This is a genomic window from Massilia sp. ST3 (assembly GCF_018119405.1).
In the GTDB taxonomy this organism is placed as follows: Bacteria; Pseudomonadota; Gammaproteobacteria; order Burkholderiales; family Burkholderiaceae_D; genus Telluria.
Genome location: NZ_JAGPWC010000005.1, coordinates 56,608 through 113,111, shown reverse-complemented (window position 1 = coordinate 113,111; position 56,504 = coordinate 56,608). Strand labels below are relative to the sequence as shown.

General features: G+C 66.9%; 48 protein-coding genes and 1 pseudogene (2 of these 49 only partly in view). 31 read left to right on the top strand and 18 right to left on the bottom strand.

Features of this window, described 5'->3' with window-relative positions; genetic code table 11:
* On the top strand, window positions 1-1,795 hold the 3' portion of the coding sequence (locus KBW98_RS03080) for a M61 family metallopeptidase (protein ID WP_211518621.1). 122 nt of this gene lie to the left of the window's left edge; 1,795 of the gene's 1,917 nt are visible here — the last part of the coding sequence; its start codon lies off the left edge, out of view; it ends in the stop codon at window positions 1,793-1,795.
* Window positions 1,796-1,942: 147 nt separating this feature from the next.
* Window positions 1,943-2,521: a PEP-CTERM sorting domain-containing protein gene (locus KBW98_RS03075; RefSeq protein WP_211518620.1), complete on the top strand. Its 579-nt coding sequence runs from the start codon at window positions 1,943-1,945 to the stop codon at window positions 2,519-2,521.
* Between the two features lie 67 nt (window positions 2,522-2,588).
* Here the strand turns inward: KBW98_RS03075 and KBW98_RS03070 are convergent, their stop codons facing one another.
* Window positions 2,589-3,497 (bottom strand): LysR family transcriptional regulator, encoded by a 909-nt coding sequence (locus tag KBW98_RS03070; protein ID WP_211518619.1) that lies wholly within the window; start codon window positions 3,495-3,497, stop codon window positions 2,589-2,591.
* A 117-nt stretch (window positions 3,498-3,614) separates the two neighbouring features.
* On the opposite strand from KBW98_RS03070, the gene KBW98_RS03065 reads away from it, so the two are divergent.
* The 3 genes and pseudogenes from KBW98_RS03065 to KBW98_RS23845 form a co-directional block, all read left to right on the top strand.
* Complete coding sequence (locus KBW98_RS03065; RefSeq protein WP_211518618.1) at window positions 3,615-4,220, top strand: glutathione S-transferase family protein; 606 nt, start codon at window positions 3,615-3,617, stop codon at window positions 4,218-4,220.
* A gap of 2 nt (window positions 4,221-4,222) precedes the next feature.
* Window positions 4,223-5,110: a pyridoxamine 5'-phosphate oxidase family protein gene (locus tag KBW98_RS03060; protein ID WP_211518617.1), complete on the top strand. Its 888-nt coding sequence runs from the start codon at window positions 4,223-4,225 to the stop codon at window positions 5,108-5,110.
* A 62-nt stretch (window positions 5,111-5,172) separates the two neighbouring features.
* Window positions 5,173-5,352 (top strand): annotated as a pseudogene (locus tag KBW98_RS23845) (AAA family ATPase); the annotation flags it as partial.
* 99 nt (window positions 5,353-5,451) lie between these two features.
* Here KBW98_RS23845 and KBW98_RS03055 read toward each other — a convergent pair.
* The 3 genes from KBW98_RS03055 to KBW98_RS03045 are packed head-to-tail and all read right to left on the bottom strand — an operon-like array spanning window position 5,452 to window position 6,775.
* A complete protein-coding gene (locus tag KBW98_RS03055) occupies window positions 5,452-5,679 on the bottom strand; it encodes a DUF2798 domain-containing protein (protein WP_211518616.1) in 228 nt (75 codons plus the stop codon).
* On the bottom strand, window positions 5,676-6,248 hold the full coding sequence (locus KBW98_RS03050; protein WP_211518615.1) for a flavodoxin family protein: 573 nt from the start codon (window positions 6,246-6,248) through the stop codon (window positions 5,676-5,678). Before KBW98_RS03050 ends, KBW98_RS03055 begins: the two co-directional genes overlap by 4 nt.
* Window positions 6,249-6,280: 32 nt before the next feature.
* Window positions 6,281-6,775 carry a DUF2938 domain-containing protein gene (locus tag KBW98_RS03045; protein WP_211518614.1) on the bottom strand — a complete coding sequence of 165 codons (495 nt, stop codon included), beginning with the start codon at window positions 6,773-6,775 and terminating at the stop codon, window positions 6,281-6,283.
* Between the two features lie 82 nt (window positions 6,776-6,857).
* Between KBW98_RS03045 and KBW98_RS03040 the strand changes: the two genes are divergently transcribed.
* A complete protein-coding gene (locus KBW98_RS03040) occupies window positions 6,858-7,271 on the top strand; it encodes a helix-turn-helix domain-containing protein (protein ID WP_211518613.1) in 414 nt (137 codons plus the stop codon).
* Window positions 7,272-7,471: 200 nt separating this feature from the next.
* Here KBW98_RS03040 and KBW98_RS03035 read toward each other — a convergent pair whose 3' ends face one another.
* A complete protein-coding gene (locus KBW98_RS03035; RefSeq protein ID WP_211518612.1) occupies window positions 7,472-7,918 on the bottom strand; it encodes a GNAT family N-acetyltransferase in 447 nt (148 codons plus the stop codon).
* Window positions 7,915-8,691, bottom strand: coding sequence for a S9 family peptidase (locus KBW98_RS03030; protein WP_229428946.1), 777 nt, complete (start codon window positions 8,689-8,691; stop codon window positions 7,915-7,917). The genes KBW98_RS03035 and KBW98_RS03030 overlap by 4 nt, the downstream gene beginning before the upstream one ends.
* A 189-nt stretch (window positions 8,692-8,880) precedes the next feature.
* Here KBW98_RS03030 and KBW98_RS03025 point away from each other — a divergent pair, with 189 nt between their 5' ends.
* Window positions 8,881-9,585 carry a GNAT family N-acetyltransferase gene (locus KBW98_RS03025; protein ID WP_211518611.1) on the top strand — a complete coding sequence of 235 codons (705 nt, stop codon included), beginning with the start codon at window positions 8,881-8,883 and terminating at the stop codon, window positions 9,583-9,585.
* A gap of 467 nt (window positions 9,586-10,052) precedes the next feature.
* On the opposite strand, the gene KBW98_RS03020 is transcribed toward KBW98_RS03025, so the two are convergent.
* Window positions 10,053-11,534: a DNA polymerase Y family protein gene (locus tag KBW98_RS03020; protein ID WP_211518610.1), complete on the bottom strand. Its 1,482-nt coding sequence runs from the start codon at window positions 11,532-11,534 to the stop codon at window positions 10,053-10,055.
* The gene (gene imuA / locus KBW98_RS03015; protein ID WP_211518609.1) at window positions 11,464-12,180 is read right to left on the bottom strand and encodes a translesion DNA synthesis-associated protein ImuA; all 717 of its coding nucleotides are present in this window, start codon (window positions 12,178-12,180) and stop codon (window positions 11,464-11,466) included. The genes KBW98_RS03020 and imuA overlap by 71 nt, the downstream gene beginning before the upstream one ends.
* Before the next feature lie 215 nt (window positions 12,181-12,395).
* Here imuA and KBW98_RS03010 point away from each other — a divergent pair, with 215 nt between their 5' ends.
* The 10 genes from KBW98_RS03010 (at window position 12,396) to KBW98_RS02965 (ending at window position 23,417) form a co-directional block, all read left to right on the top strand.
* Entirely contained in the window at window positions 12,396-13,634 is a 1,239-nt protein-coding gene (locus KBW98_RS03010) for a putative Na+/H+ antiporter (protein ID WP_211518608.1), read from the top strand.
* 19 nt (window positions 13,635-13,653) lie between these two features.
* Window positions 13,654-14,073 carry a DUF86 domain-containing protein gene (locus tag KBW98_RS03005; protein ID WP_211518607.1) on the top strand — a complete coding sequence of 140 codons (420 nt, stop codon included), beginning with the start codon at window positions 13,654-13,656 and terminating at the stop codon, window positions 14,071-14,073.
* A gap of 119 nt (window positions 14,074-14,192) precedes the next feature.
* The gene (locus KBW98_RS03000; protein WP_211518606.1) at window positions 14,193-14,768 is read left to right on the top strand and encodes a DUF2760 domain-containing protein; all 576 of its coding nucleotides are present in this window, start codon (window positions 14,193-14,195) and stop codon (window positions 14,766-14,768) included.
* Window positions 14,765-16,621 (top strand): Hsp70 family protein, encoded by a 1,857-nt coding sequence (locus KBW98_RS02995; protein WP_211518605.1) that lies wholly within the window; start codon window positions 14,765-14,767, stop codon window positions 16,619-16,621. The genes KBW98_RS03000 and KBW98_RS02995 overlap by 4 nt, the downstream gene beginning before the upstream one ends.
* Complete coding sequence (locus tag KBW98_RS02990) at window positions 16,618-19,458, top strand: Hsp70 family protein (protein ID WP_211518604.1); 2,841 nt, start codon at window positions 16,618-16,620, stop codon at window positions 19,456-19,458. Before KBW98_RS02995 ends, KBW98_RS02990 begins: the two co-directional genes overlap by 4 nt.
* Before the next feature lie 91 nt (window positions 19,459-19,549).
* A complete protein-coding gene (locus tag KBW98_RS02985) occupies window positions 19,550-20,413 on the top strand; it encodes an AraC family transcriptional regulator (RefSeq protein WP_211518603.1) in 864 nt (287 codons plus the stop codon).
* Between the two features lie 94 nt (window positions 20,414-20,507).
* Entirely contained in the window at window positions 20,508-20,999 is a 492-nt protein-coding gene (locus tag KBW98_RS02980) for an NADH-quinone oxidoreductase subunit B family protein (RefSeq protein ID WP_211518602.1), read from the top strand.
* Between the two features lie 88 nt (window positions 21,000-21,087).
* On the top strand, window positions 21,088-21,732 hold the full coding sequence (locus KBW98_RS02975; protein WP_211518601.1) for a glutathione S-transferase family protein: 645 nt from the start codon (window positions 21,088-21,090) through the stop codon (window positions 21,730-21,732).
* A complete protein-coding gene (locus KBW98_RS02970) occupies window positions 21,729-22,328 on the top strand; it encodes an HD domain-containing protein (protein WP_211518600.1) in 600 nt (199 codons plus the stop codon). The genes KBW98_RS02975 and KBW98_RS02970 overlap by 4 nt, the downstream gene beginning before the upstream one ends.
* A gap of 3 nt (window positions 22,329-22,331) precedes the next feature.
* A complete protein-coding gene (locus tag KBW98_RS02965; protein ID WP_211518599.1) occupies window positions 22,332-23,417 on the top strand; it encodes a nitronate monooxygenase family protein in 1,086 nt (361 codons plus the stop codon).
* Window positions 23,418-23,510: 93 nt separating this feature from the next.
* Here the strand turns inward: KBW98_RS02965 and KBW98_RS02960 are convergent, their stop codons facing one another.
* On the bottom strand, window positions 23,511-23,960 hold the full coding sequence (locus tag KBW98_RS02960) for a carboxymuconolactone decarboxylase family protein (protein WP_211518598.1): 450 nt from the start codon (window positions 23,958-23,960) through the stop codon (window positions 23,511-23,513).
* A gap of 167 nt (window positions 23,961-24,127) precedes the next feature.
* Between KBW98_RS02960 and sigJ the strand changes: the two genes are divergently transcribed.
* The 4 genes from sigJ (at window position 24,128) to KBW98_RS02940 (ending at window position 28,065) form a co-directional block, all read left to right on the top strand.
* Complete coding sequence (gene sigJ, locus KBW98_RS02955; protein ID WP_211518597.1) at window positions 24,128-25,003, top strand: RNA polymerase sigma factor SigJ; 876 nt, start codon at window positions 24,128-24,130, stop codon at window positions 25,001-25,003.
* Window positions 25,004-25,203: 200 nt separating this feature from the next.
* The gene (locus KBW98_RS02950) at window positions 25,204-25,647 is read left to right on the top strand and encodes an FKBP-type peptidyl-prolyl cis-trans isomerase (RefSeq protein ID WP_211518596.1); all 444 of its coding nucleotides are present in this window, start codon (window positions 25,204-25,206) and stop codon (window positions 25,645-25,647) included.
* 189 nt (window positions 25,648-25,836) lie between these two features.
* Complete coding sequence (locus tag KBW98_RS02945; protein WP_229428945.1) at window positions 25,837-27,081, top strand: b-glycosidase; 1,245 nt, start codon at window positions 25,837-25,839, stop codon at window positions 27,079-27,081.
* Between the two features lie 198 nt (window positions 27,082-27,279).
* Complete coding sequence (locus KBW98_RS02940) at window positions 27,280-28,065, top strand: alpha/beta fold hydrolase (RefSeq protein ID WP_211518595.1); 786 nt, start codon at window positions 27,280-27,282, stop codon at window positions 28,063-28,065.
* 232 nt (window positions 28,066-28,297) lie between these two features.
* Here the strand turns inward: KBW98_RS02940 and KBW98_RS02935 are convergent, their stop codons facing one another.
* From KBW98_RS02935 to KBW98_RS02915, 5 genes are all read right to left on the bottom strand, one after another.
* A complete protein-coding gene (locus KBW98_RS02935; RefSeq protein ID WP_211518594.1) occupies window positions 28,298-28,912 on the bottom strand; it encodes a TetR/AcrR family transcriptional regulator in 615 nt (204 codons plus the stop codon).
* A 202-nt stretch (window positions 28,913-29,114) separates the two neighbouring features.
* Window positions 29,115-32,099, bottom strand: coding sequence for a TonB-dependent siderophore receptor (locus KBW98_RS02930; RefSeq protein ID WP_211518593.1), 2,985 nt, complete (start codon window positions 32,097-32,099; stop codon window positions 29,115-29,117).
* Between the two features lie 34 nt (window positions 32,100-32,133).
* On the bottom strand, window positions 32,134-33,432 hold the full coding sequence (locus KBW98_RS02925) for a DUF3472 domain-containing protein (RefSeq protein ID WP_211518592.1): 1,299 nt from the start codon (window positions 33,430-33,432) through the stop codon (window positions 32,134-32,136).
* A gap of 47 nt (window positions 33,433-33,479) precedes the next feature.
* The gene (locus tag KBW98_RS02920; protein ID WP_211518591.1) at window positions 33,480-34,841 is read right to left on the bottom strand and encodes a Gfo/Idh/MocA family protein; all 1,362 of its coding nucleotides are present in this window, start codon (window positions 34,839-34,841) and stop codon (window positions 33,480-33,482) included.
* A 92-nt stretch (window positions 34,842-34,933) separates the two neighbouring features.
* Window positions 34,934-38,248: a TIM-barrel domain-containing protein gene (locus KBW98_RS02915; protein WP_211518590.1), complete on the bottom strand. Its 3,315-nt coding sequence runs from the start codon at window positions 38,246-38,248 to the stop codon at window positions 34,934-34,936.
* Between the two features lie 337 nt (window positions 38,249-38,585).
* Between KBW98_RS02915 and KBW98_RS02910 the strand changes: the two genes are divergently transcribed.
* Genes KBW98_RS02910 through KBW98_RS02885 form a run of 6 tightly spaced genes read left to right on the top strand, consistent with a single transcriptional unit; the run spans window position 38,586 to window position 45,636 of the window.
* Window positions 38,586-39,722 (top strand): SIS domain-containing protein, encoded by a 1,137-nt coding sequence (locus tag KBW98_RS02910; RefSeq protein WP_211518589.1) that lies wholly within the window; start codon window positions 38,586-38,588, stop codon window positions 39,720-39,722.
* Entirely contained in the window at window positions 39,709-40,677 is a 969-nt protein-coding gene (locus KBW98_RS02905) for an ROK family protein (protein WP_211518588.1), read from the top strand. Before KBW98_RS02910 ends, KBW98_RS02905 begins: the two co-directional genes overlap by 14 nt.
* Complete coding sequence (locus tag KBW98_RS02900; RefSeq protein WP_211518587.1) at window positions 40,674-41,999, top strand: D-tagatose-bisphosphate aldolase, class II, non-catalytic subunit; 1,326 nt, start codon at window positions 40,674-40,676, stop codon at window positions 41,997-41,999. The genes KBW98_RS02905 and KBW98_RS02900 overlap by 4 nt, the downstream gene beginning before the upstream one ends.
* Window positions 42,000-42,034: 35 nt before the next feature.
* Complete coding sequence (locus tag KBW98_RS02895) at window positions 42,035-42,802, top strand: DeoR family transcriptional regulator (RefSeq protein WP_211518586.1); 768 nt, start codon at window positions 42,035-42,037, stop codon at window positions 42,800-42,802.
* Window positions 42,803-43,894 (top strand): N-acetylglucosamine-6-phosphate deacetylase, encoded by a 1,092-nt coding sequence (locus tag KBW98_RS02890; RefSeq protein ID WP_211518585.1) that lies wholly within the window; start codon window positions 42,803-42,805, stop codon window positions 43,892-43,894.
* Between the two features lie 20 nt (window positions 43,895-43,914).
* Window positions 43,915-45,636: an MFS transporter gene (locus KBW98_RS02885; protein WP_211518584.1), complete on the top strand. Its 1,722-nt coding sequence runs from the start codon at window positions 43,915-43,917 to the stop codon at window positions 45,634-45,636.
* A 149-nt stretch (window positions 45,637-45,785) separates the two neighbouring features.
* Here the strand turns inward: KBW98_RS02885 and cysS are convergent, their stop codons facing one another.
* Entirely contained in the window at window positions 45,786-47,171 is a 1,386-nt protein-coding gene (cysS, locus tag KBW98_RS02880) for a cysteine--tRNA ligase (RefSeq protein ID WP_211518583.1), read from the bottom strand.
* 284 nt (window positions 47,172-47,455) lie between these two features.
* Here cysS and KBW98_RS02875 point away from each other — a divergent pair, with 284 nt between their 5' ends.
* Window positions 47,456-48,433 (top strand): tripartite tricarboxylate transporter substrate binding protein, encoded by a 978-nt coding sequence (locus KBW98_RS02875; RefSeq protein ID WP_211518582.1) that lies wholly within the window; start codon window positions 47,456-47,458, stop codon window positions 48,431-48,433.
* A gap of 406 nt (window positions 48,434-48,839) precedes the next feature.
* Window positions 48,840-49,523, top strand: a complete 684-nt coding sequence (locus tag KBW98_RS02870; protein ID WP_211518581.1) for a PRC-barrel domain-containing protein — start codon at window positions 48,840-48,842, stop codon at window positions 49,521-49,523.
* Window positions 49,524-49,695: 172 nt separating this feature from the next.
* Here KBW98_RS02870 and hrpA read toward each other — a convergent pair whose 3' ends face one another.
* The gene (hrpA, locus tag KBW98_RS02865) at window positions 49,696-53,856 is read right to left on the bottom strand and encodes an ATP-dependent RNA helicase HrpA (RefSeq protein WP_373888896.1); all 4,161 of its coding nucleotides are present in this window, start codon (window positions 53,854-53,856) and stop codon (window positions 49,696-49,698) included.
* A 55-nt stretch (window positions 53,857-53,911) separates the two neighbouring features.
* Here hrpA and argA point away from each other — a divergent pair, with 55 nt between their 5' ends.
* Both argA and KBW98_RS02855 read left to right on the top strand, forming a co-directional pair.
* The gene (gene argA / locus KBW98_RS02860; RefSeq protein WP_211518580.1) at window positions 53,912-55,225 is read left to right on the top strand and encodes an amino-acid N-acetyltransferase; all 1,314 of its coding nucleotides are present in this window, start codon (window positions 53,912-53,914) and stop codon (window positions 55,223-55,225) included.
* A 51-nt stretch (window positions 55,226-55,276) separates the two neighbouring features.
* The gene (locus KBW98_RS02855; protein WP_211518579.1) at window positions 55,277-55,549 is read left to right on the top strand and encodes an oxidative damage protection protein; all 273 of its coding nucleotides are present in this window, start codon (window positions 55,277-55,279) and stop codon (window positions 55,547-55,549) included.
* Between the two features lie 126 nt (window positions 55,550-55,675).
* On the opposite strand, the gene KBW98_RS02850 is transcribed toward KBW98_RS02855, so the two are convergent.
* Together KBW98_RS02850 and rpiA are read right to left on the bottom strand one after the other, a co-directional pair.
* A complete protein-coding gene (locus KBW98_RS02850; RefSeq protein WP_211518578.1) occupies window positions 55,676-56,005 on the bottom strand; it encodes a hypothetical protein in 330 nt (109 codons plus the stop codon).
* 18 nt (window positions 56,006-56,023) lie between these two features.
* On the bottom strand, window positions 56,024-56,504 hold the 3' portion of the coding sequence (gene rpiA, locus KBW98_RS02845; protein ID WP_211518577.1) for a ribose-5-phosphate isomerase RpiA. 197 nt of this gene lie beyond the right edge of the window; the window shows 481 of its 678 coding nt (coding positions 198-678); the start codon falls outside the window, past its right edge; it ends in the stop codon at window positions 56,024-56,026.

The following is a 56,504-nucleotide window of genomic DNA, read 5'->3' as shown; positions in this document are numbered from 1 at the left end:
CGGCACCATCGCCGTCCACGTCGACGCGACCAACCTGGCGCAGCAAATCTTCCGCATGCGCATGGCGATCCCGGTGCGGCCGGGCCCCCTCACCCTGCTCTATCCGCAGTGGGCGCCGGGCAACCATGGTCCGAACATTCCGCTGACCCAGCTCGCGGGCCTGAAGTTCAGCGCCGGCGGCAAGGCGCTCGAGTGGACGCGCGATCCGGTCAATGTCTACGCCTTCCATGTCACGGTGCCGGAAGGCGCCGCGACCCTGGACGCCGAATACCAGTTCCTGTCGCCGCTGGACACCAGCCAGGGCCGCATCACCATGACCGACGACATCCTCGGCGTGCAGTGGCAATCGGTGCTGCTCTACCCGGCCGGCTACCACGCGCGCCGCATCACGGTGCAGCCGACCGTCGCCTTCCCCACCGGCTGGCAGCACGCCAGCGCGCTGGAGGTGCAGGAAAAACGCGGCGACGAAGTGCGCTTCAAGCCGCACGACCTCGACACCCTGGTCGATTCGCCGATCTTCGCCGGCCGCTACTTCAAGCGCATCGATCTGGCGCCGGGCGCGAAAGCGCCGGTGATGCTGAACGTGGTCGCCGACAATCCGGAAAGCCTGGAAGCCAAGCCGGAGCAGATCGCCCTGCACCGTGCGATGGTGGAGCAGGCACTGAAGCTGTTCGGCTCGCACCACTACAAGCACTACGACTTCCTGTTCGCGATCTCGGACGAATTCGGCGGCATCGGCCGCGAGCACCACCAGTCGAGCGAGAACGGCGTCAAGCTGGGCTACTTCACCGAGTGGAGCAAGAACGAAGGCGGACGCGAACTGCTGCCGCACGAATTCGTGCACTCGTGGAACGGCAAGTTCCGCCGCCCGGCCGGCCAGGACGTCCCCAACTTCAACACCCCGCTACAGAACAGCCTGCTGTGGGTCTACGAAGGCCAGACCCAGTTCTGGGGCAACGTGCTGGCGGCCCGCTCCGGCCTGATCTCGCTGGCCCACGCGCGCGAGTCGCTAGCGGCCAGCGCGGCCCGCTACGACAACACGCAAGGCCGCAGCTGGCGCGCGGTGCAGGACACGGTCAACGACCCGATCATCAACGGCCGCCGCCCGATCGGCTGGGGCAACTGGCAGCGCAGCGAGGATTACTACGTCGAGGGCATGCTGATCTGGCTCGACGTCGACACCAAGATCCGTGAACTGTCGGGCGACAAGCGCTCGCTGAACGACTTCGCGCGCGCTTTCTTCGGCGTCGAGAACGGCCGCGTCGATGCGCTGCACTACACTTTCGAGGACGTGGTCGCGGCCCTGAACAAGGTCCAGAAATTCGACTGGGCGCCCTTCCTGCGCACGCGCCTGGAAGGCCACGGCCCCGGCGCCCCGCTCGACGGCCTGGCGCGCGCCGGCTGGAAGCTGGTCTACACCGACACCCCGACCGACGCCGTCAAGAACGCGGACGAGCGCAACAAGCTCACGGACCTGAGCTACTCGCTGGGCTTCTCGGTGCGCCAGGACGGCAGCGTCACCGGTGTGATCTGGGACGGCGTGGGTTTCCGCGCCGGCCTGGCAGCCAACACCACCATCGTCGCGGTCAACAACAAGGCCTACAAGGGCGAGGTGCTGAAGGCGGCGGTCAAGGCGGCCAAGGACGGCAAGGCGCCGCTCGAACTGCTGGTGAAAAAGGGGAACAACCTGCGCACCATCGCGCTCGACTATCGTGACGGCCTGCGCTACCCGCGCCTGGAACGCATCCCGGGCACCCGGGACCGGCTGGAAGAGCTGTTCAAGCCCTTGAAGTAACACGCTCTTGGCTGTCGGCCGTTTTTACAGCCGGCAGCCCGCTCGGCGTTGTCGGAAGACTAAGTCGTTGAATTCCTGTTAAAAATTATTTCTGGCACGCATCATGCTTATGTGCGCTGGTCAATAATAATTTCATAAGGGATATTCATGAAAGCACTCCGCACGATGCTGGCGATCGCCGGCCTGGCAGCATCCCTGTCGGCGCAAGCCGGCGTGATCGAAACCTCGAAGGTTACCGACTTCAACCAGGTGAACCACTTCGAGCCCCTCGGCCAGTCCTTCGTGGCCGAAGACGCCGCGATCAAGTTCGCCTTCCGCTACCTGCCCCTGAACACCTGGTTCGCCAACGACCCGCTGGAGATCAGCCTGGTCGCCGGCGCGGGCGTCGGCGGCGCGGTGCTGGCCACCGAGACCTTCTCGCTGGCGTCGAACTACGACGGCTTCTACGACATCGACTTTTCCGCAGTCGCACTGACCGTCGGCCAGAGCTACACCGCCGTGCTGCGCGTGCCGGGCGACAGCCCGTTCTGGGGCATCTACACCAGCGACGACAGCTATGCGGGCGGCACCGCCTACCAGTTCGGTTCCCCGGCGGGCTGGGACACGATCTTCCGCGTCACCCCGGTCGGCCAGCAGAACGAGGTGCCGGAACCGGGTTCGCTGATGCTCGCGGGCCTGGGCCTGGCGGCCCTGCGCCTGGCGCGCCGAAAGCCGGCCGCCAAGTAAGCCTGGCGGCATCGAAGCAAGCCTTCAGCGGCGGTCTGCGGACCGCCGCTTTGTTTTGGCGGTGCACTCAGGACGACGGCGCCTGGCGGATCAGCGGCAGCTGCGCGAATTCCTCCACCGCGAAATCGACGAAGGCGCGCACGCGCGGCGCCATCTGCCGCGCGCTGGGGAACACCAGGTGGACCGGGATCGGCTCCGGTTCGTAGCCATCCAGCAAGCGCACCAGGCGCGCGGCCTCGAGGTCGGGCGCGGCCTGGTAGGACAGCACACGCGCGATGCCGAAGCCTTCGCGCGCCACATTCAGCACGCCGTCGAGGTCGTTCACCTGCAGGCGCGGCGTGAAGCGGACGATGTGCTCGCGCTCCCCTTTCCTGTAACGCCATTCGGCCAGGCCGCGCACCGCGGTGCCGAGGATCAGTTCGTGCCCGGCCAGGTCTTCCGGCGTGGCGGGCGTGCCCCGGCCTTGCAGGTAGGCGGGACTGGCGACCGTGATCCGCTTCACCGCGCCCAGGCGGCGCGCCACCAGGCCGGAATTCTCCAGCCTTCCTATCCTGAGCGCCAGGTCGATGCCATTGTCGATCAGGTCGACGTTGCGGTCCGACAGGGACAAATCGACCTGCATGTCCGGATGGCGCATCAGGAACTTCGTGACGACGGACGTCATGTGCCTGCGCCCGAACACCATCGGCGCCGTGACGCGCAGCAGGCCCTGGGGCGGCGCCGCCTCGTTCTCGCACACCGCGGTGTCGTAGTCGGCCAGCAGGCGGCGCGCATGGGTGGCGAGGCGCTGCCCTTCGCTCGTCGCCGACAACCTGCGCGTGCTGCGCTCGAACAGGCGCATGCCGACGCGCTGCTCGAGCGTGGCGAGGCTGCGGGTGACGGCCGACGGCGAGCGGCGCAGTTTGTGCGCGGCCGCGGCCATGCTGCCGGTGTCGAGGATGGCGAGGAAAACCTGGAGTTCGTCCAAACGGTCCATGGGCGTTGAATATTCGATTATTGCGAAAATCGGCAGAATGAATTGCGATTATGCGCTATTCCTGGAACTGGGTCCGGCCGCTAGGATGAAGGTCCGCCAACCTTATCCATTCCAGCCATGACCTCTTCCCTGATCCTGTACGGCACCGCGCTGTCCGGCCATACCCACCGCGTGGAACTGTTCCTGAACCTGCTGGGGCTGCCCTACCGCCGCATCGATGCGCCGGCCCCGGTCCGCAAGACCGCCGAGTTCCTGGACCTGAATCCGCTCGGCCAGATCCCGGTCCTGCAGGACGGCGAGCTGGTACTGTCCGACAGCAATGCGATCCTGGTTTACCTGGCCAAGCGCCATGCGCCGGGCAGCGCCTGGCTGCCCGAGGACCCGGCCGGCGCGGCGCGGGTGCAGCGCTGGCTGTCGCTGGCGGCGGGCGAGATCGCCTACGGGCCGGCCAAGGCCAGGGTGTCGGCACGCTTCGGCGATACCGGCATGCCGCCGGAACTCATGCAGCGGCTGGCGAGCCTGGCCCTGGGCTTCATGGAAGCCAGTCTCAAACAGAGGGCCTTCCTGGCTGGAGAACATCCGACCCTGGCGGACCTGGCCTGCTACGCCTACGTTGCGCATGCGCCGGAAGGCGGCATCGCGCTCGAGCCTTATCCGCAGGTGCGCGCCTGGATCACGCGGGTGCAAGCCCTGCCGGGTTTCGTGGCGATGCCGGAGCACTGAACATGGACGACCACCGCATTCCAGAACCCTTCCACGCCGGTGAACTGATGGCCCAGCGGCTTGCGGGCGGCGGGCCGGCGGGCGCACCGATCCGCAGCCGGATGCCGGAGCAGCACCGGCAGTTCTTTCCCCTGCTGCCCTTCCTGTGCGTCGCCGTGGCGGACGAGAGCGGATGGCCGCTGGCCACGCTGCTGCACGGGGAGCCGGGCTTCGTGTCCTCGCCCGATCCGGGACAGCTGCGCATCGCCGCCTCGCCCGGTCAGGACGATCCAGCGGGTCCTTGTTTGTCGGCCGGAGCGCCGGTCGGCATGCTCGGGATCGACCTGGCCACGCGGCGGCGCAACCGCGCCAACGGCCGGATCGCGCATGCTGACGGCGGGAGCGTGGTGGTCGACGTCGACCAATCCTTCGGCAACTGCCCGAAGTACATCCGCGTGCGCCAGCTCGCGCCAAGGGCGCGCCGGACAGATCCGGTCGAATCTTTCGGCACGGAGCTGTCCCCGGATGCCGTCGCATTGATCGCCGCCTGCGAGACGATGTTCGTCGCCACTTCCGGCGGCGATGCAGGTGGCCTCGACATGTCCCACCGCGGCGGCGAGGCGGGTTTCCTGCGCCTGGACGGCAAGGTGCTCACCGTGCCCGACTACGCCGGCAACCGCTATTTCAACACCCTCGGCAATCTGCTTCGGGAGCCGCGCGCCTCCCTGCTGCTGGTCGACTTCGAACGCGGCGACATCCTGCAGCTGCAGGGCCTCGTGAAGGTCTTGTGGCAGGACGATGCGCTCCCTGCCGACGCGCGCGCGCAGCGGGCCTGGGAATTCCGTATCGTGCGTGGGTGGCTGCGGCGTGCCGCGCTGCCGCTGGGCGACATGCTGGATACTCCGGCCTGATGCACCCTGCGTGATATCGCCGCCCATCTCCTCGGAGGCGCGAAACGGGGGCCGGACACGGACAATTCATCATCGCGACGCATTCGCCGATCCTGCTGGGCTACCCGAACGCGAAGATCCTGTCCTTCGACGCCGCCGGTATCACCGAAGTCGCCTACGAGGACACCGAGCACTACGCGGTGACGCGCGACTTCCTCAACCACTACCCGCGCCGCCTCGAGCAGCTGCTGGCCCCGGACTAGGGCCTGCATGATCATTGTCCGTGTGACCTGTAGGGTGGACGGGGAACCCGTCCACCCTACGAATAAACCAACTGCGGCGCAGATTCAGTCATGTAGACCTTAGCGCTCGCTGGTCAGGATGCGCACCGCGATCCGCGCCGGTGCGGACAAGAGCAGCACGGTCGGGAAGGCGATCGCCCAGGCGGTGAGCCAGGCGCCCAGCCACTGGCTGCCGAAGTCCGGCGTCCAGCCAAGGGCGCGCCAGGTCGCCACGCCCGAGATCACCAGCGACATCTGGCCAGACAGGATGAAGGCGAACAGCTGGGGCGCGTACTTTTTCGGGATCATGGCCGTTCGCCTGCCAGGCGCTGCAGGGTCGCCGCAAACTGGCGGCCGAACAGGCGGGCGGTCTTGATGTCGCCCGGCGGGAAGGCGTCCGCCGGAGAGGCATGCCCGGCCTGGGCCATCAGGCCCGACCAGGAACCGAGCCGGTTGGCCGCCTCGTCGTAGGGCACGCCCGCATGCTGCTCGGGCAGGATGGGGTTGCCGAGCCAGAGCATCCCGTGCTGCATGCAGAAGGTGAACATCGACAGCAGGGTCGATTGCTTGTCGCCCGCCGGCAGCGAGGACACGGTGAAGCCGGCCGCCAGTTTTCCCTTGAGCTTCTGGGTGCGCCACAGCGGGCCGGTGGCGTCCATGAAGCCCTTGAACGGCGCCGACACGCCGCCCAGGTAGGTGGGCGAGCCGAGGATGATGCCGTCGTAATCGCACAAGCGCTGGGCTTCCTGCGCCAGCTCCTGGGCCAGCAGCAGGTCGACGCGCACGCTTTCCGTGCTGCCGGCGCCCTCGGCGATGTGGCCGGCGATATGGGCGGTGTGGCCATGGCCGCTGTGGTAGATGACTGCGAGTCGTTTCATGTGCTTCCTCCGGTGATGGGATCGTGGATGCCCTAGTGCGCCAGCAGATGCAGGCACAGGGCGGCAAGGTAGAGGCCGAGACCGAACACGGTGTGGTTGGCCAGGCTGCGCAGGCAGTTCTTGAGCGGCGTGGGTGTCTTCGAGGCGGCGAATCCCGCGCCCATGGCCGGCTGCATCAGGAACAGCGGCGCGGCGACGGTGGCCATGCCGACCGCCAGCGCCGGCAACAGAGTCGGGCGGTCCAGCCAGTCCGCGCCCGCCAGCGCCACCAGCAGGCCGGCGAAGCCGACGCCGGTGACGTAGTGCATGGCCCAGCCCAGCGACCGCTCTCCCGCGACGGGCGGCGCCTTGGCGATGGCGGCATGCGCCAGCTGTCCGTGGGCCAGGTGGCCGACCCAGCGCCCGACCAGGGCGAAGTCCAGGGTTTTGACGCCCATGCGTTTCAAGATGACGAGCCAGGCGTCCATCACGGCGGTGGCCCCGAGGCCGATGAGCACGACCTTGAGGATGAGTGCGAGCGCTTCCATGGTGTTTCCTTTCACGATTGACCTGCGTGTCTATGTGGATCACTATAGAAGTTGAAGTCAACTTCAAGTCAAGGGGTCGTGCATGGATATTGCGGAAGTCGCGAAGCGCAGCGGCATGGCGGCGTCGACGCTGCGCTACTACGAGAAAAAGGGATTGATCGCCTCGACCGGGCGCCAGGGCTTGCGCCGCACGTTCGGCAAGGATGTGCTGGACCAGCTGGCCCTGATTTCGCTAGGCCAGGCGGCCGGGCTGTCGCTGGACGATATCCGGGGCATGTTCACGCCGAACGGACCGCAAATCGACCGCGCCGTGCTGGCGGCCAGGGCCGACGAGATCGATGCGCTGGTGCGGCGCTTGAAGGCGATGAGCAAGGGACTGCGGCATGCGGTGTCCTGCCCCGCGCCGAGTCATATGGAATGTCCGACGTTTCGCAAGCTGCTGAGCGCGGCGGGGTCGGGGGGCATTGATCGGCACTGGCGGCAGGTGGGGAAGTAACTCTGCAGGCGCAACGTTGAAGTAATCTCTTCAGGTAGCTTATGCACGTCATTCCGGCGAAGGCCGGAATCCAAGTTTGCATGCGCTATCGAGATGCTGAACTTGGGCCCCGGCCTGCGCCGGGGCGACGGTTTTGCGGTTAGCGGTAATAATTTGCGCTAGCGGCAATAGGCCAGTCAGACAGCCCTGGATCCTGAGTCCTACCGGGCCGCCAGTGAATAGCTAACCTCCCGATCCCCCGGCTGCAATTCACGCTGCCAGCCATGCGCCGCATAGAAGCGGTCGGCCCGCGTACCGATCCCGGTACTCAGCGAGACCTTCGGATGCCCCTGGGCGAACAGCCAGTCGCAGGCCATGCCGAGCAAGGTGCGGCCGATGCCGCGGCCTTCGCTGTCCGGGCGCACGAACAAGGCCCAGATCGAACCGTCGCGCACATCGGCCACCGAAAAGCCGAGGATCTCGCCGTCCTCCTCGCACAGCCAGCCCTGCCCCAGGGTGGTCAAATAGTCGTGGTACATGGCCAGGGTGACCTTGTCGGGCGAGGACAGGCGGTTCTCGTTCACGGACAGGCGTAGCACCGACAACACCGGAATGTCGTCCAGCGCCGCCTGGCGGTAGCGCAGCCGCGTTTCCATGGTGGCGCTCATGCCGCGTGCTCCGGCAGGTCCAGGTAGCGCGCGCTCCATGCCGCGATGACGGCGGCGGCATACTGCGCGTCCTCGCGCCGGGTCAGGAGGTGGTCGGCGCTGTCGAGCGAGACGAAGCTCTTCGGATGCACGGCGCACTCGAAGATCCGCATGGCGTTCGAGATGTCGACCGTGCCGTCCAGCGGCGCATGCATGAGCAGCAGCGGCAGGCGCAGGGCGCGGACCTTGTCGGCCAGGCGGTGCTCGGCGACGTCCTCGAGGAACTGGCGGCGCACCGTGAATTCGCGGCCGGCCAGCCGCACCCGCGCCTCGCCGTGTTCGACAATGGCGTCGAGATGCTCGCCGAACAGGCCGGTGACATGGTGGGGATCGCTGGGCGCGGCGATGGTGGCGACGGCGCGCGTTTCCGGCACGGCTGCGGCGGCGGCCAGTACCGCCGCGCCGCCCAGGCTGTGGCCGACGAGCAGTTGCGGGGCTGCATACTCGGCGCGCAGGAAATCGGCGGCCGCGACCAGGTCGGCGATGTTCGATGAAAAGTTGGTGTTGGCGAATTCGCCTTCGCTGGCGCCCAGGCCGGTGAAATCGAAGCGCAGCACGGCAATGCCGTGGCGCGACAGGCCGTGCGCGGTGCGGCTGGCCGCGAGCACATCCTTGCTGCAGCTGAAGCAATGGGCGAACAGGGCGTAGGCCCGCACGGGGCCGTCGGGCAGGTCGAGCCGGGCGGCCAGCATCTGGCCATCGGCGCCTGGGAAATGGACGGTTGCGCCAGCCATGGGTAGTCTCCTTTCAGGTGTGCGCAGCGGCGCATGCATGGCGCCGTTTTTTGACCGAACGATAGCATAGTGTCGGCGCTGGCGGAGGGATGCGTGCCGGCCGCAGGCACGGTATGATGAGCGGGACGGCCGCCGTGTTGTCCGCTGCGGCGCGCCTGCTTGCAACGCACGACCAACCACCATCACGGCATGCACACATTCACACTCTCTTCGGACCGCCACGCGGCGCTCGATAGGCCGGTCTGGTCCAGCCTCAACGGCGGCCACCGCCACTTTGCCCTGGGCGGTCCCCTTGCCTTGCGCTACCCGCGCGAGATCGGTCCCTTCGCTGCCCTGCGTGACGACAGCCAGGCGGCCTGGGTCGCGCTCACCGCCCTGCTCGCGCCGGGCGAATCAGTCATGCTGGTCACGCCCGACCCGGTCGTGGGAGCGGATGGGCTCGAGGCAACGCGGCTCGGTCCGGTACTGCAGATGGTCGCCACGCGCGATGCCGGGCATGCGGGCGCGGCGACCTTGCTGCTGGGCGAGGACGATGCGGCCGAGATGCGCAGCCTGACGGGGCTGACCAATCCGGGGCCGTTCGGGGTCCGCACGCATGAGCTGGGGGAGTTTCTCGGCATTCGCGACGGCGGCATGCTGGCGGCGATGACGGGCGAGCGCATGCGGCCGGAGGGCATGGTGGAAGTGAGCGCGGTGTGCGTGCATCCCGAGCACCGTGGCAAGGCGTATGCGCGGGTCTTGCTGGTGGAAAAGATGCGGCGCATCGTGGACCGGGGGGACCTGCCCTTCCTGCATGTGTATCCGGATAACGCGGGGGCGATTGCGCTATATGAATCGCTGGGGTATGTGGCGAGGAGGACCTTGCAGCTGACCAAGGTGACGGCGGCGGAGTGAATGCCGGTGTGGCTCGCGGGACGGACCGGGGGCGCAGCCGGATTGCGATCCACCGGTGATCGTTATCGGTTTCCATGCCCCGTCTGATGATCTGGCGTAGGGTTGGCGGCTATGCCGCCGACGCGTTCAATGAACGGTAATGGTCCGATGCGGAGAGCGACGTGGCAAGCGCCGGTTGAACGTGTTGGCGGCGGAGCCGCCAACCCTACGGCTTCGCGTTAGCTGGTTCGATTGTGCATGCGGTGGTTGAACGCGTGGACGGGAGATCCGTCCACCCTACGAGACTTTGTGGTTCGTTGAACGCGTCGGCGGCGGAGCCGCCAACCCTACGGCTTCGGGTTAGCTGGTTCGATTGTGCATGCGCTGGTTGAACGCGTGGACGGGAGACCCGTCCACCCTACGGGACCGGCGGTCATCGAACAGTGACGTGTAGGCGCGTTTCGTTGGATGATTCATACGCTGGGGCCTTATCCGAACAAGCCATGCAAGTACCAGCGCGGGCAGGCGTCTTCGCCGGAGCCGACGATGCGTTCGCGGTAGATCCAGTACAGCGTGTGGTCCTGCCCCTCGGCGATGAAGTAGTCGCGTGTTTGCGTTTCGCTCCACCAGCCGGCTTCGATGCGCTCCGGGGTGGACGCCACCTTGAGCGGCGAGCCATAGAAGGGACGGTGGTTGCGGACCAGGAGCGCGATCGGCTTGGCCAGCAGCCAGGCGGGACGCGGCAGGCTTTGGACGTCGGGCGGCATGCGGGCTGCGCGCGCTTGCGGACTCACCCGCTCTTCCACCGGCACCCAGACATTGGCGACCTCGGGCCGGTAGTCGGCCAGCGGCACCGCCTGCAGCACGTTGTCCGCGCCCAGGCGCGCCACCAGCAGCTCGATCATGCGCAGCCGGTCTTCCTCGGTGCCGCCGGGCTCGGGGAACAGCGATTCAGTGGGCGGCGCCATGGCCCGCATCTGCTGGGCTTCGAGGCCCAGGCCGATCACCGGCGCTTCCAGCTCCAGCTTGCCCAGGCGTTCCTTGAGCAGGCGTACCAGGTGCTCGTCGCGCCAGGTGGGCTCGGCCAGCGCGATCTCGAGCACCGTCGGCGGACGCGCTACCCGCCCGCGCTCGTGCTCCAGCAGCAGGCGGATGCGCTCCACCGCCAGCTGGCGCGCGCACAGCCAGCCGGTGAGCTGCAGGACCAGGTGGTGGGCGCCGGCCAGCAGCAGGTCGGCCTGGTCGATGCGGTCGAACAGCTCCAGCTTCGCGTGGAAGCGCTCGGGCGGCGCGATCCACTCGAACAGCTCGGGGTTCATGCCGTAGGCCGCATCGACCAGGTCGAGCAGCGCGCGCCCGCAGCGGCGCTGCAGGCCGGGACGCGGCAGGCGGCGCAGCTCGTCCAGGCGTTGGCAGCCGATGCCCTCGAACCAGCTTGCGAAGGGCCGCGCGGGCGGCAGCAGCGCCACCGGCAGGCGGTCGAGGCGGCGCGTGAGCGAATCCATGCGCACGGCGCGCCCGGCGTTGCGGCGCGCCAGCAGCCAGGCACCGCGCGCCGTGGGCGCGCAGCTGATGCAGGCCGAGAAGCCCAGCGCGCGCAGGTTCTCGCGCACCCGCGCGCACAGCCGCCGGATGCCGCCGAACAGGCGCAGGCTGGCGCCGATATCCAGCAGCAAGGTGGCTTCCTCGGCCTCGGCCACCTGCGGCGTGTACTGCAGCATGGCCATCGCCACCGCCTGCAGGGCCTCGGCCTCGCGCGCGGGGTTGCGCTCGTGCAGGCGCGCCTCGGGCATCAGCATCAGCACGCCGCCGCGGCGCATGCCGTGCTGGACGCCGGCAGCGCGCGCGGCGGGCGACATCGCCAGCACGCGCTCCTGCTCCAGCACCACACTGCCGGGGTCACTGGACCAGTTCGGGCTGAAGACCTCGAGCGGTAACTGGGGTAAATACAGGCCGATCCAGAGACGCATGGCGTTGCAGAAGTGGTGGAGTCAAAGGAAGGAACAGCGGCGCGTCGCGCTGCGGTCCCCGGCGCTTGAGAAAGTCGATGTGCAGGCCGCCCGCCGCCGGCCGCAGCGCGAGGCGCAGCGGCGCGGGCGAGGCGTCCTGCGCCGCAGCCAGCGGCCGCAACATGAAGAACAGGGTTTCGCCGGCTTGCGCCGCCAAATGCAGGCGGCGCAGGCTGTCGCTGCGCACGTGGTTGGCCCAGAACAGCAGCGCCCCGCAACTGCCGCTGCGCAGCACCTGTTCGGCCGCCCACAATGCGTCGGCGCTGCGGCTGCTGCGCAGCCAGAGCAGGTGGGCGGGATCGAGGCCGAGCGCGGCCAGCGCCAGGGCTTGGGGCGGATGGGGCGGCTGCAGCAGGACGATGCGGCGCTCGGCGCAGTGCGCCAGCGCGGGACGCAGCAGGCGCATTTCGCCGATGCCGGGCTGTTGCAGCATGAGATCGGTCATGGTGCCGGTGGGCCAGCCTCCGCCGGGCAGCTGGGACGACAGGGCCGCATGCCCGGTGTCGATGCAGCGCGTGTCGGCATGCGCCAGCTGCGAAGCGAGCCACAGCGAAGGATGCAGGGTCTCCGGTGTAGCGCGTACAGCATGGGATTGGGTTGATAGCATAGTTGCATTCGCAGAAATACTGTATAAATATACAGTACTATCTGAGCCGGAATTTGGCAAGGTATATTCATTTTGAACATACCAGTTGAGTATGCGGTATTGATAAAACTTAAAGATGTGTCATCCCATCCGCAAGCCGAAAGATGGAATAATGCGGGCTCGTCAATTTATGTTCCGCCAATGAACACACCTGCCCGCCCGATTGGGAGCCGCCCTTGAATCCCGTCGACATCGTCGGCGCCGTCCTGTTCGCCCTGGCCCTGGTCCACACCTTTTCCGCCAAGGCCTTCGAGACCCTGGCCCACCGCTATCCGCGCCATGCAGGCCTGTTCCACCTGCTGGGCGAGGTCGAGGTGGTGTTCGGCTTCTGGGCCTTCATCCTGATCCTCGCCATGGCCCTGATGGGCGGCGGCGCGGCGGCCATCGACTATGTCGAGTCGCGCCAGTACACCGAACCGCTGTTCGTGTTCGTGGTGATGGTGATCGCCGCCTCGCGCCCGGTGCTGGATGCGGTGCGCAGCCTGCTCGGCCTGCTGGCGCGGCTGGCGCCGGTGCGCGCCGAGGTGGCGCTGTGCTGGCTCGGCCTGGCCCTGGTGCCGCTGGCCGGCTCCCTGATCACCGAGCCGGCGGCCATGACCCTGGCCGCCCTGACCCTGGCGCCCATCGTGTTCCGCGACGGCATGCCGGAATGGGGCAAGTACGCCGCGCTCGGCGTGCTGTTCGTGAACGTGTCGATCGGCGGCACCCTCACCTCCTACGCCGCGCCGCCGGTGCTGATGGTGGCCGGCGCCTGGGGCTGGGACAGCGCCTTCATGCTCACCCACTTCGGCTGGCGTACCGCGCTGGCGGTCGCCATCAACGCCACCGTCGCCACCCTGCTGCTGCGCCACCACCTGGCCCCGCGCGCGGCCGCCGGCCAGGAGACGGCGCCGCTGGCGGTGTCGCTGATCCACATCGCCTTCCTGGCGCTGGTGGTCCTGTTTGCCCACCACCCGGTGCTGTTCATCGGCCTGTTCCTGTTCTTCCTGGGCTTCACCAAGGCCTACCATCGCCACCAGGATCCGCTGATACTGAAGGAAGGCCTGCTGGTGGGATTTTTCCTGGCCGGCCTGGTGGTGCTGGGCGGCATGCAGCAGTGGTGGCTCCAGCCCCTGGTTTCCAGCCTGGGCCCGACCGCGATCTTCTTCGGTGCGCTGGGCCTGACGGCAATCACGGACAATGCAGCCTTGACCTACCTGGGTTCCCTGATCACCGGCCTGTCCGACCACGCCAAGTACATGCTGGTGGCGGGCGCTGTCTGCGGCGGCGGCCTGACCGTGATCGCCAACGCGCCCAACCCGGCCGGCGCGGCCCTGGTGCGCCAGGGCTTCGCCCACGGCTCGATCGGGGCGGTAGGCCTGTTCCTGGGCGCGCTGCCGCCCACGTGCGTGGCGGCGCTGTTCTTCCTGATCTGACACCATAAAGGGAGCTAGCATGGACGACGACATTCTGGTCAGCAAGGCCGGCACCATCGAACGCTGCTGCCGCCGCGCCCGCGAAGAGTACGACAAGGACCCGGCCACCTTCACCGGGGACCTCACGCGCCAGGACGCGGCCACGCTCAACGTGATCCGCGCCTGGGAGGCGGCCATCGAGATGGGCGACTACGTGATCGGCAACGCCAGGCTCGGCCTGCCGCAGGACGAGCGCGAAGTCATCGCCCTGCTGGCCGACCACGGCTGGATCGACGCCACCCTGGCCGAAGACCTCAAGCGCACCGGCGAATTCTGCCGCGCCGAGTGGGATTACCAGGAAGCGCCCCTGCCCGCCCTGGTGACGATCATCAAGCGCGGACTGGACGATTTCACCGCCTACGCCGCGGCCTTGCTGGGTGGCGCCCGTACCGCCGGCTGAGCGATGGGGTGGCGCGTAGGAGGCGCGCTAACTGGTATGATGGCGCGTTTTCCGGATTCCGATCCCGACGCCGCCTGACAGCCTTCGGCGGTGCAACACCACCTTACCAAAAGCAAGAAATGACCACACCGACCAATTTGCCCTCCTTCTGGAGCAGGCTGTCGATCGCTTTCGGCGCCTTCTTCAAGTCCCTCGGCGATGCCGAATTCGCCGCGCGCGTGCGCGATGACGCTGTCGGCCCGGTGGCCGCGGCGCCCGTCGCCCCCGTGGCTCCGGCCCCGGCTCCCGCCCCTGCTCCCACGCCGCTGCGCGCCCCGACGCCGGACTCCGCCCTGCAACTGCTGAGCCTGTTCCAGCGCGAAGCCCGCCTGATCGACTTCGCCCAGGAAAACCTGACATCTTATTCCGACGCCGACATCGGCGCCGCCGCCCGCGTGGTGCACGAAGGCTGTGCGCGCGTGCTGCGCGAGCATTTCACCATTGAACCGGTGCGCAGCGAGCTTGAGGGCGCCCGCATCACGCTGGAAGAAGGCTTCGACGCCGCCAGCGTGCGTCTGACCGGCAACGTGGTCGGCCAGGCTCCGTTCAAGGGCACCCTGAGCCACCGCGGCTGGCGCGCCAGCAAGGTCACCCTGCCGCAACTGGCCGAGAAGCACGACGCGCGCGTGCTGGCCCCGGCGGAGGTGGAGCTGTGAGCGACCAGCAGAACGCACGCTACGCCATCGGCATCGACCTGGGCACCACCCACAGCGCCCTGTCCTATGTCGACCTGCAGGCCAGCGACGGCGAGAAGACCGCGGACGGCGTGCTGCCCGTTCCCCAGCTGACCGCGCCGGGCACGGTCGAAGCGCTGCCGCTGCTGCCTTCCTTCCTCTACCTGCCGCACCCGGACGAACTGGCGCCGGGCGAGCTGGCCCTGCCCTGGAGCACGGCTGGCGAGACCGCGATCGCGGGGGAGATGGCGCGCAGCCGCGGCGCCACCACGCCGATCCGCCTGGTGTCCTCGGCCAAGAGCTGGCTGTGCCACCCCGGCGTCGACCGCCGCGCCGCCATCCTGCCGCACGACGCGCCGGAAGAAGTCACGCGCGTCTCGCCGCTCGAAGCCTCCACGCGCTACCTGTCCCACCTGCGCCAGGCCTGGAACGCCGCGCACCCGGAAGCGCCTTTCGAGCAGCAATCGGTCACCGTCACCATCCCGGCCTCCTTCGACCCGGCCGCGCGTGAACTGACCGCCGAGGCGGCGCGCCACGCCGGCTTCGCGCCCACTTTGCTGGAAGAGCCGCAGGCGGCCCTGTACAGCTGGATCCAGGGCAGCGGCGGCCGCTGGCGCAAACAGGTCCAGCCGGGCGACATCATCCTGGTGGTCGACGTCGGCGGCGGCACCAGCGACTTTTCGCTGATCGCCATCCTCGAGCGCGATGGCAAGCTGGAACCGCACCGCGTGGCCGTGGGCGACCATATCCTGCTGGGCGGCGACAACATGGACCTGGCCCTGGCCCACCTGGTGGCGCGCAAGCTGTCCGCCAACGGCACCCAGCTCGACGCCTGGCAGATGCGCGCCCTTACCTACGGCTGCCGCAACGCCAAGGAAGCCCTGCTGGCCGACGCCAGCGCCACCACCTGGCCCATCGTGGTGCCGAGTCGCGGCTCGAAACTCATCGGCGGCTCGATCCGCACCGAACTCACGCGCGAGGAAGTCACCGCCTTCATCACCGACGGCTTCTTCCCACGCGTGGAAGCCGCGGCGCGTCCGGCCACCCGCGCCCGCGCCGGCCTCACGCAGATCGGCCTGCCCTACGCGCAGGATGCGGCCATCACCCGCCACCTGGCCGCCTTCCTGGCGCGCCAGGCCGGCGCCACCGCCGAACTCGAAGGCTTCAGCGGCAAGGTGAACGCCGAACACAGCTTCCTGCACCCGAGCGCGGTGCTGTTCAACGGCGGCGTGTTCAAGTCGAACATCCTGGCCCAGCGCGTGATGGACACCATCAACGACTGGCTCTACATGGAAGGCGCGGAACCCGCGCGCATGCTGGAAGGCGCGGACCTCGACCTGGCCGTTGCCCGCGGCGCCGCCTACTACAGCTACGCGCGGCGTGGCGGCGGCGTGCGCATCCGCGGCGGCACGGCGCGTTCCTACTACGTCGGCGTGGAATCCTCGATGCCGGCCATTCCCGGCATGGAGCCGCCGATCGAAGCCCTGTGCGTGGCGCCCTTCGGCATGGAAGAAGGCAGCGAACTCGAACTGCCGGGCCAGGAATTCGGCCTGGTGGTGGGCGAGCCGGTGCACTTCCGCTTCTTCGGCTCGACCACGCGCCGCCAGGACCGTATCGGCGAGGTGCTGGAGTTCTGGGGCCCGGACGAGCTGCAGGAACTGAACGAGATCCAGGCGACCTTGCCGGCCGAGGGCCGTGTGCCGGGCGACGTGGTGCAGGTCAAGCTGCATGCGCTGGCGACCGACACCGGCACCCTGGAGCTGGCCGCCGTCTCGCGTGACGGCCAGCGCTGGAAGGTGGAGTTCGACGTCCGCACCGCTGCCGAAGGCACGTGACCTACCTCGTCGGCATCGACCTCGGCACCACCAACACGGTGCTGGCCTATAGCGGCAAGGCCGGGAACATCGAACTGTTCCCGATCGAGCAACTGGTGGCGCCCGGCGAAGTCGCCGGCGCGCCGCTGCTGCCCTCGATGCGCTATCACCCGGCGGAAGGCGAACTCGCGCCCGGCGAGCTGCAACTGCCGTGGGCGCACAATGATCCCGCAGGCGTCGCCCACGTGGCGCTCGGAAAACTGGCGCGCGTACTCGGCGCCGCCACGCCGGGACGCCTGGTGGCCAGCGCCAAGAGCTGGCTCTCGCATCCGGGCGTCGACCGCATGGCGCCCATCCTGCCCTGGGGCGCAGATAGCACAACCGGCGACGTCGCCAAGGTGTCGCCGGTGACGGCCAGCGCCAGCTACCTCGCCCACCTGCGCGCGGCCTGGAACACACGCTTCCCCAGGCAGCCGCTGGAAAAACAGCAGATCGTCCTCACCGTCCCCGCTTCCTTCGACGAAGGCGCCCGCGCGCTGACCCTGGAGGCCGCGAAGCTGGCCGGCTTGTCCACGGTGCGCCTGCTGGAGGAACCGCAGGCGGCCCTGTACGACTGGCTCTACCGCCACCGCGCTTCACTGCTCGACGACCTGGGCGACGCACGCCTGGTGCTGGTGGCCGACGTCGGCGGCGGCACCACCGACTTCAGTCTCGTGAAAGTCGAACTGCAGGACGGCGAGCCGAAGCTGACGCGCATCGGCGTGGGCAACCACCTGATCCTGGGCGGCGACAACATGGACCTGGCGCTCGCCCATCTCATCGAACACCGCATGGCGGAGCAAAGCGGCGACGAAGTTGGCAACACTAGGGGGCGCCTGTCCGCCGCGCGCCTGGCCCAGCTCACCGAACGCTGCCGCGCCGCCAAGGAGCAGCTGCTGGCCCCCGACGCGCCGGAATCGGTGGCGGTGACCCTGCTGGGTTCAGGCTCGCGCCTCATCGGCGGCAGCCGCAAGGCGGACCTGCGCCGCGACGACATCGAACGTATCGTCCTCGACGGCTTCTTCCCCTTGAACGCAAGCCAGGAAGCGGCAAAACGCGCGCGCGCAGGCATCGTCGAATTCGGCCTGCCCTACGCCAGCGATGCGGCCATCACGCGCCACCTGGCCGGCTTCCTGCGCCAGCACGCGCCGGCCGCGCGCGAAGCGCTGGGCCTGCTGGACGACGGCCGCCTGCCGGTGCCCGACACCCTGCTCCTCAACGGCGGCGTGTTCCGCGGCGCCGCCCTGGCCCAGCGCCTGGTCGACACGCTCAGCCAGTGGCGCGGCGCGCCCTTGCGCGTGCTGCACAACGAAAATCCGGACGTGGCCGTGGCGCGCGGCGGCGTCGCCTATTCGCTGGCGCGCCAGGGCCTGGCGCCCGCCATCGAAAGCGGCGCGGCGCGCAGCTACTACCTGCTGCTCGATGGCGAGACAAACGGCGAGACCCTGCGCGCGGTCTGCCTGCTGCCGCGCGGGACCCCGGCCGCCATCGAGGTGCCGCTGGCGGGCCGCAGCTTTGGCTTGCGCGTCGGCCGCCCGGTGCGCTTCCACCTGCTGTCGACCGTGGCCGATGCGGCCCCGCCCCAGGCCGGCGACCTGGTCGACCTGGGCCCCGCCGACGTGGTGCGCCTGCCCGCGATCTCCACCGTGCTGCGCGCCGCTCCCGGCGCGGCGGCGCGCGCCGAGATTCCCGTGCAGCTGGTGACGGCGCTGAGCGAGGTCGGCTCGCTCGACGTGCACTGCGTCGCCGAGGACGGCAGCGGCCAGCGCTGGCAACTCGCCTTCCAGCTGCGCGACAGCGAAGACGAGGAAGGAAGGGCGCCGGAATCCGAAGCCCTGCCCCCACAGCTGGATGCGGCAATTGAAAAGATCGAGCGCGTGTTCGGCACCCGCTCCAGGCAGGTCGACGCCAAGGAAGTGCGCCAGCTGCGCGCCAGCCTCGAACACCTGCTGGGCGCGCGCGAGCGCTGGGATACGCCGCTGCTGCGCCGCCTGTTTGACGCCCTGATGGCGCGCGCCAAGGGCCGGCGCCGCTCGGCCGAGCACGAACGCGCCTGGCTGAACCTGGCCGGCTACTGCCTGCGTCCCGGCTTCGGCCACGCGCTCGACGCCTGGCGCATGGAGCAGCTGTGGGCCATGTTCGAGAACGGCGTGCAATACCACAAGGACAGCCAGGTGCGCGCCGAATGGTGGACCCTGTGGCGCCGCGTGGCGGGCGGCCTGGAGTCCGAGGCCCAGCTGCGCCTGCTCGACGACTTCGCCTTCAACCTGCAGGCCGACGAATCCGAACGCGGCCGCCGTCCCATCACCCTGGTGGACGGCAGCGAGGACGACATGCTGCGCATGGGCGCCTCGCTCGAGCGCATCCCGTCCAGCTACAAGGCCGAGATCGGCGAATGGCTGCTGGAACAGATCATGGCCATTCCGGCCGCCGCCAAGCTGGACGCGAAAACCACCGCGCGCTACGCCCGCTACCTGTGGGCGCTGGGCCGCGTGGGCGCGCGCCAGTCCTTCCAGTCCAGCGCGCACGAGGTGGCGCCGCTGGAGGTGGCCGAGCAATGGCTGGGCAGGCTGATGCAGCTCGACTGGCGCAAGGTGGAGCCGGCCGGCTTCGCGGCAGCACACATCGCGCGCAAAACAGGCGACCGCTCGCGCGACATCGGCGAACCCGTGCGCGAGGACGTGCTGCGCAGGCTTGCTGTCAGCGGCGCGCCCGCCACCTGGTCGGCCATGGTGCGCGAGGTGGTCGAACTGGACCAGGCGGTCGAATCGCGCATGCTGGGCGAGGCCCTGCCGCCGGGACTGAAACTGCTGCGCTGAGCCTGGCGCGCTGGACTGGCCGCGCCGCACGCCACGCCTGCGCATCCTGTTAGGATATGCGGAAATGCGCATCCTTGCGCACCGGACCGCCATGCTCCTCCACCCAGCCCTGAACGACGTATCGTTGCGCACCATCGTCCTGCCGCGCCAGGAACTGGCGCCCTTCGTCCGCAACATCATGCTCGGCGGGTTCCCCTCGGTCGAGGTCCACCTGCCGGCGCGCACCGACCCTCAGCTGGTGGTCTACCTGCGTGGCGGCAGCGTGGTGCTGCGCGAGGACGGCCGCGAGGAGCGGCTCCCGCAGGCCTTCGTGACCGGCCCCGTGCTCGAACCGGGCCGCTTCAGGACCGAACCCGGCGCCTGCTTCATCTCCGCGACCTTCCGGCCGTCCGGCTTCCTGCACTGCTTCGGCATACCGGTCAACCTGCTTGGCCGCGATCCGGTGCCGCTCGACAGCCTGCTGGCGCCGGATGAATTACTCCCCCTGCTCGACCGGCTGCACCGCGCGCGGCGCAGCCGCGACCTGGTCGCCGCGCTCGAGTCCTTCCTGCTGCGCGCACGCGCGCGGGCCGACCGCGATCCTCCCTTCCTGCCAGTCCTTGGCGCCGAGCGGCTATTGCGGCCGGCCGCGGAACTCGCCGCGAGCCTGGAGGTGAGCACCCGCCAGTTCGAGCGCCGCTTCCTGATGCACCATGGCCTGCCGCTGCGCGACGTGCGCAGGCTGGCGCGTCTTTCGATGGCGCTGGCGCTCCTGATGCGCAGCCAGCCGGGGGCGGCCAGCCTGGCGGCGGCGGCCCACGATGCGGGCTACGTGGACCAGCCGCATTTCAACCGGGATTTCCGGCAGTTCGTCGGCGACACCCCGGCCAGCTTCCTCAGGCGCCGTTTCGATAGCGGCGCCGGTTACGGATTCTGGCAGATGGACAGCGAGGAACTGCGGGCCTTCACCGGATAATTCGGGATGCACCCGGCGGGCGGCGATGTCGCGTCGGTACAAGACGCGGCCCGTGCGCCTCCGTATTCTTCCACGCGTTCACAAGGAGAGCGCAATGGAAGAAAGCACACTGGAAAACACGGCACTCGAAGGCCAGCACTATCTGCTGACCAGCGTCGACACCCTGGTCGGCCATGCGCGCAGCAACAGCCTCTGGTACCTGTCCTTCGGCCTGGCCTGCTGCGCGGTGGAGATGATGCACGCGGCATCCGCCCGCTACGACATGGACCGCTTCGGACTCATCCCGCGCGCCAGCCCGCGCCAGGCGGACCTGATGATCGTCGCCGGCACGCTGACCAACAAGATGGCGGTCGCGCTGCGCAAGGTCTACGACCAGATGCCGGACCCGAAATATGTGATCTCGATGGGTTCCTGCGCGAACGGCGGCGGCTATTACCATTACTCGTATTCGGTGGTGCGCGGTTGCGACCGCATCATCCCGGTCGATGTCTACATTCCCGGCTGCCCGCCCACGGCGGAAGCCCTGGTCTACGGCATCATGCAACTGCAGCGCAAGCTGCGCCAACGCCAGACCATCGGACGCTGAAGCCTCCTGTTGCGCCATCGATTATGCGTGACATGCGGCATGCACATGCCCTAAGCTCTGCACTTCCAACAAGCGACAGGGAGACGGCATGTACACACTGCATTACTCACCGGGCGCCGCCAGCATGGTGGTCCACGCGATGCTCCTGGAAACCGGCGCGCCGCACCAGCTGCAGCTGGTCGACATCGACAAGGACCAGCAGCACGACAGCGCTTACCTGCAGCTCAATCCGAACGGCGTGGTGCCGACCATGGTTGTGGACGGCGTCGTGATGCAGGAGTCGGCGGCGATGGTCATGCTGCTGGCCGAGCGCCATCCGGAAGCCGGCCTGGCGCCGGCGCCGGGCACGCCCGCCCGCGCCGACTGGATGAAGTGGAGCGTACACCTCTCCACCCATCTGGGCACGCTGTACCGCTTCTGGTTCTACCCCAAGGACCTCGGCATGGCCGAGCACACGGACGCCACCCGCGAAGCCCTGCGCCGGCAGATCGAGTCCACCCTGGAGCGCATCGACATCCACCTGGCCGAGCATGGGCCCTACCTGCTGGGCGAGACCTTCTCCAGCGCCGACCTGCAGCTGACCATGTACATCCGCTGGGCGCGCAACATGCCGCGCCCCGGCACCACCTGGCCCCGCCTGAATGAACTGGCGCTGCGCGTCTTCCAGCGCCCGAGCTGGAAGAAGATGTGCGAGATCGAAGACCTCTCGGACTGGAAACCGGCAGGCGCATGAACGAGGAGACGATCCGGGCCAGGCTCGCCTTCCTGCGCGCGGCGGAATCGCTGAAGCACACGCTGCGGAGCGGACATACATCTACCGGGCGTCCCGAGAGCACCGCCGAACACACCTGGCGCCTGTGCCTGATGGCGCTCGTCTTCGAGGACGGCCTGGCGGGCCTGGACATGCTGAAGGTGCTGAAGCTGTGCGTGGTCCACGACCTGGCAGAGGCCATCCACGGCGACATCCCGGCCATCGCCCAGGTCGACCATGCCGCCAAGAGCGCGCAGGAGCGGGACGACCTGCTCCAACTCACCGCCCCGCTCGACCCCGCGCTGCGCCAGGAGATGTTGGCGCTATGGGAGGAATACGAGACGGGGGCGACGCCGGAAGCGCAGGCGGTCAAGGCGATGGACAAGCTGGAGACGATCCTGCAGCACAACCAGGGCGAGAATCCGCCGGATTTCGACTATGCGTTCAACCTGGGGTATGGGCAGCGTTATACGCAGGCGCAGCCGCTGTTCGCGGCGATTCGGCAGATGCTCGACGACGATACGCGTGCGCGGATGAAGACAGCGGCAAGCGGTCCGGATGCCACATCGGGAGGCTGAATCATGTGGAAAAATACTGAAGTAGCACGCCGCCTCGGCCTGGCCGCGCCCATCATCCAGGGCCCGTTCGGCGGCGGCATCTCGTCGGTCGACCTGGTCGCCGCGGTTTGCGACAGCGGCGGCCTTGGCTCATTCGGCGTGCATCATCTCGACGCGGACGGCATCTGCGCGGTCGCAAGCCAGATTCGCGCGCGCACCTCGGGTCCGTTCGCGTTGAATCTATGGATCCCGCTGGAGGGTTCCGATGATCCACGGATCGATGACGCGGCATTCGCGCGCAATGCGACATTACTGGAGCCGTACTTTACGGAGCTGGGCATCCCCATGCCGCAGCGTCCAGCGCGGTTTGCTCCGCCTTACGCCAAGCAGATCGAGGCGGTGCTCGAAGCGCGTCCCGCAGTGTTCAGCTTCGTCTTCGGGATTCCTTCGTCCGATGTGCTGGCGCGCTGCCGCGAACTGGGCATCACGACCCTTGGCGCCGCGACCACGGTGGAGGAAGCGGTCGCCCTGGAACAAGCCGGCGTCGACATGATCGTCGCCACCGGTTTCGAAGCGGGCGGGCACCGCGTGTCCTTCCTGCGCCGCGCGGAAGAATCGCTGTGCGGTACCTTTGCCCTCGTCCCGCAGGTGGCCGACGCCGTTCGTATTCCCGTGATCGCGGCAGGCGGCATCGCCGATGGCCGCGGCATCGCCGCCGCGCTGACCCTGGGCGCCCAAGGCGTGCAAATCGGGACTGCGTTTCTCGCCTGCGAGGAATCGAGTGCCAACCCGACGCATCGGGAGATGCTGTTCAGTCGCGAAGCCCGCCACACGGGCTTGACGCCCGTGTTCAGCGGCAGGCTGGCGCGCGGCATCCAGAACCGGCTGAGGGAGGAGTTGGAACCGCATGCTGCGGAGCTGCCGCCTTACCCGGTGCAAAACTGGTTTACCGGAATCATGAAGAAGGCTGCAAGTGAGCAGGCCCGTGCCGACCTGATGTCGCTATGGTGCGGACAGTCGGCGCCCTTGCTCAAGCATCGGGACGCCCGTTCGCTGATGGCGGCGCTGATGAATGAGACCTCATTACTCATCGAAGGCCCTTTCAGCTAGTCAGTAGATCAGCTATCGGCCCAGAAGCGGACGATGAGGTCACTTCGATTTCGTCGCCGGGGCGGAGAACAGCGATGCCCCCTTCGGATATCTTTAAGCCCTGGCACGTGGTTTTAAGCGGAAGCTGATACCCATGCGATTGATTGCATTCATGGCGGCAATCACTATCGTCAGTTCTACCAAGGCCTTTTCTCCAAAAGCGGTCGATGCCGCGGAGTATGCCTCATCCGAAGCATGGGTTTCGCTCACGCGTGTTACCTCTTCCGTCCACGCGAGGGCTGCACGTTCTTGGTCCGAGAACAAATACTCGACTTCTTCCCACACCGGCACCAGTACAATCTTGTCGACAGACATCCCGTGTTTGATGAGATCGCGGGTGTGGACGTCGATGCAGTGTGCGCAACCATTTAATTGAGAAACTCTGAGAAAGACAAGGTGAATGAGTGCAGGTTCCAGACCTGTGCCCGTCGTTGCGTAATGGTGGAGCGCTCCCAGCACCTTTGCACCATCCTGCGAGACTTGAAACCAGTTTGCGCGATTCATTGTTCGTACTTCCTTTCGTGAGGTGATTAGTTGTGCGGCTGGCGAGACCTGCCCGCCGCTTTCTACAAGACGTGTAGCCACGTCTTGCTGTGACAAACACCGGTGGATGCGTCACAAGAGCCAGTGCTGGATCGTCTATGACGTATGATTCCTAGTTCAAGGTAGCCATGAACTCCGCCGACCTGCTCGTGTTCGACAAATTACGTCCACGTCTATTCCTGATTGCCTATCGAATGCTTGGCATGCGCGCCGATGCGGAAGACATCGTTCAGGATGCTTGGCTGCGCTTCAGCACAAGCGGGCATGATGAAATCAAGTCGACTGAAGCCTGGCTGGTGACCATTACGACGCGGTTGTCGATAGATCGCTTGAGAAGCCGAAAAATTGAGCGCGAAACCTACAGCGGCTGGTGGATTCCAGAGCCTGTGGTCGAGATGGTTGGAGAAAATCCCGAGGCCGCTGCCGAATTGGCAAGCGAGGTTTCCGTTGCCATGCTCTGGGTGCTGGAACGGCTGACGCCGGAAGAGCGTGCAGCCTTCTTGATGAGAAAAGTATTCGACCGTAATTATGATGAACTTGCAGTCGTGCTTGGCAAAAGCGAAGCGGCCTGCAGGCAACTCGTCCATCGGGCTCAGGAACGTATCCGTCAGGAGAGCCCACGTTTCACAGTCTCAAGAAGTATGCATCGTGCCGTCCTCGACAATTTTATGCAAGCGGCCGCCAGTGCTGATCGCGATGCAATGAAGTCGCTACTTTCAGCGGATGTCGAGTACAGGGCAGACGGTGGAGGGAAAGTACCGTCTCTGGACAAGCTCCTTGTTGGGACCGGACGTGTAGCAGGATTGTATTGGGCAGTCGAACATGCGTTCCCCGAACGGGTCGTCTATAAGATGGCATGTGTAAACGGCGAACCTGGGTTGATTCGATACATCGACGGAAAGCTTGATTCAGTACAATCATTCTGCATTGACGAAGGCAAAATTTCTCGTATATACGTGGTCCGTAACCCGGACAAACTGCAATCTATTCCTTTATTACAGTAATTTTCGTTTGGGGGTCTGGCATCCAACCATGTCTAGGTTCTACTGCCCCAATCAAACATATTCCTGGGTGAAGGTAGTCCGGAATGTATCGGTTTCAGCCCTCGGGGACAGTCCGCTCCCGCATAGGTTGTAATGAGATCAATCGCCATGTATGCTCCTGCGGGCTTCCAATCTTCCATTCACTACCGCGAGAAACCAATTTGAAAAAGCTGCTTTCCCACTGCATCCTTGGCCTGACAATGGCGCTCGGCGTCACCGCCTGCAAGCGCGCCGAGGCGCCGAAACCGGCCGCCGCGGCCAACGCCGTCGCCATGCAACAGATCGACACCGTCCCGGGCACCGGCAAGGAAGCGACCGCCGGCTCGACCGCCGTGGTCCACTACACCGGGTGGCTGTTCGATCCGAGCGCCCCGTCGCAGCATGGCGCCCAGTTCGACTCGTCGCAGGGACGCGAGCCGTTCAGCTTCCAGGTCGGCGGCGGCCAGGTCATCAAAGGCTGGGATGTCGGCGTGCAGGGCATGAAGGTGGGCGGCAAGCGCACCCTGATCCTGCCGCCTGACATGGGCTACGGCGCCGACGGCGCGGGCCCGATCCCGCCCAATGCCAACCTGATCTTCGACGTCGAGTTGCTGGACGTTCGTTGATCGAAACGGCGTTCGGGCGGCTCATCGCCTGAATGCCTTCTGCCCTCCCCCAGCCTTCCGGCTGTGCCAATTTCTAGCCGTAAATTCCGCGCACGCATCACCTGAACAGCAATACCGGACTCATGGCATCCTAGTGCCTCGACACCGCCAGCCTCACCGGCGGCGCACTGGAAACCGAAAGGAGTCTGCATGGCACAGCGTCCGGGGATCTTTCCTACTTTCTTCCTGTCCGGCTTCGAATGCTCTACCTTTTACTGGGGTGACGGCGTGCGGCGCAACCTGGTGGCGGAAACCGGCCACGACCGCCATGCCGCCGAGGACTACCGGATCCTCAACCGGCTGGGCATCGCCGTGGCCCGCGAAGGCATTCCCTGGCCGATGGTGGACAAGGACGGCGGCTATGACTTTTCCTGCGTCGATTCCTTCATCGAGGCCATGAACGCGTCCAAGGTGATCCCGATCTGGGACCTCTGCCACTACGGCTATCCGGACGACCTCGACCCGTTCACCGACGCCTTCGTCGAGCGCTTCGCGCAGTATTGCCGCGCCGCCGCCGAATACGTGCTGCCGAAGACCCGCGGCCCGCACTTCTTCACGCCGATCAACGAGATCACCTTCTTCTCCTTCTGCGCCGGCGAATGGGGCTGGGCCGCGCCCTACCGCTGCAGCCGCGAAGACCGGATGCGCCTGCTGCTGGCGCTGTGCCGGGCGGCCATTGCAGGCGTCAAGGCGATCCGCGAAGTCGATCCGGAGGCGCGCATGGTGCACGTCGATCCGCTGGTGTGGGTGGTGCCGCCGCGCGACCGTCCCGACCAGGCCGAGGCCGCGCGTCACGAGACCTTCGTCGACACCTTCCTGGCCTGGGACATCATCGGCGGACGCGAGCATCCCGAGTTCGGAGGCTCGCCCGAGATCCTCGATATCGTCGGCGCCAACGCCTATTCCTTCGGGCAGATGGAATACCGCGAGAAAGGGCCGCATGCGCCGCTGCCGCCCGGCGACGATCGCATCGCGCCGCTGTGCGACATGCTGGAGACGGTGTGGAAGCGCTATCACCGGCCGATCATCATCGGCGAAACCAGCGGCCTCGGCCATGGCCGCGCGGACTGGCTCAGGGACGTGATGGGCGAAGCGCTGGCGGCGGTCGACCGCGGCATCGACCTGCAAGGAATCTGCCTCTTCCCCGCCGTCGACATGCCGGACTGGCATACAGGCGAATGGGTGCGCAACGGCATCTGCGACGTGATCGAGGAAAACGGCGACCTGAGGCGCGTGCCGAACCAGCAACTGGTCGACGAACTGCGCCGCTGGCAGAAAGAGTTGAACCGGGTCACCGAACTGGACCAGGACCCGTTCAGCGATCCGGTCGAGCTGCAGGACGTGATCGACGCGGCGCACCGGCTCAACGTGCAGGCGGACAAGGACTGGTCCTAATCATGGACGCCCGATTCCGCTCCAGATACAAACCAGTACAATAAATCGCTTGCTATTTAATATTGCACGACTTATATTGCACGCATGGATGTCGCACGAGCGGCTTCCAGTGAAGAAGGCAGCACCTTATTTGTTCCAGCAGCGCACTTATATCGCGCGCTATTTAATAGCCAACTACAAACATCGAAAGGACACATCATGAAAGCCATCAAACACCTCGCCCTGGCCCTCTCGTTCGCCGGCGCCGCCGTCGGCGCGCAGGCGGCTCCCGCCGCAGCCGTCAAGCCGACCGTCATCCTCGTGCACGGCGCCTTCGCCGACGCCAGCAGCTGGAACGGCGTGGCCTCCACCCTGCGCGCCGACGGCTACCGCGTGATCGGCGCCGCCAATCCCCTGCGTAGCGTGCAGGGCGATGCCGACAGCGTGTCCAACATCGTCAAGAGCGTCAAAGGCCCGGTCGTGCTGGTCGGCCATTCCTACGGCGGCTCCGTCATCTCGGCCGCGGCGAACGGCAACGCCAACGTGAAGAGCCTGGTCTACGTCGCCGCCTTCGCGCCGGAAGCCGGCGAGACCGCCCTCGAACTGTCGGGACGCTATCCCGGCGGCACGCTCGGCCAGGCGCTGGCTGAACCAGTGCCCCTGTCTGGCGGCGGCAAGGACTTCACCATCCAGCAAGAAAAATTCCACAAGCAGTTCGCGGCCGACGTGCCCAAGGCCGAGGCGGAACTGATGGCCGTGGCCCAGCGCCCGATCGCCGAAGCCGCGCTCACCGAAAAATCGGGCGCGCCGGCCTGGAAGAAACTGCCGTCCTACTTCATCTATGGCAGCGGCGACAAGAATATCCCCGCCGCCGCCCTGGGCTTCATGGCGGAACGCGCCCACTCGCGCAAGACCGTGGTCGTCCCCGGCGCGTCGCACGTCGTGATGACCTCGCACCCGCAAGCGGTGGCCGCGCTGATCGAGACCGCCGCCGGCGCGCAATAATCCTGCGCCCTCACCCGGCGGCTTCAGAAGAAGGTGAAATCGTCGTTGGATTTCGGGACGATGCGCATGATCCCGCCCAGCACGTACCAGACGAAGCCGCCGAAAGGCAGCGCCAGCAACCAAAGGTTCGACATGATGTTCTCCTTGCCCACATACCATTTCGCACAAGTGTGCGAAATGAACTCCAAAAAATGGCGGGCATGGCCCACCGCATCGTTGCTGCTAACCGCTGTTATTCCAGGTCGTTGAAACTCTTGTAGGTCGAAATCAGGCGGTTGAAGGCCCGCTGCACCCGGCGCGCCGTGGCGTCGCCGCGCAGGAAGCGCACGTCGTGCATCATCCCGATAATCAGGCTGTAGATCTCGAACACCAGCTGCTCGGGATCGGTATCCGGACGCAGGTGGCCCACTTCGATCGCCTGCAGCACCGTCTTGCGCAGCGAGGCGCGCCAGCGCACCACGCCTTGTTCCAGCCGGTCGCGCAGCGGACCAGGCACGTCGTCGAACTCGAAGGCGCCCGCTGTATAAAGGCAGGCGCCGCGCGAGGTATCGCTGCCGATCCGCTTGAGCCACAGGTCTACCTGCTTCACCAGGCGCGGCAAGCCCTTGGGGGCCTTCAGCGCAGGCAGGAAGACTTCCTCGGCGAAGACGCGGTCGTATTCCTCCAGCACCGCGCCCTGCAAGGCCTCGAGCGAGCCGACACGCGAAAAGATGCCGCTCTTGCTGATGCCGGTGCGCTTGGACAGCTCGCCCAGCGACAGCTTGCCGATGCCTTCGGCGGCGGCCATCTCCATGGCGGCGGTGACGATGGTGGCGTAGGTGGCTTCGCTTTTCGCGGTGGTATTCATGAAGCCACTTTAGCACACATGTGCGAAACAGCAAGCGGTATTTGTGGATTTTTGCGTTGGACGCGCTTCGTAGGGTTGGCGGCTATGCCGCCGACGCGGTGATTGTTGGCGGACGAGCTGCCGATACGATTGATCTCGCTCCACCTATCACCGCGTCGGCGGCGAAGCCGCCAACCCTACGGTTCCATCACTGGAAGCGGCCTTACCAGAACTTGTAACTCGCCGACACCGCAAACTGCCGTCCGAACAAATTCTGGCTGTGGTTGTAGCCTTCCCAGCCATTCGGATCGTAGTAGGGACGCTTGTCGAGCACGTTCTTGATGTTGAGCCCCAGGTTCAGGTTCTTCATCGGCTTCCAGTTGAAGCCCAGGTTCACGGTCGTATATGACGGCGCGTGATCGCACAGCTCTTCCGGCAGCGAGACGCCGGCGGCCGTGCAGTTGGCCGGGACGTTGTCGGTGTCGTAGTCGCCGTAGGCCCACTTGGTGCGGCCCGTGAAGTTCACGAACAGGCTGGTCGTGAAGTCGCGGTAGGCCCAGTCGGCGTTGAAGGTGGCGCGCAGGCGCGGCGAGCCGTAGTAGCCGACGTAGTTGCCCGAGAAGCCGCTACCGTCCTCATAGTTGTAGGTCTCGCGGCGGCGAATCGTGGCCGATACGCCCGTGCTCAGCTTGCCCCACTCGCCCAGGCCGATGCGGGTGCGCGCATCGATGTCGAAGCCGTCGACCAGGGTGCGGCCGCGGTTCAGGTAGGAGTTGATCAGGCCGCCCAGGTTGCCCACCGAGTAGGTCGGCAGGCCGCCGGCGCAGGCCGCCGCGTTGGCCGGATTGGCGCACATGGTGGCCACCGCCGCCATGTTGGCGCGGTCGGCGTCGGTCAGCTCGTTGCGGATGGCCTTGTCGGTGCCGGCCAGGCCTGGGCCGTACTGGTCCACCAGTTCAGTGAACAGCTGGTTGAAGTCCTGGCGCACGATCTCGTTGCGGCGGTTGACGATCCAGTAGTCGAGCGAGACGCTGACGTCGCGGACCGGCTGCAGCACCAGGCCCAGGGTGGCGATCTTGGCTTTCTCAGGCTGCAGGTCCGGGTTCGGCGGCGTCAGGCCGCCCACCGTGGTCGAGCAGTTCGAGTTGAGCAGGCTGCGGCCCAGGTCGACCTCGGTGCTGGCGGCCGATTTCATCAACAGGCGTGCGATGGCATTGGTTTCGTCGCAGCGCACGGTGTCGCGGATGCCGCCCACCTGGGCGAACACGCCGCCCGAGCCGGATTCGGCCAGGTTGGGCGCGCGGAAGCCTTCCGAATAGGTGCCGCGCACCATGACTTCAGGACGGGCGCGCCACACCACGCCGATCTTCGGCGCCAGGTTGGCGCTGAAGTTCGGGTACTTGTCCAGGCGTGCGGCGGCGTTGATCTCGAGCTTGTCGGTCACCGGCACCACCACTTCGCCGAACACCGCCGAGATGGTGCGTTCGCCGTCGAACCAGGAACCGCCCTGCTGGGTGATCAGGCCGTTGGCCGCGTCGGCGTTGCCGGGCGTGTCGAAGCTCTCGCGCATCAGGTTGGCGCCAAAGGCGGCGCGCACTTCGCGGTCGCCGATCTTCATCAAGGTGCCCTCGACCTTACCGTCCCAGGTGATCAGCCTGGTCCAGGACTGGATGTCGAAGGTCGGGTAGGCTTCGCGCAGCAGGGCCGCATTGGCCTCGCTGATCTCGCCGAATTTATAGGCTGGGTTGTCGGCGATGTAGGTGCGGCCGGTGGCCGGATCGGTGGTGAACGGGCCGAAGGCCTTGGCGAAGCCGGCGGTGTTGATGTTGACGGTCTGGTACAGGGTCGAGTGGCTGCCCGCCACGCTCAGCGCGGTCTCGAATTCCCAGTCGCCGAACACGGTGCCGCGCAGGCCGGCCAGGGCGCGGTAGCTGTCGTCGACGTTCTTCTGGCCGAAGTGGCCGACGGCGTCCTGCATCAGGTAGTTCAGGCCGGCCGCGCCGCCCATCTTGGCGGCCATGTCAGGATCCAGCCTGCCCTGCAGGTAGACGTTGTTCGGGCCCAGGTAGGGATTGACGAAGGTGTTCAGCTTGGTGCCCGTGTTGCGCGAGAACCAGTTGCTGGTGCTGCCGCTGTTGAAGGTGCGCGGGCCGTTTTCGCCGCGCATGCGGATGTGGGTATAGGCCGCTTCCGCGAAGGCTTCCATGCCGCCGCCGAAGCGCTTGCGGCCGGCCAGGTAGCCGGTGAAGCGGTCCGAGGTGGGGCCGGTATCGAGCGCATACGGCAGGTTGTTCCAGATGCAGCGGGTGCCGGAGGCTTCGGTGATCGCGGTCGGGCAACCGTTGACCGCGCGCTGGATGCGGGCGTTGTTGCGGCTCGGGTCGAAGACGAAGAAGGTGCCCTGGTTCAGCACGCCCGGCTCGCTGCCGGTGCCGATGCGGAAGTTGGGGATGAAGTTCGGGTTGTTGACGTAAAAGTGGTCCGGGCGCTTGTCGTAGGTGTCAGCCAGCGCGATGCGGTCGCGCTGGTAGACGTTGAGCGAGCCATAGATGTTGTAGCCGTCCTCGCCCAGGTCGCCGGTGCCGAACAGCAGGCTGCCCTGCTTCTCGCCATACGACTTCACTTCGGCGGAGGAGTCGTAGCTGGCGCGCGCCTCCAGGCCCTGGTAGTTCTTCTTGGTGATGACGTTGATCACGCCTGCCACCGCATCCGAGCCGTACACCGCCGAGGCGCCGTCGGTCAGGATCTCCATGCGTTCGATGGCCGCCGCGGGAATCGCGTCGATGTTCACGAACATGGTCTGGAAGCCGGACGGCGCGCCATAGAAGGACAGGCGGCGGCCGTTCAACAGCACCAGGGTGCCCTGGGCGCCCAGGCCACGCAGATTGGCCTGCGAGCCGCCGTCCGAGCCGGTGAACATCGAGCGGAAGTCCTGCTGGGCCGGACGCGCGGCCGGCAGGTTGTCCAGCACCTGCATCAGGGTGCGCGCACCCATGTTCTCGATCTGCTTGGCGTCCACCACCTGCACCGGCGACGCTGTTTCGGCGTTGATGCGCTTCAGGCTGGAACCGGTCACCTCGACCCGCGCCATCTTTTCCGGTTTGCCGTCGGCGGTGCTTGCCGCCTGGTTGTCCACCTGGCCGGCCGCCAGTGCGCTCGATGCCATGCCCGCAGCCGCCAGCGCGGCGATCAGTGTCTTGAGTTTCATTGCCTCTCCTTTTGTAATTGTGTTTGTGTGTTGCTTACTGCACGGGCAGCGCGTTCACGTCCACGCCGGGCGCGGCGCCCAGCGCCGGCCGGGTGAAGTTCTGGTTGATCGGGACGTAGTCGCTGAAGAAGCCGCCGTTGCGCAGGTAGAAGCCACTGCCCCGCAAACCGCCCGCGTAGTCCATGCGCTGGGCGTTGGCGGCAGTGGCGTCGCCGGTGAAGCGCGCCGTCGTGATCTCGGTCCAGGCGCCGTTCATCGAGCGCGCCCACTGGTTGCCGTATTCGGCCAGGCGGCCCAGGTAGCCCTTGGTGTCGATGAAGTTCTCGAGGAAGGAGTAAACGCCGGCGTGGTAAGTGGTGGTCGCCGGGCGCTTCCAGGTGGCGATGTAGCGCCAGCTGCCCAGCTCCGGCGCGAAGAACCAGGCCGAGAAGTCGGTGCCGCCCGCCCCGTCCGGGCGCGTGCGGGTGACGAAGCGGTAGGTGTTCCCCGCCACCCAGTTGTAAAGCAGGTAGGACTGGCCGCCCGTGCCCTCGCCGCCGAAGCCGTTGTCGACCACGCCGGCGCCCTTGCTCACCAGGGTGGTCTTGGCGCCGTTGTCGGCATCCCAGATCGAGAACAGCACCCGGCGCTCGGAGGGCGAATTGACCTGGATGCCGAAGTAGCCGCCGTTGAAACCGTTGGCCATGTAGTAGGAACCGATCGCGTCCTGCCCCACCGGTACCGATAATTCGCTGTAGAAGTACTCGGTGTTGGCCGGCACCGAGAAGCCCAGGTGGACCGAGGGTCCGCGGCGCGACCAGTAGTAGTTGGCCGCGTCGTTGGCATAGTTGACGGTGGCCGCCGTGTTGACGGTCAGGCCGGCCACGTCGCCGAAGTAGCCGCCGTCCTTGCTCAGGCCTTGCAGGTCGACCTTGATGTAACCGGCCGGCAGGTCCAACGTGCCGACGGTATAGGTCTTCTTCGCGCCCTTGCTCAGCTTGACCTCGAAAGGCGTGCCGTTGACGGTGACCCGCACGGTGCTGCTCTTGCCGCCTGCCAGGCTGGCGTCCAGACCAATGGTGGCGCTGCCCGCCTGCGCCATCCGGAACCAGATGCTGGTGACGGTGGTCGGATCGGTCCAGTTGGCCAGGCCGTTGGACGTGATCGTTTCCGTCGCGCCCGCGCCCGCGGTGGTGACGAAGGCATTGCCCGCCAGGGCCACGTTCAGCGGCGCGGCGACGACCGCCTTCTTGGACGCGGTGGCGCTCATGGCCGCTCCCGTTTGGCTCTGGACTTCGCCGCAGCTCAGCAGGGCAAGGGCGCCGGCACTCAACAACAGCATCGTGGTTTTCATCGTTGTCTCCTGATTATGTGGAACTGTCTGAAGGTTCTTCTGCGCGCTTAGTAGCGGTCGTCGAATGCGAAGATCGGCTTGCGGGTGCGCCAGGCGCCGCCCGTGAAGTCGGGGAAATCGAGTGTCTGGAAGCCGAGCGCGATCGACTGCTCGGACAGCGGCGTGATGGCGCTCCAGCTGATCGCGTCGTAGATATCGATGGGCATCGGGGCGCTTTCCTTGAGCGCTTCGATGAAGGCGTGGATCACGAAGAAGTCCATGCCGCCATGCCCGGCGCTGGCGGCGCGCTCGCCATGCTTGCGCCACAGCGGGTGCTCGTACTTGTCCTGCCACAGCTTGAAGTCGTCCCATTCGTGGGGCTTGCTGACGCCCTCCACATGCACCGAGCGGTTCAGGTCCATCCACAGGCCGCGGGTGCCCTGCACCCGGAAGCCCAGGGAGTACGGGCGCGGCAGCGAGGTGTCGTGCTGCAGGATGATGGTCTCGCCGTTGTCGCACGAGAGCGTGGTGGTGACGATGTCGCCCAGGCTGAAGCGGGTCTTCGCGTTCGGGTGATCCTTGCCGCCCTGGCGCACCACATAGTCGTGCAGGCCGGCCGCCTTGCTGGCGAAGGCATTGATGCGGGTGAAGCGGTTGCCGCGGTTGATGTTGGTGTACATGGCGATGGGGCCGATGCCATGGCTCGGATACAGTTCGCCATTGCGGCGTACCGAGTGCTCGGTGCGCCAGCGCGCCTCGGACCAGCCCTTCTGGCCGAACTCGACGCCGCCGCCATAGGGCTTGGCCGGGTCGCCGCTGTTGAACTTCACGGCGCGCAGGTCATGCTGGTAGCCGCCCTGCAGGTGCACCAGGTCGCCGAACAGGCCGGAGCGCACCATGCGCAGCACGGCCAGCACGTCGCGCCGGTAGCACACGTTCTCGAGCAGCATGTAGGGCGTGCCGGTCTTGAGCTGGGCGTCGAGCACGTCCCAATGGTCCTGCAGGGTGACGCCGGCCACCACTTCGCAGCCCACCGGCACCTTGGCCCGCATCGCCTCGATCGCCATCGGCGCATGCCATTCCCATGGCGTGGCGATGATCACGCCATCGAGCTTGCCTGAATCCAGCATCCGTCGGTAGTCCAGGCTGTGGCCGTTTTCCCCGAAGGTGGCGGGACGCGGCTTGCCGGCCTTGGTCACCATCTCGACCGCGCGCCCCAGCATGATCGGTTCGATGTCGCACAGCGCCACCACCTCGACATCGTCGCGGCGCACCAGTTCGCGCAGCAGCACCTGGCCGCGCATGCCGGTGCCGATCATGCCGATCCGCACCCGGTCGCGGCTCGCCGCCGCGGCGCCGGACATGGCGCCGGTGTACAGCGCGCTGCCTGCCAGCGCCGAGCCCAGGGAGAGAAAATTGCGTCGTTTCATAGCTGTTTTCCGTTCTGTTGCAAATCGAAGGATGTAAGGGGCCCTCCCCGCTCCAGGAGGGGGCTGGCGTCACTGCTGTTGGTGATGAAGGCTTAGCGGGGCTTGACCGTCGCGCCTTCCGTGCCGATCAAGGCGGCGTTGGCCCAGTTGCCGCACGTTCGGGCCGGCTGGGGACCGGATGCTCCCAGTGTCCGCAGGCTGAGCTGGCCCAGTCCGCGCACGTCGATCTCGGGTTTCACGACGGCCGGCGCCTTCACCAGGCCGCTGTCGTAGAGCAGGCGCTCGCCGCTCCAGACCTGGAAGCGCAGCCCGCCCGCGGCGCGGCAGCTGTCGTCGACTCCCAGGTCGGCGCGCAGCAGGCGCCAGTTGCCGCCCAGTTGCAGGTCGAGGCGCCCGGACGGGCCCATGCCGACGCCCTTGTTGAAGCGCAGGCCGTTCATGCGCATCTCGCTGCCATTGCCTGCGGGCTTGTCGCGGCCCAGGCCTTTCGGCAGGGCCAGCTCGCTCAGGTAACGCCGCAGTTCCTGGCCTTCCGGCACCGGGTGTTCCAGGATGCGGAACTCGGACAGGGTGATCGGCGCCACCTCGGCCGGGGCCGCGGCGTCGAAGGCGCGTGCCGGGGCTTCTCCCGATACCGCGGTCACCATTGGATCGGTGGAAGCCGCGCCGCTGCCGTCCGGGTTCTGGGTGCTCAGCACGCGGAAGCGCAGCAGGCGGCCGGCGCTGGCCGGGAAGGCGATGCTCTGCTTGTCCTTGGACAGGGCCAGCTGCCCGCGCTTGACCGGCGCGCCCCACTCGCCATTGCTGTCGGCGAGATAGATCTCGTAGTCGCGCACCTGCCCATGCTTCCAGTTGGCGTCGCTGCGCGGGGCGATCTCGATGCCGTCCACCAGGCGGCGCTCGGTGAAGCCGATCACCCATTCGTGGGCGCCGCTCTTGACCGCCTGGCTGCGTACGGTGCGGAACCAGGTGTCCGGCTTGCCGTCGAAGGCGTTCTCCATCGGGTGGCCCGGCTCCTCGGCCGGGCGGTTCACCACGATCATCGCGTCCGGCGGCAAGGCGCGGCCCTGGGCCGGTGCGGTCGGGAAGGCGTCGTCGTTCGCGGCGTGGACGATGCCCTCGAGCGTGAAGCCCAGCGGCTGGCGGATGTCCTGCTTCGGCGCCTTCACGTGCACGCTGCCCAGGCGCTCGGCGCCGTCGAAGTACCAGCCTGCCTCCGCGCCGTCGAAGTCGGCGCGGCTGGCGAATTCCTTCATGAACGCGGTCCCGATCAGCACCTTCGTGGGGCGCTGGCGGCTGGGCAGGCGCAGGCTGTAGCCGCGCTGGGCTTCCTGGCCTTCGTAGCTGCCCTGCACCGGATGGATCGCGACTTCGACCTTGCCCCGGGATTCGCGCATGGCGATGGTCTGGCGGCTGAAGGCGCCCTGCTGGTAGCGGCGGGTGACGCCGTCGTCCTCGTATAGGGTATAGGTGGACTCGCCCTGCGGATACAGGTCGAGGGTCAGCCTGTCCTTCTGCTTGTGGCCGTCATACAGCATCTCGGGGTACATCGGGACGATGGCGCCGGCGCGCACGAAGACGGGCAGCTTGTCGAGGCCGACCTGGAGGTCGATGTCCCTGCCCTGCGCGTCCGCCGTCACCTGGCGGCCGTCCCAGTAGTCCAGCCAGCGGCCCTGCGGCAGGTGGATGCCCTTGCGCCAGCCGCCGCTGACGGCCTGGCTGCGGTAGACCGGCGCCACCAGCAGGTCGCGGCCCAGCAGGAACTGGTGTTTGTGCGTCTCGCGCAGCGCCGCCGGATCCTGCGGGTTGTCCCACATCAGGCCGCGCACGATGGGCGCGCCCGTTTCCTCGGCCTCGCGCGTCAGGTTGTACATATAGGGCGTGAGGCGCATCTTGAGCTTGAGGTAGCGCCGATTGATGCTGCGGTAAGGCTCGTCGAACCACCACGGGTGCTTGCGCGCGCTGGCCGACCAGCCGGACATCCCCATCAGCACCGGCGTAAAGCTTTTCCACTGCAGGTCGCGGGTATAGGTCTCGGGGCTGCCGCCGAAGATGGCGTCGACGTCGCCGGTGGCATAGGCCTGGCCCGACAGGCCGGAGCCGATCAGGGTCGGCACATGCCAGCGGATGTAGTCCCAGCTGGCGCTCTGGTCGCCGGTCCAGGCCACGGCGTAGCGCTGGGTGCCGGCCCAGCCCATGACGGTCCAGATGAAGGGGCGGCTGCTCGAGTTGTTCAGGATGCCGTCGTAGGCGGATTTATTCGCGTCGAGCGAGAACTGGTAGCCCTTGCCGGTCCAGGCCACGTCGAGCTTCTGCACGCGGCTGCCGGCCTGGCCGACTTCCCAGGCAATCTTGTCGACGCCGTTCTCGGTCCACAGGCCGGTGCGGAAGCCCAGCCTGGAGAGGCCCTGGACAGTCTCCGGCAAGGCGGTGTAGCCGCAGCCGTAGCCGTCGTTGGGCAGGATCCAGCCGCCCGGCATGTCGTGTTCGCGGTACTTGCGCGCCACGCTGTCGACCACGTCGGGGGTCTTGCCGGTGGGGCCATCGCTCCAGCCGCGCGGCACCGTGCCCGGCTTCTTGACGTTGTCGCCGTCGTTGTAGCAGTCGGCGTCGCCGTATTCGAGGGCCCAGCGCGGCAGCATGCGCGCGCGGCCGGTCCATTCGGTATAGCGCGCCAGCACCTCGTGCATCGATTTGCCGACGAAGTAATAGGCGTCGAAGCGTTCCTCGGCGTGCTGCAGGGTGGCCTGGTTGTCCTCGCGCAGGTCATAGTTGCCGTCGGCCCAGCTGTTGCGCAGCATGCCCCAGCCGCGTGAGCTCATCAGGAAAGGCGCCGGGTTCGGGCGGTCGCCCTCTTCCCAGCCGCCCGAATACGAGACCGGCAGTTCGCGGCCCTTGAATTCGAAGCGGCCGTTCTGCTGGCCGCCGCCGAAGAAGCGCTCGGCCTTGTCGCTGGAGAGCACCTGCACGCTCTGCTTGTCGCCCAGGTCGAGCGGCTGCAGCTCGCGCCACAGGGGCTGGGGCTCGCCCGCGCGGTACAGGGTAAAGCGCAGCGGCTTGCGGTCGACGCGCAGGGTCAGCGCTTCGGTGCGCAGGACCAGCTGGCCATTCTCTTCCTTGAATTCGTGCTGTACATCGCTCGCGGCGCTGGCGACCACGATGGGCGCGGCCTTGTCGCCGGGGCCGCTCAGCTCCTTGCGGCCGGCTTGAATACGCAGCACGTCCGCACGCGGCAGGCTGACACGGACGCGGGCGCCGGAGTCCAGGAGCAGGTCCCAGGATGGGCCGTCGGCCTGGCCGGGGCTGATCGTGCGCAGATTGCCGACCGGCGACGCATAGGCCGAGGAGACAGCCAGGGCCAGCAGGGAGACGGCCAGAGAACGTTGCAGGGAGGATGCGTGCTTCATGGACAAGGTCTTTCGGATCGTTTTGCGATTTGATGAAGATAATGTATGAACAAAAACAAAGGAGGTCAACAAAAAGGAAAGAAAAACTTCAAAAAAGTTCGAAAGATCATGAAAACCGCTCTTAAAACCTTTCGTTTAACGCAAAAGTATGGTCACTATCTTTCGAATTACCTCTTCGCACCGGATGGCACTGTCCAGGATCAGCCTTGCAATATGCATTTCAATGCCCTCTAAGACACAAGAACGCCGACCGATTTTTCGTTTTACTTTCGTGTTTGACTTTCGAAAACTTTCTGTTTAAGATTGATCGCACTGAAAACTTTATACATTTCTTTCGATGACTACTCTTCTGCAGCGAAGCCAACAAGCGTGGCGCGACATCGGCGGTTTGCACACCGCCGAGGAAATCGCCCAGCAGCCGGCGCTCTGGAGCGAACTGGCTGCCAGCCTGCGCACCGAGCGAGCACGGGTCGAGGCTTTCCTGGGCGGCTGCCTGTCGAACCCGCTGCAACGGGTCATCCTCACCGGCGCCGGCAGTTCCGCCTACGTCGGCGAGATCGTCGCCGATGAACTGAATGCCTTGTGGCCGGCCCAGGTGCGCGCCCTCGCCACCACCACCCTGCTCACCCACCCGGAGCTCTACCTGGATGCGAGTGCGCCGACGCTGCTGGTCTCCTTTGCCCGCAGCGGCGACAGTCCGGAGAGCCTGGCCGCCGTCCACCTGGTGCGCGAGCTGGTGCCCGGCGCCCGCCTGCTGAACATCACCTGCAACCCCGAAGGCCGCCTGGCGCGCGACAGCGCGGGCGATCCCTCCACCTTCAACCTCCTGATGCCGTCCGCCAGCTGCGACCGCGGCTTCGCCATGACCAGCAGCTTCACCTGCATGCTGCTGGCCGCGCTGGCCGTCCTCGGCAAGGAGAACGACGCCTGCCGCATCGCCGGGCTGGCCCAGCTGGCGCAAGCCGCCCTGCAGGCCTGGCAGGCGCCGGTCGCCGCCCTCGCCGGCACGGCCGCGCAGCGCGTCGTCTACCTGGGCAGCGGGCCGCTGGAAGGCCTGGCCAAGGAGAGCGCGCTCAAGCTGCTGGAACTCACCGGCGGACGCGTGCCCGCGATGGCAAACACCCCGCTGGGCTTCCGCCATGGCCCCAAGTCGGTGCTGAACAGCGAAGCCCTGGTCATCGTCTTCAACAGCAGCCGCGTCTTGTCGCGCCGCTACGAAGCGGACCTGGTGGATGAATTGCGGCGCGACGGTATCGCCCAGCGCATCCTCACGGTCGGACCTGGCGGCGACCTGGATATCGATACCCCGGACTTCCCTGATGCCTGGCTGGCGCCCCTGTGGCTGCTGGTCGCCCAGCAGTATGCCCTGCACCTGTCGGCCGAGTTGCAGCTGCGTCCCGATAATCCCTTCGCCAGCGGCACGGTCAACCGTGTCGTCAAGGGCGTTACCATCTACCGCCATGACGAATCCTGAACCACGCGGCGTGCACGGCATCGACATCGGCGGCAGCAAGATCGAGCTGGTCGCCTTCGATGGCGCCATGCGCGAAGTCTTCCGCGAGCGGGTCGCCACGCCGGGACATGACTTCCAGCGCTTTATCGATGTCGTCGCCGGCCTGGTGCGGCGCGGCGACGCTGCGCTCGGCGCCGCGCTGGGCACTGCGGCTCCGGTCGGCATCGGCCTGCCCGGCGTGATCGATGCCGCCAGCGGCCGCCAGCTGAGCTCCAACGTGCCGGCGCTGAACGGCCGCCTGGTCGTCCCCGCGCTGGAACAGGCGCTCGGGCGACCGGTCGCCATCGGCAACGATTGCCAGTGCTTCGCCCTGTCCGAAGCGGAAGGAGGCGCGGCCGATGGCCTGCCGACCATGTTCGGCGCCATCCTCGGCACCGGCGCCGGCGGCGGCTATTGCGCACGCGGCCGCCTGCACCGCGGCTTCAACGGCGTGGCGGGCGAATGGGGCCACTGGGCCGCGCCCGCCCACCTGCTGTCGCACTACGGCCTGCCGGTCATCGCCTGTCCCTGCGGACGCGCCGGCTGCATGGAGCGTTATGTGTCCGGCCCAGGCATGAGCATGCTGCACCGCCACTTCGGCGGCGAGGGGGCCGAGCCGATGGTCATCGCGGCGCGCGCCAATGCGGGCGATGCGGTCGCCGCCAGGACCCTGGCCGCCCACCTCGACCTGCTGGCCCATGCGTTTTCCAGCCTGGTGCTGGCGCTCGATCCGCACGCGATCGTGCTGGGCGGCGGATTGTCGCAGCTGCCCCACCTCTACCAGCAGCTGCCCGGCGCCATCCAGCGCCACCTGTTCGCCGGCGCCCAGGTGCCGCCGATCCTGCCGCCGCGCTTCGGCGATGCCGGCGGCGCACGTGGAGCAGCGCTGTTGGCCCGTCAGCTAGTCCTTCAACAATCGAGCGCGAGCGCACCATGAACCAGGCCCTTTCTCCCATCCAGCAGGTCATCAAGGCCCACCGGCGCGGCGAAGCGGTCGGGCTGTACAGCGTCTGCTGCAGCCATCCGATCGTCCTCAGCGCCGCCATGCGCGTGGCCCAGCGCCACGATACCCTGCTGCTGGTCGAAGCGACCTCGAACCAGGTCGACCAGTTCGGCGGCTACACCGGCATGAACCCGGCCCAGTTCCGCGACTATGTCCATCGACTGGCGCAGGAGCGCGGCTTTCCGCTCGAGCGCCTGGTACTGGGGGGCGACCACCTGGGCCCGAACGCCTGGCAGGGCCGCAAGGCTAGCGAGGCCATGTTCCATGCCGAGACCCTGGTCGCGGCCTATGCCGCCGCCGGCTTCCACAAGATCCACCTGGATTGCAGCATGCGCTGCGCCGACGATCCGGCCACCCTGGACGACGCCATCGTCGCCGAGCGCGCCGTGCGCCTGGCCAGGGTGGCCGAAGCCGCCGCGCAGCAGGCCAGCCATCCGCCGCCGGTCTACGTGATCGGCACCGAGGTGCCGGTGCCGGGCGGCGAATCGACCCTGCTTGATGCGGGCGCCCCGACCTCGCCGCAAGCCGCCGAGCGCACCCTGGAGGTACATTGCCGCGCCTTCCTGGACGCCGGCCTGCATGCGGCCTGGCGCCGCGTGATCGCGATGGTGGTGCAGCCGGGCGTGGACTTCGACCACAGCCACATCCAGCACTACGACGCGGCCCAGGCGGCGAGGCTGTCGGACTTCGTGGCCGGCCGGCCCGGCCTGGTGTTCGAGGCCCATTCGACCGACTACCAGCGCGAGTCCAGCCTGCACGAGATGGTGCGCGACCATTTCGCCATCCTCAAGGTGGGCCCGGCCGCCACCTTCGCCCTGCGCGAAGGCCTGCTTGCCCTGTGCCAGATCGAGGACGAGCTGCTGCCGCCGGAACAGTCCTCGCGCCTGATGCAGGTGCTGGACGAGGTCATGCTGGCCAAGCCCGAGCACTGGCGCAAGCACTACCCGGGCAGCAGCGACGAGCAGCGCGTGATGCGCCGCTACGGCCTCTCGGACCGCTGCCGCTACTACTGGGGCGAGGCGCCGGTGGCCGCGGCCGTGGAACGGCTGTGCGCCAACCTGGACGCGGTCGAGATCCCGCTGCCGCTCCTGAGCCAGCACCTGCCGGAACAATACCTCGACGTGCTGCAGGGCCAGCTGGGCACGACCAGCCGCGAACTGCTGGAGCACAAGATCGGCCGCGTGCTGGCCCAGTATGCGCGGGCCTGCAACCGCAATGCCGCGCCCGCAGTCAACAGCGCGGTATCAATCTGTTAAGCTCGGCGTTTTTACCGTCGACCCGAGCCGCCACCATGCGAAACACCACCCAACGCCGCGAAGCCATCCTCCAACTGCTGACCCGCCAGGGCTCGGTCCAGGTGACCGACCTGGTGCAGGAGTACGGCGTGTCGGCGGTGACCATCCGCAGCGACCTGAGCGCGCTCGAGGCACAGGGGCTGGCCACCCGCAGCCACGGCGGCGCCACCCTCACCCGCACCCCGCCGCCGGAGCACACGATCCGCCAGAAGGATGCGATCAACCAGGAGCAGAAGGAGCGCATCGGCGCCCTGGCCGCCACCCTGGTGCAGGAAGGCGACAACATCATCATCGACTCGGGCACCACCACCATCTCGCTGGCGCGCCACCTGCGCGACGCCAACAGCGTAACGGTGATGACGAATGGCCTGAACATCGCCTGGGAGCTGGCCGAGTCGCCGGGCGTGGACCTGATCTTGACGGGCGGCCTGCTGCGCAAGCAGTCGCTGTCGATCCAGGGCAGCCAGGCCGAGGCTACCTTGCAGGCCTATAACTTCGACAAGCTGTTCCTGGGCGTGGACGGCTTCGACCTGCAGTTCGGCGTCACCACCCACCACGAGGCCGAGGCAAGCCTGAACCACAAGATGGTCGAGCGCGCCAAGAAGATCATCGTGCTCACCGACGCCTCCAAGTTCGGCCGGGTCAGCCTGCACCGCATCGTGCAGCTGGACCGGGTCGATACCGTCATCACCGATGCCAGCATCAGTCCTGAATACCGTGAGGGGCTGCAAAAGCTGGGCATCGAATTACTCATAGCGGAATAAATGCTCAGCGGCAGAATCCTTACTCCCGAAGGCTGGATCACAGGCAGCATCGCCTTCGGCGACTGCATCCACCGGATCACCGAAGGACCTGCCGCCAGCGGGCTCACCATCCTCCCCGGCTTCGTCGACCTGCACGTGCACGGCGCGGCCGGCGCCGACAGCATGCAGGGCGGCGATGCCGGCGCCATCATCGCCCGCACCCACGCCCGGTACGGCACCACTTCCCTGCTCGGCACCACCATGACGGCCAAGGAGCTCGACATCCGGCGCGCCCTGCGCGGCCTGGCCGGCGTCATCGCCCAGCGCCCGCAAGGCGGCGCGCGCATGCTGGGCGTGCACCTCGAAGGTCCTTTTCTCAGCCAGAAGCGCCTCGGGGCCCAGCCGCCGGACGTGATCCCCGCCACCCTGGAACTGGTGCAAAGCCTGCACGCCGTCGCGCCGATCCGGGTGCTGACCATCGCGCCGGAAGTCGACGGCCACCTGGATTTGATTCCCGATCTCGCCGCGCTCGGCATCCGGGTGCAGGTCGGCCACAGCGCCGGCAGTTTCGAGGACGGCGTCGCGGCGCTGCGCGCCGGAGCGGCCGGCTTTACCCATCTGTACAACGGCATGACCGGCATGAACCACCGCGAGCCCGGCATCGTCGGCGCCGCCCTCGCCCATGCAGAGTACGCGGAGATCATTCCCGACCTGGAGCACGTCGGCCAGGGTGCGCTGCGCGCGGCCCTGCGCGCCATTCCCCGCCTGTACGGCATCACCGATGCGACCTCCGCCACCGGCATGCCGGACGGCGAATACGCCCTAGGCACCCAGCGTGTATTCAAGTGCGCGGGCTGCGTGCGCCTGGCCAGCGGTTCGCTGGCCGGCAGCGTGCTGACCATGGACCAGGCGCTGCGCAACTTCGTCGACCTGGGGCTGGACCTGGCCGACGCCTCGCACCGCGTATCGCTCTACCCCGCCGACTACCTCGGCGAAACCCTGCGCGGCCGCCTGGCGCCCGGCGCCTGGGCCGACATCGTGGTGCTCGACGAAGGATTGCGGCCGGTGGCCGTCTTCGTCGAGGGTGAAGCGATCGATTTGAACCGACCATAACAAGCTACAACGGAGACACCATGGACGCTGTTACCTCTACGGGCGAGCGCGGCAAGCGCTACCTGCTGTTCATCGCCGGCATGGGCGGCCTGCTGTACGGGATCGACGTCGGCATCATCGCCGGCGCCCTGCCCTACCTGGAATCGACGGCCACGGTGGCCTGGAAGCTGAGCACCCAGCAGCTGTCCTTCATCGTGGCGGCGGTGCTGCTGGGTTCCGTCCTGTCCTCGCTGTTCGCGGGCGCGCTGGCCGACCTCATCGGACGGCGCTGGTCCATGGTGCTGGCGGGCGCGCTGTTCACGCTCAGCATCCCGATGATCTCGCTATCCGACGGCTACACCCCGCTGCTGCTGGGCCGCCTGCTGCAGGGGATCAGCGGTGGCCTGATCGGCGTCGTGGTGCCGCTCTACCTGGCCGAATCGCTGCCCGCCGCAGAGCGTGGGCGCGGCGCCGCCCTGTTCCAGCTGATGCTGACCATCGGCCTGGTGGGGGCAGCCGTCATCGGCCTGAGCCAGGCGCAGAACGTCGACGCCGTCACCCAGGCCGCCGCCGCGCTGCCCCAGGCCGAGCGCGCCGCCGCCGTGTTCGCGGCCCAGGACCATGCCTGGCGCACCATTTTCTGGATCTGCCTGGCGCCGGGCCTGGTGTTCACCCTCGGCAGCCTGGCGCTGAAGGAATCGCCGCGCTGGCTGGCCCTGCGCGGCCACGCCAAGGCCGACCTCCCGGCCGCGCCGGTCTCAAACGCGCGCGAATCGCTGGCCAGCCGCCGCTACGTGCTGCCCTTCCTGCTGGCCTGCCTGGTGCTGGCCCTGACCCAGGCCACCGGCATCAATTCCATCCTGGCCTACGTGGTCACCATCCTGAACCAGGCCGGCCTGCCCGGCGCCACCGCCAACACGGCGGACGTGGCCCTGAAGGTGCTGAACGCCGTCATGACCGTGGTTGCCGTGGCCCTGGTCGACCGCAAGGGCCGCAAGTTCCTGCTGATGCTGGGCAGCGGCTGCATCGTGGTGGCCCTGGTGTCCGCCGGGCTGCTGTTCCGCGGCGCCGAATCGGAGCAGCGCGACGTGCGCGCGGCGGTGGAAGCCCAGGTGAAAGACGGCCAGCTGGCGCTGCGCCTGGACGGCAAGCAACTGGCGTCACTCGGCGGTGGCAGCGATGCGCCGCAGCAGCTGACCGTGGCCTATGCCTATGGTCCCTTCACCAACGTGCAGGCGCGGCGCAGCGACGACCCGCTGCTGCCGGCCATGACGCTGCGCCGCGAGGACACGGTGCAGGAGGACAGCGTGATCGGCGCCTCGCTGCGCCGCTGGCACCTGAATCCCTTCGCCGACCCGGCCGCCGCCAAGGATGCTCCCTTGAGCATCGAACGCGCCTGGCTCGGCCCGGTGCCGTCCGAGGCCCATGGCTGGCGGGTGGCCCTGGCGATCTGCCTGTTCGTGGCCGGCTTCGCGGTGGGACCGGGGGTGTGCGTGTGGCTGGCCTTGTCGGAGCTGATGCCGACCCGGATCCGCTCGAATGGCATGAGCATCGCGCTCCTGATCAACCAGTTCGTGTCGACCGTGATCGCGGCCATGTTCCTGCCGACCGTGGGCTATTACGGGTATTCGACGGTGTTCTTCTTCGGGGCCTGCTTCTCGGTGCTCTACTTCCTGACCGCGGCTTTCCTGCTGCCGGAGACCAAGGGGAAGACGCTGGAGGAGATCGAGCAGCACTTTACGGGAGCGGCGTCGCGGGCCTAGGATGTAGTACCGTTAGATGTGAGACCGTCACTCCGGCGGAGGCCGGGGTCCAAGTTTTGCATGCGTATCGGCTGCGCGACGAACTTGGGTTCCGGCCTTCGCCGGAACGACGGTCTTGCGGGCAACGGTTGAAAGCAGCCAAGCGGGTCTCAACCAATCCGGCTTGGTTCGGCCACGGGGCCATCCGGCGTATCGCGCACGATGAAGCCTGCTTCTTCGATCGCAAGCCGCAGGGCATCGGCATCCTTCCAGCGCTTTTCACTACGCGCCTGGCCGCGGGCGGCGATCAGGTCCTTGACCGCTTGCGGCACCTCGACGGCAACCGGACGCCATGCCTCCAGGCCCAGCCCGAGCGCCTCGTCCAGCCAGGCGATGGTGGCCCGCTTCACCTTGCCGTCCAACCCTGACTTCAACACTTCCCACGCCAGCGCCAGGGCGCGCGGCGTATTCAGGTCGTCGTTCAGCTCCGCCAGCATCGCCTCGCGGTAGGCCGGATCGGCCTCGCCCCCTTCCGGCAGCGCGTGCACCGCCTGGCGCAGCCGGTTCAGCGCCGTCTGCGCCGCCTGCAGCGCCGGCCACGAGAAGGCCAGCGGCGAGCGGTAGTGGGCGGTCAGCACCAGGTAGCGGTAGGCCAGCGGCTCGAAGCCCCGCTCCACCAGGGTTGCCAGGCGCAGGAAGCCGCCGTCGGACTTCGACATCTTGTCCCCGCTCTCCAGCTGCAGGAAGGCGCCGTGCAGCCAGTAGCGCGCCGGCGCGTGGCCATGGCAGGCCTCGTGCTGGGCGATCTCATTCGAGTGGTGCACGGGGATATGGTCCTCGCCGCCGATATGGATGTCGAACAGCGCGCCCAGGTACTTGGCCGACATGGCCGAGCATTCGATGTGCCAGCCAGGGAAGCCGCGGCCCCAGGGACTGTCCCATTCCATCTGGCGCCGCTCGCCTGCCGTGCTGAACTTCCACAGCGCGAAGTCGGTCGGCGAACGCTTGTCGCCGACCTCGACCCGGTGCCCGGCCCGCTGGCCCGCGGTATTCAGGCGCGCCAGGTGGCCGTAGGCCGGCAGCCGCGCGGTGTCGAAGTAGATGCCGTCGCCGGTGCGGTAGGCGAAGCCCTGGCGCTCGATCTCCTCGATGAAGGCGATCTGTTCGGGAATGTGGTCGGTGGCGCGCGCCCACATGGCCGGCGCGCGGATGCCGAGCCGCTGGATATCCTGCTGGAAGGCGGCCGTGTAATAGGCCGCGATGTCCCAGGCCGAGCGGCCGGTGCGGCGGGCGCCCTTTTCCATCTTGTCTTCGCCGGTATCGGCGTCCGAGCTCAGGTGGCCGACGTCGGTGATGTTGATGATGTGCCGGACCGCGTGGCCGTTCAGCTCCAGCACGCGGCGCAGGGTGTCGCCGAACAAATAGGTGCGCAGGTTGCCGATGTGGGCGTAGTCGTAGACCGTGGGACCGCAGGCGTACAGTCCCGCCCGGCCCGCTTGCAGGGGGTGGAAGGGGCGCAGTGCGCGCTCGTAAGTGTCGTACAGCATCAGGTCCATCGCGGCTCCAGAAAAGACAAAGGCCACAGGGAAACGAGTTCGCTGTGGCCGATAGAAGTGCTAACTGTGGTTGCAGAAATGCTTAGCAGCAGGCTCCCATGGGCCCGCGACGACATGCTCCGAAGTGGAAAATGTTGATCTGCATATTTCCAGTCTAGCACGACTGTGTCTGCCAGCCAATACGCAATGACACGGTGTTGCCCCGGATTGCCCTTGGTGTAGAATCGTTGCGCCGGTTATTGACTCGACAACCACCGAATGGACAACCAATAAAGGGTTTGCATATGCGTCTCTTCCCCACCAACGGCAAATTCGCCTTTGCCATCGCCGCCACTGTCCTCTCCGCCAGCGCCCTGGCCCAGAACTGGCCCACCGGTAATGTCACCGTCGTGGTGCCATGGCCGCCGGGCGGTCCGTCGGACATCGCGGCGCGTCCGCTGGCCAAGGGCTTGACCCAGAACCTGGGCCAGACCTTCGTCATCGATAACCGCGCCGGCGGCGGCGGCAACATCGGTACGGCCGCGGTAACCCGCGCCAATCCGGACGGCCACACCCTCCTGATCACCTCGAGCGCCCCGATCGTCATCAATCCGAGCCTGTACAAGAAAATGGCCTTCGACCCGATCAAGGAACTGGCGCCGGTCACCAACCTGCTGCGCGCACCGCTGGTGCTGGTGGCCCACCCTTCCGTGCCGGCCAAGAACCTGAAGGAACTGATGGCCCACATCCAGGCGCAAAAGGGCAAGTTCCAGTACGCCTCGTCGGGCAACGGCACCCCGCAGCACCTGACCGGCGAACTGTTCGCCAGCGTCGCCAAGCTCGACATGATCCACGTGCCGTACAAGGGTTCGGCGCCGGCGATCTCGGACCTGCTGGGCGGCCACGTGCCGATGATGTTCGACAGCACCATCGCGATCATGCCGCACATCAAGAGCGGCAAGGTGAAGCCGATCGCCCAGTCGGGCACCAAGCGCTCGCCGCTGCTGCCGGACGTGCCGACCTTCGCCGAAGCCGGCCTGCCGGCGATCGAGTCCTACGCCTGGTACGGCCTGTTCGCGCCGGCCAAGACCCCGGCCCCGGTCATCGCCAAGATCAACGCCGAAGCACAGAAGGTCATGAAGGGCGCCGACTTCCAGAAGGTGCTGGCCGATACCGGCACCGAGTACGTGGGCGACACCCCGGCGAACTTCTCCAAGTTCGTGCAGGCGGAATCGGTCAAGTGGTCGAAGGTCGTGAAGGATAGCGGCGCGACGGTCGACTGATCTTCAGTCTGATTCAAACGAAAACGGGATGGCTTCACGGCCATCCCGTTTTTTGTTTGCGTGTGCCCATCGTAGGCAATCCGGCCGGGATTAGCGGCTCCGCATCCAGCGCAACTTGGCGAACAGGGAAGAAAGCGAACGGGTGCGGATCAGCTGGCCCAGCGAACCGCCGTAGTTGCAACGCGCATTGATCGTCATTGTTGTAGTCTCCGAAACATTACTTGGCAGAATAGCCATACTGCTTGCCCTGTTCTGTGCGCTAACTCGCTTAGTGGGACAACTCAGCAGTCACTAACGCGCGCGCCCTGCCTCCATTGAGCCATATGATTGTTACAGCAATGCTGCACGCTACCCTGTTCGGATAGCGAGCGATTGCCGCAGAGGTCATTGGACCAGGGAGGACGAAATGAGCTACGCAGATCGTGACAAATACGGGATGTACAGGGACACGCGCCACGCGGGTCCGGGCCCGGCCCTGATGGGCGCCGACACCTTGATCGGCGACAGCGTCGTCAATGCCAACGAGGAAAACCTTGGCGACATCAAGGAAATCATGCTCGACATGCAGACCGGCCAGGTCGCCTACGCCGTGCTGGCCTTCGGGGGCTTCATGGGCATGGGCGAGAAGCTGTTCGCCGTGCCCTGGCAGGCGCTGCACCTGGACACCGCCAACCACCGCTTCGTGCTGAACGTGGACCGGGAAAAGCTCAAGCATGCGCCGGGCTTCGACAAGGACGCCTGGCCCGACATGAGCGACATGAGCTGGGCGAGCGGGATCCACAGCTTCTACGGGACCGACGTCAACCAGCCGGGTGCGCCCAGCATGGGGCCGGGCGTAGCCGTGGGTGGACTGGTCGGCGGCGCCAGCGCGGGCACGGGGTCGTCGCGCATGGGCAGCGGGATGGGGTCGAGCATGGGGTCGGGGTCGGCCGGTGGTGGCGACCTGGGGAGCGGTTCGGGCAGCGGCACGGCGGGAACGGGCGCGGGGGGATCGGCGTCGTATGGGCCGGGGGGGAGTGCGGATCCGCGGCCGGGGCACGACGGGGATGACAAGGATTTGAGCAGGATTCGGGGGAGTAATATTGGGTGAAGGGTGCTGTGGTGGTGTGCTTGCAAACTTGGGTCCCCGCCTTCGCGGGGATGACGGATCATGGGCGGCCGGCTAAAGTGTCAGCTAGCGATATTCCCCCACCATAAAGCAACGTCATCCCCGCGCAGGCGGGGACCCAAGTTCAAGCAGCTCTCGAACAGCCGATCCAGCCTTACCGGATCATCGACTCCCACACCTTCTGCAACCTCTTCGCCGACACCGGCATCGGCGTACGCAGCTCCTGCGCGAACAGCGACACCCGCAACTCCTCCAGCATCCACCTGAACTCCACCATGCGCGGATCGTTGTTCTTGCCCGCCTGGTTTTTGAGCGTACGCTGGAACTGGCTGGCCGCGTTCTGCCACTCCGCCATCAGCTGCGCGTCGCGCGAAGCATTCGTGCGCAGCTTCTCGATGCGGACGTTGATCGCCTTCAGGTAGCGCGGGAAGTGCGCCAGCTGTGCATACTCGTTGTCGGCGATGAAGCGCTTGTGCACCAGTCCCTGCAACTGTGCCTGGATATCGGCCGCCACCGGCTGCGGGAGGCTTTGCAGGCGCTTCGGCAAGCCGTGGAATTCGGCCAGCACTTGCCCCGCCAGGCGCGCGACCTCGTTGATGAGGAGACCGATGCGCCCCTTGCCCTCGTCCTTGCGCTTGTTGAACGAGGCCGCATCCGTGGGAAGCGGATCCTGCAGGCAGGCGATGTCGATCGCCTTGGCCACGATCTGGTCGCGCAGGTCTTCCTGGGTGCCCACGCTCATGAACTGCATGCCCATCTGCTGCAGGCCCGGGATGTTCTTCTCGGCGAACTTGAGCTGCTCCTTGAACTGCAGCGCGAACAGGCGGCGCAGGCCGATGCGGTGGGTGCGCGCCGCCACGTTCGGGTCGTCGAAGACTTCCAGGTCGCAATGCGTGCCCTTGTCCACCAGCGCCGGGAAACCGATCAGGGTCAGCTTGCCCTGGTTGATCTCCAGCAGTTCGGGCAGTTCGCCGAAGCTCCAGCTGGTGATGCCGGTGTGCTGGCTGGCGGAGGCCGATGCCGCCGGCGCCGGCGCGGCGGCGGGCTGGGCGCCCTTCCCCTTGCCCGCCGGCGGCGGCGCAGCGGCAGGCTGCTGCTGCGCACGCACGGGCGCCGCCGGCGCGGCCGGCTTGGCTTCCGCCAGCTTCTGGAAGCTCTGGCGCGCCTGGCCGCCCAGCTCCGCCTGCAGGGTCGCCAGGTTGCGGCCCACGTCCAGCTGGCGGCCGTGCTCGTCGATCACCTTGAAGTTCATGAACAGGTGGGCCGGCAGGGTCTCGAGCTTGAAGTCCGTGGTCAGCACCCGCACCCCGGTCTGGGCGTGGATGTCGGCAATCAGGACGTCGATCAGGTCGCCCCGGCCGAAGCTGCCCGCCGCGTCGATGCGGTCGACGAACCTGGCCGCATATTCCGGCAGCGGCACGCAATGGCGGCGCAGCTTCTGCGGCAGGGATTTCAGCAGCAAGTGCACTTTTTCCTTGAGCATGCCCGGCACCAGCCAGGCGGCGCGCTCCTGCGGAATCTGGTTCAGCGCGAACAGCGGCACCGCCAGGGTCACGCCGTCGCGCACGCTGCCCGGCTCGAAGTGGTAGCTCAGCCCCATCTCGATCCCGGTGACGCTCATGGTCTTCGGGAACAGCTCGGTGGTGACGCCGGCCGCCTCGTGGCGCATCAGCTCTTCGCGGTTCAAATACAGCAGCTTGGGATTGTCGTGGGACGCGTCCTTGTACCACTTCTCGAAGCCCGCGCCGTTCACGACCGTGGTCGGGATTTCCTTGTCGTAGAAGGCGTGGATCAGCTGGTCGTCCACCAGCACGTCCTGGCGGCGCGACTTGTGCTCGAGGTTCTCGATCTCCTTCACCAGCTTGTGGTTGTGGGCGTAGAACGGCAGGCGCGTCTCGTAGTCGCCGGCGACCAGGGCGTCGCGAATGAAGATCTCGCGCGCCTCCAGCGGGTTGTGCTGGCTGTAGTTGATGCGGCGGTTGCTGTAGACGACGATGCCGTACAGGGTCGCGCGCTCCAGCGCCGTCACTTGCGCCTGGCGCTTTTCCCAGCGCGGCTCGCCCCAAGATTTCTTCAGCAGGTGGCCGCCGATCTTCTCGATCCACTCCGGCTGGATCTGGGCGATGGTGCGCGCGTACAGGCGCGTGGTCTCGACCAGTTCGGCCGCCATGATCCAGCGTCCCGCCTTCTTGCCCAAGGTCGAACCGGGCCATATGTGGAACTTGATGCCGCGCGCGCCCAGGTAGACGCCGCCCTGCTCGTCCTCGGCCTTGAAGCCGATGTTGCCCAGCAGGCCGGTGAGCAGCGCCAGGTGCAGCTGCTCGTAGGTGGCCGGGGATTCGTTCAGGCGCCAGCCCTGCTCGCGCACGATGGTGAGCAGCTGCGAATGCACGTCGCGCCACTCGCGCAGGCGCAGCTGCGACAGGAAGTTGGCGCGGCAGTTGTCCTGCAGCTGGCGGTTGGACTTCTTGTGCTCGATCGCTTCCTCGAACCACTTCCAGATCTTGAGGTAGCTGAGGAACTCGGACTTCTCGTCGGCGAACTTCTTGTGCTTCTCGTCGGCCTGCTGCTGGTATTCGATCGGGCGGTCGCGCGGGTCTTGCGTCGACAGCGCCGAGGCGACGATCAGCATCTCGCTCAGGCAATGATTGTCCAGCGCGGCCAGGATCATGCGGCCCACGCGCGGGTCGAGCGGCAGCTTGGCCAGCTTGCGGCCCAGCGGCGTCAGTTCGTTGGTGTCGTCGACCGCGCCGATTTCCTGCAGCAGCTGGTAGCCGTCGGCGATCGCGCGACCCTGCGGCGCCTCGATGAAGGGGAAGGTCTCGACGTCGGTCAGGCGCAGCGACTTCATGCGCAGGATGACCGAGGCCAGCGAGGACCGCAGGATCTCCGGATCGCTGAACTTGGGACGCTTGTTGTAATCGTCTTCCTCGTACAGGCGGATGCAGACGCCGTCGGCCACGCGGCCGCAACGGCCGGCGCGCTGGTTGGCCGCCGATTGCGCGACCGGCTCGATCTGCAGCTGCTCGACCTTGTTGCGGAAGCTGTAGCGCTTCACGCGCGCCAGGCCGGTATCGACCACGTAGCGGATGCCCGGCACGGTCAGCGAGGTCTCGGCCACGTTGGTGGCCAGCACGATGCGGCGCGCGTTCGTGGTGCGGAACACCCGGTCCTGTTCTTCCACCGACAGGCGGGCGAACAGCGGCAGGATCTCGACGTGCGGCGGATGGTGCTTGCGCAGGGCCTCGGCGCAGTCGCGGATCTCGCGCTCGCCCGGCAGGAAGACCAGCACGTCGCCCGAACCGATGCGGCACAGTTCATCGACGCCGTCGACCACCGCGTCCATCAAATCGCGCTTGTCGCGCGCGGCCTGCGCCTTCGGCGGCGGCTCGCCCGGCTTGGCGGTCACGCCGGCCGGCTCGCGGTCCACCGGGCGGTAGCGCACTTCGACCTTGTACAGGCGGCCCGAGACCTCGATCACGGGCGCGGGTTTCTCCGGCGTGCCGAAGTGGCGCGCAAAGCGGTCGGCGTCGATGGTCGCCGAAGTGATGATGATCTTGAGGTCCGGACGGCGCGGCAGCAGCTGCTTCAGGTAGCCGAGCAGGAAGTCGATGTTCAGGCTGCGCTCGTGCGCCTCGTCGATGATGATCGTGTCGTAGGCCTTGAGCAGCGGGTCAGTCTGGGTTTCGGCCAACAGGATACCGTCGGTCATCAGCTTGACCGAGGCGCCCTTGTGCAGGGTGTCGTTGAAGCGGACCTTGTAGCCCACGTGCTCGCCCAGCGGCGAACCGAGTTCCTGGGCGATGCGCTTGGCGGTGGACGAAGCCGCGATCCGGCGCGGCTGGGTATGGCCGATCAGGCCCTTCTCGCCGCGGCCCAGGGCCAGGCAGATCTTGGGCAACTGGGTGGTTTTGCCCGAGCCGGTCTCGCCCGAGACGATCACCACCTGGTTCTCGCTCACCGCCTTCGCGATCTCGGCCCGGCGGCCGGAGACCGGCAGGTCTTCGGGGAAGGTAATCGGCGGCAGCGGGTTGCGCGCGACCGGTGCCTCGTCGCGGGGAGGACGCGGCGGACGCTCGGCGCGCGGCTTGTCGCCTTCGCGGCGCGGCTGCTCGCGCTGGCCCTCGCGTGGCGGACGGTTATCGTTCCTGCGCTCGGCGCCGCGCTCTTTCTTGGTCTGCAGCTCGCCGTCACGGGTCTGCGTCATCGGCGCGCGCGGCTCGCCCTCCACGCGGCGCGGGCGCTGCTCGGATGCTTGGTTCGGGGACGCGGCGCGCGCCGGCTGCGGCGAAGGCTTGTTACTCTGTTCAGACATTGATTTTTACAAGGTATTTGGTGCGCACATCGCGCAGCGAATTATAATGCGGCAAATGGAAAACCCTACCCAATTCGTCCAGTGGCTGCGCTCTGTCGCGCCGTATATTCATGCCTTTGGCGGCAAGACCTTCGTGGTCGCCTTCCCCGGTGAACTGGTCGCCTCCGGCGCCCTGCCGGTGCTGGCGCAGGATTTGTCGCTGCTGGTCGGACTCGGCATCCGCATCGTGCTGGTGCACGGCTCGCGGCCCCAGGTCGCGGAACAGCTTGCGCTGCGCAATGTCGAAGGCCGTTTCCACAACGGTATCCGGATTACCGACAGCGCCGCGCTCGAATGCGCGAAGGAAGCCGCTGGCGAATTGCGCCTCGATATCGAAGCCGCCTTCAGCCAGGGCTTGCCGAACACGCCGATGTCGCACGCCCAGATCAGTATCGTCTCGGGCAACTTCGTGGTCGCCCGCCCGCTCGGCGTAATCGACGGCACCGATTTCGAGCTGACCGGCGTGACCCGCAAGATCCACGCCGAGAAGATCCACCCGATCCTGCAGACCGAGGACAGCCTGGTGCTGCTGTCGCCGCTGGGCTTCTCGCCCACCGGCGAAATCTTCAACCTGACGATGGAAGACGTGGCCGCCGCGGCCGCGATCGCCCTGCACGCCGACAAGCTGATCTACATCACCGAAACGCCGATGATGAAGGACGCCGGCGACGCCGAGCTGCGCGAACTGTCCTCGCACCAGGCCGAAGCGGTGCTGCAGGCGGGCTTCCTGCCGCCCGACGCGGCCTTCTACCTGCAGCACGCGATCAAGGCCTGCAACAGCGGTGTCGACCGCGCCCACATCGTGCCCTTCAACGTCGACGGCTCGGCCCTGCTCGAGGTCTTCACCCACGATGGCGTCGGCACCATGGTCAGCCACGAGAACCTGGAAAGCCTGCGCCAGGCCACAATTGAGGACGTCGGCGGAATTATCAAGCTGATCGAGCCTCTGGAAGCCGACGGCACCCTGGTTTACCGCGGCCGCGAGCTGATCGAGCGCGAGATCGACCAGTTCTCGGTGATCGAGCACGACGGCGTGATCTTCGGCTGCGCGGCCCTGTATCCGTTCCCGGAATCGAAAATGGCCGAGATGGCCTGCCTGACGGTGAGCCCGGACGCCCAGACCCAGGGCGACGGCGAGCGCATCCTCAAGCACATGGAAAACCGCGCCCGTTCGGCCGGCCTGAACAAGCTGTTCGTGCTGACCACCCGCACCTCGCACTGGTTCAAGAAGCGCGGCTTCGTGCCGGCCACCGTGGACGACCTGCCGAAGGACCGCCAGCACATGTATAACTGGCAGCGCCGGTCACAGGTCCTGATCAAGTCTTTATAATGGTGGTTTTACACCGTCTCTGAATCACATCTTCGAATACAGGAGTACACGATGGCCCGCACCGTCCACTGCATCAAACTGAACAAGGAAGCCGAAGGGCTGGATTTCCCGCCGGTTCCTGGCGAAATGGGCAAGAAGATCTACCAGTCCGTGTCGAAGGAAGCCTGGCAGGCATGGCTGAAGCACCAGACCATGCTGATCAACGAGAACCGCCTGAACCTGGCGGACGACCGCGCGCGCAAGTACCTGGCGACGCAGATGGAGCGGCATTTCTTTGGTGAAGGCGCGGATCAGGCGGTTGGTTACGTGCCGCCGACGGCGTAAGTATTAGAAACCGTTAGCCGCAAGACCGTCATCCCGGCGAAGGCCGGGATGACGTTTATAAAGGTCGATGGGATCTTATGGTGAGCGACTTCGGCCTAGAAATGTGCAGTCGACTCAGCCAACCACTCACATCTTCCTGCACTGGCGTAACTCACACCGCGCCATGAACACCTTCCCATCCTCGCAGCGCATCCGATACACCTCGATCGGCCCCGCCTCCGTCACCAGCCCCGCGCCCTGCCCGCTCGTACAAGCCTGCTCGCGCGCCAGCTTCTCGACCGTGGCGGAAGAAACGCCGGTGCGGAACGGCACCCGCTCGATCGGCGCGCCGTTCGCATCGACCAGTTGCGGCGCCGCCGGCTTCGCGGCGGCCGCCGGCGCCGGCGTCTCCACCTTGCTCTTGAACATGGAACAACCGCCCAGCAGGACGGCCACCAGCAGCAGCGCGGGTTTCATGGAAAGGCCTCGCAGAACTTAAAACGACAGGGTCTTGACGCCTTCCGCCATGCCCAGCAGGCAGACATCGGCGCCGCGCTGCGCGAACAGGCCGACGGCGATCACGCCGACGATCTGGTTGATCCGGGTTTCCAGCGCCACCGGGTCGGTGATCGACAGGCCGGCCACGTCGATGATCTCGCCGCCGTTGTCGGTGATGAAGGCTTCATCGCCGCCCGCCTTGGTACGCAGGCGCGGCTGGCCGCCCAGGGCTGCCAGCTTGCGCATCACGGCCGCGCGCGCCATCGGGATGACTTCGACCGGCAGCGGGAACTTGCCCATGGTCTCCACCAGCTTCGAGCCGTCGGCGATGCAGACGAATTTCTGCGAGATCGAGGCCACGATCTTCTCGCGGGTCAGGGCCGCGCCGCCGCCCTTGATCATCGCGCCGGCCGCGTCGATCTCGTCCGCGCCGTCGATGTAGACGGCGATGGACTCGACTTCGTTCATGTCGAACACG

What these genes read in the sequence shown, in the direction of transcription:
- KBW98_RS02915 (WP_211518590.1), bottom strand. Translation starts at nt 38,248, where the DNA reads ATGAAGCACGCATCCTCCCTGCAACGTTCTCTGGCCGTCTCCCTGCTG.
- cysS (WP_211518583.1), bottom strand. Translation starts at nt 47,171, where the DNA reads ATGGACCTGATGCTGTACGACACTTACGAGCGCGCACTGCGCCCCTTC.
- KBW98_RS02980 (WP_211518602.1), top strand. Translation starts at nt 20,508, where the DNA reads ATGGAAGAAAGCACACTGGAAAACACGGCACTCGAAGGCCAGCACTAT.
- KBW98_RS02910 (WP_211518589.1), top strand. Translation starts at nt 38,586, where the DNA reads ATGACTACTCTTCTGCAGCGAAGCCAACAAGCGTGGCGCGACATCGGC.
- KBW98_RS02870 (WP_211518581.1), top strand. Translation starts at nt 48,840, where the DNA reads ATGAGCTACGCAGATCGTGACAAATACGGGATGTACAGGGACACGCGC.
- sigJ (WP_211518597.1), top strand. Translation starts at nt 24,128, where the DNA reads ATGAACTCCGCCGACCTGCTCGTGTTCGACAAATTACGTCCACGTCTA.
- KBW98_RS02985 (WP_211518603.1), top strand. Translation starts at nt 19,550, where the DNA reads ATGCTCCTCCACCCAGCCCTGAACGACGTATCGTTGCGCACCATCGTC.
- KBW98_RS03075 (WP_211518620.1), top strand. Translation starts at nt 1,943, where the DNA reads ATGAAAGCACTCCGCACGATGCTGGCGATCGCCGGCCTGGCAGCATCC.
- KBW98_RS03040 (WP_211518613.1), top strand. Translation starts at nt 6,858, where the DNA reads ATGGATATTGCGGAAGTCGCGAAGCGCAGCGGCATGGCGGCGTCGACG.
- KBW98_RS02930 (WP_211518593.1), bottom strand. Translation starts at nt 32,099, where the DNA reads ATGAAACTCAAGACACTGATCGCCGCGCTGGCGGCTGCGGGCATGGCA.
- argA (WP_211518580.1), top strand. Translation starts at nt 53,912, where the DNA reads ATGGAAAACCCTACCCAATTCGTCCAGTGGCTGCGCTCTGTCGCGCCG.
- KBW98_RS03045 (WP_211518614.1), bottom strand. Translation starts at nt 6,775, where the DNA reads ATGGAAGCGCTCGCACTCATCCTCAAGGTCGTGCTCATCGGCCTCGGG.
- KBW98_RS03060 (WP_211518617.1), top strand. Translation starts at nt 4,223, where the DNA reads ATGGACGACCACCGCATTCCAGAACCCTTCCACGCCGGTGAACTGATG.
- KBW98_RS03070 (WP_211518619.1), bottom strand. Translation starts at nt 3,497, where the DNA reads ATGGACCGTTTGGACGAACTCCAGGTTTTCCTCGCCATCCTCGACACC.
- KBW98_RS03035 (WP_211518612.1), bottom strand. Translation starts at nt 7,918, where the DNA reads ATGAGCGCCACCATGGAAACGCGGCTGCGCTACCGCCAGGCGGCGCTG.
- KBW98_RS02890 (WP_211518585.1), top strand. Translation starts at nt 42,803, where the DNA reads ATGCTCAGCGGCAGAATCCTTACTCCCGAAGGCTGGATCACAGGCAGC.
- KBW98_RS02975 (WP_211518601.1), top strand. Translation starts at nt 21,088, where the DNA reads ATGTACACACTGCATTACTCACCGGGCGCCGCCAGCATGGTGGTCCAC.
- KBW98_RS02905 (WP_211518588.1), top strand. Translation starts at nt 39,709, where the DNA reads ATGACGAATCCTGAACCACGCGGCGTGCACGGCATCGACATCGGCGGC.
- KBW98_RS02970 (WP_211518600.1), top strand. Translation starts at nt 21,729, where the DNA reads ATGAACGAGGAGACGATCCGGGCCAGGCTCGCCTTCCTGCGCGCGGCG.
- KBW98_RS03020 (WP_211518610.1), bottom strand. Translation starts at nt 11,534, where the DNA reads ATGCGTCTCTGGATCGGCCTGTATTTACCCCAGTTACCGCTCGAGGTC.
- KBW98_RS03000 (WP_211518606.1), top strand. Translation starts at nt 14,193, where the DNA reads ATGACCACACCGACCAATTTGCCCTCCTTCTGGAGCAGGCTGTCGATC.
- KBW98_RS02945 (WP_229428945.1), top strand. Translation starts at nt 25,837, where the DNA reads ATGGCACAGCGTCCGGGGATCTTTCCTACTTTCTTCCTGTCCGGCTTC.
- KBW98_RS03025 (WP_211518611.1), top strand. Translation starts at nt 8,881, where the DNA reads ATGCACACATTCACACTCTCTTCGGACCGCCACGCGGCGCTCGATAGG.
- hrpA (WP_373888896.1), bottom strand. Translation starts at nt 53,856, where the DNA reads ATGTCTGAACAGAGTAACAAGCCTTCGCCGCAGCCGGCGCGCGCCGCG.
- KBW98_RS02940 (WP_211518595.1), top strand. Translation starts at nt 27,280, where the DNA reads ATGAAAGCCATCAAACACCTCGCCCTGGCCCTCTCGTTCGCCGGCGCC.
- KBW98_RS02925 (WP_211518592.1), bottom strand. Translation starts at nt 33,432, where the DNA reads ATGAAAACCACGATGCTGTTGTTGAGTGCCGGCGCCCTTGCCCTGCTG.
- KBW98_RS03050 (WP_211518615.1), bottom strand. Translation starts at nt 6,248, where the DNA reads ATGAAACGACTCGCAGTCATCTACCACAGCGGCCATGGCCACACCGCC.
- KBW98_RS02920 (WP_211518591.1), bottom strand. Translation starts at nt 34,841, where the DNA reads ATGAAACGACGCAATTTTCTCTCCCTGGGCTCGGCGCTGGCAGGCAGC.
- KBW98_RS02885 (WP_211518584.1), top strand. Translation starts at nt 43,915, where the DNA reads ATGGACGCTGTTACCTCTACGGGCGAGCGCGGCAAGCGCTACCTGCTG.
- KBW98_RS02965 (WP_211518599.1), top strand. Translation starts at nt 22,332, where the DNA reads ATGTGGAAAAATACTGAAGTAGCACGCCGCCTCGGCCTGGCCGCGCCC.
- KBW98_RS02960 (WP_211518598.1), bottom strand. Translation starts at nt 23,960, where the DNA reads ATGAATCGCGCAAACTGGTTTCAAGTCTCGCAGGATGGTGCAAAGGTG.
- KBW98_RS02875 (WP_211518582.1), top strand. Translation starts at nt 47,456, where the DNA reads ATGCGTCTCTTCCCCACCAACGGCAAATTCGCCTTTGCCATCGCCGCC.
- KBW98_RS02855 (WP_211518579.1), top strand. Translation starts at nt 55,277, where the DNA reads ATGGCCCGCACCGTCCACTGCATCAAACTGAACAAGGAAGCCGAAGGG.
- KBW98_RS02850 (WP_211518578.1), bottom strand. Translation starts at nt 56,005, where the DNA reads ATGAAACCCGCGCTGCTGCTGGTGGCCGTCCTGCTGGGCGGTTGTTCC.
- KBW98_RS03030 (WP_229428946.1), bottom strand. Translation starts at nt 8,691, where the DNA reads ATGGCTGGCGCAACCGTCCATTTCCCAGGCGCCGATGGCCAGATGCTG.
- KBW98_RS03005 (WP_211518607.1), top strand. Translation starts at nt 13,654, where the DNA reads ATGGACGACGACATTCTGGTCAGCAAGGCCGGCACCATCGAACGCTGC.
- KBW98_RS03055 (WP_211518616.1), bottom strand. Translation starts at nt 5,679, where the DNA reads ATGATCCCGAAAAAGTACGCGCCCCAGCTGTTCGCCTTCATCCTGTCT.
- KBW98_RS02895 (WP_211518586.1), top strand. Translation starts at nt 42,035, where the DNA reads ATGCGAAACACCACCCAACGCCGCGAAGCCATCCTCCAACTGCTGACC.
- KBW98_RS02900 (WP_211518587.1), top strand. Translation starts at nt 40,674, where the DNA reads ATGAACCAGGCCCTTTCTCCCATCCAGCAGGTCATCAAGGCCCACCGG.
- KBW98_RS03065 (WP_211518618.1), top strand. Translation starts at nt 3,615, where the DNA reads ATGACCTCTTCCCTGATCCTGTACGGCACCGCGCTGTCCGGCCATACC.
- imuA (WP_211518609.1), bottom strand. Translation starts at nt 12,180, where the DNA reads ATGCTATCAACCCAATCCCATGCTGTACGCGCTACACCGGAGACCCTG.
- KBW98_RS02935 (WP_211518594.1), bottom strand. Translation starts at nt 28,912, where the DNA reads ATGAATACCACCGCGAAAAGCGAAGCCACCTACGCCACCATCGTCACC.